Genomic DNA, 57090 nt, shown 5'->3' with positions numbered 1-57090 from the left:
TGAAAGCAGGTGCCGGTCAGCGGCCGAACCGAGTCGGCCAGCCAATCACCTGCTTCGGGCGTGGCGTCGCGTAAGTGCGGATCTTCGACGTCGACAACCCCAGCCGCACCAGGGATTCGGCAATGGTCACCGCCGCCGTCACCCCATCCACCACCGGCACCCCGGTGCGCTGGCGAATCTGCTCATCCAGCCCGGCCATGCCGCCGCAACCCAGGCAGATCACTTCGGCCTTGTCCTCGCGGATGGCCAGTTCCGCCTGGCGCACGATGGCTTCCATAGCGGCCAGCGGGTCTTCTTCCAGTTCCAGCACTGCCATGCCGCTGGCGCGCACCGAGGCGCAGCGCTGGTACAGGCCGGCGAGTTTCAGGCGGTCTTCGATCAGCGGCACGGTGCGGTCCAGGGTGGTCACCACGGAGTAGGCGTGGCCCAGGAACATTGCGGTGCTGGCTGCTGCTTCGGTGATGTCCACTACCGGCACATTCAATAGTTCCTGCAAACCTTCCCGGCCGTGCTCGCCGTAGCCCGCCTGGATCACCGCATCGAACGGTTGGTCGTAGGCCATCACCCGGTCCATCACGGCGATGGCGGCCAGGTAGCTTTCAAAGTTGCCCTCCACCGATTCCGCGCCGAAGTAGGGCGTGAGCCCGACAATCTCGGTGCCCGGCGAGGCCACGGACCGCGCCTGTTGAGCGATGGTTTCAGTGATGGATTCGGTGGTGTTGACGTTGACCACGAGGATGCGCATGGAAGGTCCTTACTCAGTGACTGACGTTATCGACGGCAATGCTTTCGCCGCTGACATCGGCGTAGAACGGCTGGCGCTTGGCGATCAGCAGGTACAGCAACCCTGCAATACCGGCGCCAAACAACCAGGAAAACGGTGAGACGCTGGCAAAACCGGGCAACAGCGCCAGCAGGATGGCGATCACGGCTGCAGGAATAAACGCCGCCACGGCACGCATATTCACCCCACGGCTGTAGTAATAAACGCCATTCGGGTTTTCGCTATACAGCTGCGGCACGTCCACCTGGCTTTTACGAATCAGCCAGTAATCGACCATGATCACCCCGTACAGCGGCCCCAGCAGCGCGCCCAGGCCGGAGAGGAAATACACGATCACCAACGGGCTGTTGTAGAGGTTCCACGGCAGGATCAGCACCGCCACGGTGGCGCTGATCAAGCCGGCCCGGCGGAAGTTCAGGTATTTGGGGGCCAGGTTGCTCAGCACAAAGGCCGGCGCGACGAAGTTGGCCATGATGTTCACCGCCACGGTGACGATCAGGAACGCCAGGCAGCCCAGCACGAGAAAGAAGGTATTGGGGATGGCGGCGATGATTTCAGTCGGGCTTTCGATCACCCGGCCATTGAGTTGGAATTGACCGCCGCACAGCAGCACGGTGATGGCCGCGAACACCAGGATATTCACCGGCAGGCCCCAAAAATTGCCGACCAGGATGGTCTTGCGGCACGGCGAAGAGCGCGCGAAGTCGCAGAAGTTGAGGATCAGCGTGCCATAGATCGCCAGCCACAACGCGCCACCGGCAAAGATATTGCGCCACATCTCGCCGCCGCTCAGCGGTTCGCGGATCGACCAGGCGATGTGGCCACCGGCCTGGAAGTACATCCAGCCGGCCAGCGCTGCCACCGTCAGCAGAATCACCGGTCCGGCGAAGCCTTCATAGCGGCGCACCATCTCCATGCCATAGGCCAGGATCACCAGTTGCACGAACCAGATCGCCACGAAACAGGCCCAACCCAGGGTCGATAATCCCAGGATCGAGTTGTGGTCATAGTCGGCAAAGCCCGGATGAATCGCCGTCAGCAGTACGCGGAACACCACCGACGCCAGGTAGGTCTGGATACCGAACCAGGCAATCGCGATTACCGCGCGGATCAACGCCGGGATCTGCGCACCGTGAATGCCGAAGCTGATGCGGCTGATCACCGGAAACGGCACGCCGGTCTTCTGGCCCATATACCCTGACAGGTTCATGAAGAAGTACACCAGCGCCGCGCCGATGCCCAGGGACAACAGGATCTGCCAGCCGCCCAGGCCCAGCGCATAGAGGCCGATGGCGAACGAATAGTTGGCGATGTTGTGCACGTCATTGGTCCACAGCGCGAAGATGCTGTAGCGCCCCCAACGTCGGCCTTCGACCTTGGTGGGCGCCAGGTCCTTGTTGTGCAGGCGCGGGCTGAGCACCAGGGGGCCGGGGTTTGCGGCGTCCGGGTTCAGGGTGGAGGAGGGCAGATCCAGTGCGATGTTATTCGAGAGGCTTGTACGCATTCCGGCAGGCTCCAGCACATCTGCCGGGGCGCTGCAGATGGCAAAGTGTATGTAGGTTTTGTATTTATTGTATACAAGGCGTATTTCACCTTAAGCCACATGCGTGCCAGCTTTGGATCTATGAAAGTCCTGGGTAATTTCGTTTTTATAGGTTGGTTGAATAACTGGCTGAATTTGAAGAAATATAAATTGACCGATTGAACAGCTATTTATTTTTGCGTTGTCAGCTTGTGATTCACCAGGCCAACCGAGGGGGAGGGGAGAGGTGTTACGTTATGGTGCGGATGAAGAAAAATTGCACACATAAATGGCACCGATGGTTACATCTATGTGTACATCTCTGACATTCAACACAAGACAAATGTGGGAGGGGGCTTGCCCCCGATTGCGGTGTGTCAGCAACTATTGAACTGGCTGACCCACCGCTATCGGGGGCAAGCCCCCTCCCACATTTTTTACAGCATCAACTTCAAGCCTTGCTGATGATATTCCCGGCATGCAGCCCGCATTCCTTCTGCGTGGCTTCTTCCCACCACCAGCGCCCTTCGCGCTCGTGCTGGTTCGGCAGCACAGGCCGGGTGCACGGCTCACAGCCGATGCTGATAAAGCCGCGCTCATGCAGGCTGTTGTACGGCAGCTCCAGCATGCGGATGTAACCCCAGATCTCCTCGCTGGTCATCTGCGCCAGCGGGTTGAACTTGTACAGGGTACGTTCCGGGGTGGAGAAGGCCGTGTCGATTTCCAGCGCCGCCACCTGGCTGCGGGTGCCGGGGCTCTGGTCGCGGCGTTGGCCGGTGGCCCAGGCGCTGACGCCGGAAAGCTTGCGGCGCAGCGGCTCGATCTTGCGCACGCCGCAGCATTCGCCATGGCCGTCCTTGTAGAAGCTGAACAGGCCTTTTTCCTTGACGAAGGGTTCCAGCTTGCTCTGGTCCGGCGAGATCAGTTCGATATCGATCTTGTAGAAGTCGCGCACCTGCTCGATAAACCGGTAGGTCTCCGGGTGCAGGCGGCCGGTGTCGAGGCTGAACACCTTGACGTTCTTGTTCAGCTTCCACGCCATGTCCACCAGCACCACATCCTCGGCGCCGCTGAAGGAAATCCACAGGTCATCACCGAACTGGCTGAACGCCAGCTTGAGAATGTCCTGGGCAGACTTGTTGGCATAAGTCGTGGCGAGTTCAACGACGTCGAAGGCTTGGTTCATCAGGACGGTTCCTACAGTTCAATGGCGCTGAGCGCTCTATAGGGGAGCGATGGTATCAAAATCCGCCCTGCGTTGCGGCGGCGGGCTTGAATCGCTAGAGTTCGGCAGTCCTTTTGCTCGCTCAACCAACAACATCTAATGGGAGTGTCTTGTGGAAATTGCCTGTCTCGACCTGGAAGGGGTGCTGGTGCCGGAAATCTGGATCGCCTTCGCCGAAAAAACCGGTATTGAATCCCTGCGGGCCACCACCCGGGACATTCCCGACTACGACGTGCTGATGAAGCAGCGTCTACGCATCCTCGACGAACATGGGCTCAAGCTCGCCGACATCCAGGAAGTGATCGCGACTCTCAAGCCGCTGGACGGCGCCATCGAGTTCGTCAACTGGCTGCGCGAGCGCTTCCAGGTGGTGATCCTGTCCGACACCTTCTACGAATTCTCCCAGCCGCTGATGCGCCAGCTGGGCTTCCCGACCTTGTTGTGCCACCGTCTCATCACCGACGAAAACGACCGCGTGGTCAGCTATCAACTGCGCCAGAAAGACCCCAAGCGCCAGTCGGTATTGGCGTTCAAGACCCTCTACTACCGCGTGATCGCCGCGGGCGACTCCTACAACGACACCACCATGTTGGGCGAGGCCGACCGTGGGATTCTGTTCCATGCGCCGGACAATGTGATTCGAGAGTTCCCGCAATTCCCGGCGGTGCATACGTTTGAGGATTTGAAGAAAGAGTTCATCAGGGCGTCGAATCGGCAGTTGAGCCTGTAATTTCTTTCGGTCCGGCTGAGGGCCCTATCGGGGGCTTGCTCCCGATGGGGAAGGTAGCGCCACTACCATGTTTCTGTCAGCTCCCTGCAAGCAATCGCTCATAAGGAATACTCAAGCCTTCATGCAGCCGCTTGATCATCGACAGGCTCAGCTTGCGCTTGTGGTTCAGCACTTCGGATACACGTCCGCTGGTGCCGATAAATGGCTCCAGGTCGCGGGCAGTCATGCCCAGTTGCTCCATGCGAAATTTAATGGCTTCCACCGGATCGGAAGGTGGCATTGGGTAATGTTCGGCTTCGTACTTCTCAATGAGTACTGCAAGAATTTCCAGCTCATCGCCTTCAGTCGAGCCGATGTCCGCTCCCCAGAGCTGCTGTACCCGCGCGAGTGCAGCAGTGAGGTCTTCCTGGGAGTGTATGGGTTTGATGTTCATTACACGGTCTCCGCGTTGATCTGGTCGTACTGCCCATGAGTCCCTACGAACCGTATGAACCCAAGCTGTCGCTGGTAATCGATCGCCATGATCACTCGATATTTGTTGCCGCCCACGTTGAATACAACCCTGCCACCTTTGAGAATGCTCGCGGTCCTGAGCGCTGCCTTGAGTGCTTGTGGCGTCGGGTAAATGGCCTTTTCCATATGGCGATACAGTTCTATAAGCGGTGCCTTTGCATCGATATAGGCGGGTTGGCTTTCCCAGAATATTCGTAAGGTCGAGAGGGCGATTATCCGCATCGCTGCAACCTCCCAATTTGGGAGATGATAGGCGCGGTTGAGAGGGGGCGCAATCTCGGAAATATTTCCTGACGGGTAGGCAGTCGCTTCATGTGATCCTTCACAGACGGCGGGTGGACGGTTGAAGCCGGACGCTATCTTCCGACGTTCAACTACGTCTACTGCGTTTCTGATTCAGGTTTTTTCTACTGCTCGGCGCTGCGTCTGAGAACCAGGAAGGCACTGTGCGCTACAGGCTTTCCAGCGTTTGTAACAACACCCGCACCTTCGTCAGCGACTCCTGGTACTCCGCCTCCCACTGCGAATCCGCGACAATCCCGCCGCCGCCCCAGCAACACACCTGTCCCTCCTTGACCAGCAAACTGCGGATGGCGATGGAGCTGTCCATCTCGCCGCGCACATCCAGGTACACCAGCGAACCGCAGTACAGCCCACGGCGTGTGGGCTCCAGTTCGTCGATGATCTGCATCGCACGGATCTTCGGCGCGCCGGTGATCGAGCCACCAGGGAAGCTGCCGGCGATCAGGTCGAGGGCGTCTTTATCGTCGGCCAACTCGCCGGTCACGCTGCTGACCAGGTGGTGCACATTGGGGTAGCTTTCCAGACTGAACAATTCCGGTACATTGACCGAGCCGGTGCGGCAGGTGCGGCCGAGGTCGTTGCGCAGCAGGTCGACGATCATCAGGTTCTCGGCGCGGTCCTTGGGGCTGGCCAGCAGTTCGGCAGCATTCGCCGCGTCTTCTTCCGGCGTAAGGCCGCGGGGGCGGGTGCCTTTGATCGGGCGGGTCTCGACGTGGCGCTCGCTGATGCGCACGAAACGCTCCGGCGACAGGCTCAGCACCGCGCCGTCGTCCGGCAGGCGCTGGAACCCGGAAAACGGCGTCGGGCAGGCTTCGCGCAACGCGCAGTAGGCGGCCCAGGGATCGCCCAGGCACGGCGCGCGGAAACGCTGGGCGAAGTTGACCTGGTAGCAGTCGCCCGCCTGGATGTAATCCTGGATCCGCACGATGGCTTGGCGGTAGGCCTCGGCACTGAGGTCGGGCGCCATCGGGCCCTGGAGTTTGAACGTCGCAGAGGTATCGACCGCCCCATGGCTGAACAACGCGATCAGCCGTTGCCGTTCGCTGTCTGCTAGTGAGGGGTGAAACACCAGCTGGCTGCTCCGGGCCTGGTGGTCACTGATCAGCGCCCAAGCGTACAGCCCGAAGCGCGCGTCCGGCAGGTGCAGGTCATCCACCGCCAGGTGCGGCATGGGCTCCAGGTGCCGGCCGAAGTCGTAGCTCAGGTAGCCGATCAAGCCACCGGCGAACGGCAACTGCAAACCGGCGGGGATTGCGGCTTCACCCAATCGCGTCAGGTTTTCTCGCAGGCGTTGCAGGAAAGCGGCGCCGCTTTCGTCAGGCGCTACCGTCAAGGTTGCGTCGGGCCAGGCGCTGAGCAGATCGTAACGCCCACGCTCGGCCGCCGGGCGGCCGCTGTCGAGCAGTACCGCGCCGGGAGCGTGGCGAATCGCCGCAAAATACTCGGCGGGGTTGGCCCGGTAGGGCAATGGGTGTACGGAGCAGGTCGACATGCGGGGTTGGATCAGCCAATGGCGCGGGGGGAGAGGGATTGTAGTCCCCCGTAGGATTTGCTCCTAGGGGGGATGTCGGGGATAGACAGTTCGAAGACCGGATCAGCCTTCCACGGGCGGAATATGTCCGAACATCTCCTGCACGAACTTCACTCGCTCTTCCGGGGTTTCCGTCACGCCGGCGGCTTTCAGTTCTTCCAGTCGGGCCTCCACCGCATGGGTGCGCAAAGTCAGGCCGCAGTCGTTGGCGATCTGGATATTCAGCCCCGGCCGCGCATTCAGTTCCAGGATCAGCGGGCCCTTTTCCTGGTCGAGCACCATGTCCACGCCGATATACCCCAGCCCGCACAGCTCGTAGCAGCCGGCCGCGAGCTTCATGAACCCGTCCCAGTTGGGCAGTTGCACGCCATCCACCGCGTTGGTGGTGTCGGGGTGTTTGGTGATGATGTTGTTCAGCCAGGTGCCGCGCAGCGTCAGGCCGGTGGCCAGGTCGACACCCACACCGATCGCGCCCTGGTGCAGGTTGGCCTTGCCGCCGGACTGGCGGGTCGGCAGGCGCAGCATCGCCATCACCGGGTAGCCCATCAGCACGATGATGCGGATATCCGGTACGCCTTCGTAGCTGATGCTCTTGAAGATCTGGTCAGGCACCACGCGGTACTCGATCAGCGCACGGTCGCGGTGGCCCCCCAGGGAGTACAGGCCGGTGAGGATGCTGGAAATCTGGTGCTCGATCTCTTCATGGCTGATGATCTTGCCCGACACCGTGCGGTAGCGCCCCTCGAAACGGTCCGCCACCACCAGGATGCCGTCGCCGCCGGCACCCTGGGCCGGCTTGATCACGAAGTCGCTGCGCCCACCGATGATCTCGTCGAGCTTGTCGATTTCCTTCTCGGTGGAGATCACCCCGTACATTTCCGGCACATGGATGCCGGCGGCGATGGCCCGTTCCTTGGTGATGATCTTGTCATCCACGATCGGGTACAGGCTGCGCTTGTTGTACTTGAGCACGTAGTCGGCATTGCGCCGGTTGATGCCCATGATCCCCCGCGCTTCCAGGGCCTTCCAGGTCTTCCAGAAGCCGAACATTACGAATCAGCCTTGAGGAAGGCCTTGAATCGCACCAGCTCGGTCAGGCGGTAGCCACGATAGCGGCCCATGGCCAGCATGAAGCCCACCAGGATCAGCAGGATCGCCGGGAAGGTGAATACGAAGTAGATCAGCTCCGGCACGCTCATGATGATGTGCGCCAGGGACGCGGCGAACAGCGTACCAATCGCGACTTTCATGGCATGGCTGGCGCCGCGCTCTTCCCAGGTGATCGACAGGCGTTCGATGGTCATGGTCAGGATCACCATCGGGAACAGCGCCACCGACAGCCCGCGCTCCAGCCCCAGCTTGTGGCTGAACAGGCTGATGGCGGCGATCAATACCACTACGAAGGTCAGCACCACCGACAACCTGGGCAGCATCTGCAGCTTCAGGTGTTCCAGGTACGACCTGAGGGACAGGCCCAGCGCGGTGATAATCGTGAACAGCACAATCCCGAAGCCCAGCTGCGTCTCGCGGAACGCCAGGGCAATCAGTACCGGGGTAAAGGTGCCGAGGGTCTGCAGGCCGATCAGGTTGCGCAGGATCAGGATCACCAGCACCCCAATCGGGATCATCACCATGATCATGAAGGTCTGCTGGGTTTGCAGCGGCAGGCCGTACAGCGAGTATTCGAGGAAGTTGGCGTCGGTGTTCTCGTCGGTCAGCTTGGCCAGGCGAATGGCGTTCATTTCGCTGTTGTTGAGGCTGAAGGTGACCATGGCTTTCTTGCCGCCATCGACGGTGATCAGGTTTTCATCGCCGGTCCACCACAGCAGGCGGTCGGCGGGCAGGCCCTGTTCGCCGGTTTCCGGGTTGAAGTACAGCCAGTCGTTGCCATTGAAGCTGCGCAGCCACAGTTCCGGGGTTTGCGGCTGGTCGGCCACCAGGCGGATGGTGTGGACCTTTTCCACCGGCACGTGGGCGATGGACAGCAGCAGCTCGACGATCTTGGCCTTGTGCGGCGTCGACGGGTCGCCGGCCAGCAACAGCTTCACGTTGTCGTCGTTGAGGTTGTTGGTGCGCTTGATGGCTTCGGTGATAAAGGTCTCGACGTCGGCCGAATGCTGGCGGATCGGCGCCAGCAGGGCTTCGGCGGCGATTTTTTCCGGGCCTTCCACGGCAATGCTGTCGCGGAAGGTCGGGCCCTTGATCTTGGTTTTTTCGCCGCTGTAGCGCTTGGTCAGCACCAGGCGGTAATACAGGGTCTGGTTGCCCTTGGCGCGGCGTGCCGACCAGGTGACCTTGCGGTTGCCGTCGATGCGGTTGACGCTGACCCCGTAGTTATTCGAGATAAAGCTCTCATTGAGGCTGACGAAGTCGCGGCTCAAGGGCGGCACGAACATCTGGATCTTCACCGGGTCCTTGGGGTTGGCGACGAACTCGACCTTGGCGTCGATGTTCCACAAATCGTCGGTGGCGTCCTCGGTGACGGGAATGCCCAGCACGAAGATCTGGTAGGCGGTGACCGAAATACCCAACACCACCAGGATGGCGATCAGGATTCTCAGGTGCAGGGTTAGAGCGCGCATTCGGTTTACTCGGCGGTATGAGCGTCGGCGGCGCAGGCAGGTTTGCCTGCTGCGTATTTAAGACTGGGGTCGACCAGCGCATCAAAGCGTTTGAGCGCTTCGGAGCCGATCAGCAGCGGGTATTGGAAAGCGCTGCGGTCAGTCAAGTTCACTTCGATGCTGCGTAAAGCGGTGCCCATGCAGATATCCAGGGCAATCACAGGACGGGCGGTGTAGTTCTTGTCCTCATCGGGGTCGTAGTCGCCGGCGCGACGCTTGATCTTGCTGACGCGGGCCAGGGGCCGTTCGATGGGATGGGAATGGGCGGTGTCGATGGCCAGGTAGAAGCGCACCCAGGATTCGCCGTTGCGCTTGAACCGCTTGATGTCACGGGCGCTGAGGGAGGCGGTCTTGGCGCCGGTGTCGAGCTTGGCGGCTACTTCCAGGTCGATGCCGGCCAACTGCGCGTATTCATTGAGGCCATACACGGTCTTCTCGGCGGCAGCGCCAAGGCTCGGTATGGACAATAGGCAAAACAACAGGGGGAAGGGCTTGAGTCTCATAGATCCTGAGGCGGTGCAGTGCGATGTTCAATTCAAGGCGACTGGCATTGCTGCGCAAGCTCCCTTCGTGCGCCGTTTCATCAAGTGATGTCAGGCAAATGCGGCGGGCATTCTAACATGATGCTTTTCTGGCGCCAGCGCTGGCAGCCGGCCATGCCTTGAGGGGATACAGCCGGGATTATTAGACGATTGTCGACAATATCGATTTATTCTTTGACTGGTCGCGGTTTATTGGCTAGTTTTTGCCGCATTGCTTTCAAGGGTGTCGACAATATGCTGGGTCAATCAGAAGCTCCGATAATGGCGTCGGACGAATCCCAAACGATGTCCGAGAACGTCTTCCGACGCATCCAGGCCGCCATCGTCAAGGGTGAGATCGCGCCCGGCAGCAAGATTTCCGAGCCGGAACTGGCCCGCACCTACGGCATCAGCCGTGGCCCGCTGCGCGAGGCGATCCACCGCCTGGAAGGCCAGCGCCTGCTGGTGCGCGTGCCCCATGTGGGCGCCCGGGTCGTGTCGTTGAGCCACGCTGAGCTGGTTGAACTGTATGAAATCCGCGAGTCCCTGGAAGGCATGGCCTGTCGCCTGGCCGCCGAGCGCATGACCGACGCGGAAATCGAAGAATTGCGCCAAGTGCTGCACACCCACGAGCGCGACGCCGCGTTCCAGGCGGGTGTCGGCTATTACCAGCAGGAAGGCGACTTCGATTTTCATTACCGGATCATTCAAGGTGCGGGCAACCGTACCCTCACCCAGATGCTCTGCGGCGAGCTGTACCAGCTGGTGCGCATGTACCGCATCCAGTTCTCCGCCACCCCCAATCGTCCACGCCAGGCCTTTGCCGAGCATCACCGCATTCTTGATGCGATTGCCGATCGCGACGGTGAACTGGCCGAGTTGTTGATGCGCCGGCATATCGGTGCTTCCAAACGCAATATTGCCCGTCATTTCCCAGGCGGCGCCCCTGATAGAGGTGAGTCATGAGTTCGAACAACAAAAGCACACCCGGCCAGCGTTTCCGTGACGCAGTCGCCAGCGAGCACCCCTTGCAGGTGGTCGGTGCGATCAACGCCAACCATGCGCTGCTGGCCAAGCGCGCCGGCTTCAAGGCGATCTACCTGTCGGGCGGCGGGGTGGCGGCCGGTTCCCTCGGCGTGCCGGACCTGGGCATCACCGGCCTGGATGACGTACTCACCGACGTGCGCCGTATCACCGACGTCTGCGACCTGCCGCTGCTGGTGGACGTAGACACCGGCTTCGGCTCCTCGGCGTTCAACGTCGCGCGCACGGTTAAATCGATGATCAAGTTCGGCGCCGCCGCCATCCATATCGAAGATCAGGTCGGCGCCAAGCGCTGCGGTCATCGTCCGAACAAAGAGATCGTGTCCCAGCAGGAAATGGTCGACCGCATCAAGGCCGCTGTGGACGCGCGCACCGATGACAGCTTCGTGATCATGGCGCGCACCGATGCCCTGGCCGTCGAAGGCCTGGAGTCCGCCCTGGAACGTGCCGCCGCCTGCATCGAAGCCGGCGCCGACATGGTGTTCCCGGAAGCCATTACCGAGCTTGAGATGTACAAACTGTTCGCCGCCCGTGTGAAGGCGCCGATCCTGGCCAACATCACCGAGTTCGGCGCCACGCCGCTGTACACCACCGAACAGTTGAAATCTGCCGATGTTTCCATCGTGCTGTACCCGCTGTCGGCCTTCCGTGCCATGAACAAGGCCGCTGAGAACGTCTACACCGCGATCCGTCGCGACGGCACTCAACAGAACGTGATCGACACCATGCAAACCCGCATGGAGCTTTACGATCGCATCGACTACCACACCTTCGAGCAGAAGCTTGACGCGCTGTTCGCCGCGAAAAAGTGACGAACACGCCTCCCTGAATAACGACAAAATTGGAGAACAACCATGGCTGAAGCAAAAGTACTGAGTGGTGCCGGCCTGCGTGGCCAGGTCGCCGGGCAGACCGCACTGTCCACCGTGGGCCAGGCCGGAGCCGGCTTGACTTATCGTGGCTACGACGTGCGCGAACTGGCTGCCGATGCACAGTTTGAAGAGGTCGCTTATCTGCTGCTGTACGGCGAACTGCCGACCCAGGCCGAACTGGCTGCCTACAGCGCCAAGCTGAGCAAATTGCGCGATCTGCCGCAGGCGCTGAAAGAGGTGCTCGAGCGCATCCCTGCAGACGCCCACCCGATGGACGTGATGCGCACCGGTTGCTCGTTCCTCGGCAATATCGAGCCGGAAAAAGACTTCAGCGTGCAACGCGACGTGACCGACCGCCTGCTCGCCGCGTTCCCGGCGATCATGTGCTACTGGTACCGCTTCAGCCACGACGGCAAGCGCATCGACTGCGTGACCGACGAGCCGAGCATCGGCGGCCACTTCCTGCACCTGCTGCATGGCAAGAAGCCGAGCGAACTGCATGAAAAAGTCATGAACGTGTCGTTGATCCTCTACGCCGAGCACGAGTTCAACGCCTCGACGTTCACCGCGCGGGTGTGTGCCTCGACCCTGTCCGACCTGTATTCCTGCGTCACCGCCGCCATCGGCTCACTGCGCGGCCCGCTGCACGGCGGTGCCAACGAAGCGGCGATGGAAATGATCGAGCGTTTCGGTTCGGCAGAGGAAGCCGTCGAAGGCACCCTCGGCATGCTGGCACGCAAGGACAAGATCATGGGCTTCGGCCACGCGATCTACAAAGACAACGACCCGCGTAATGAAGTGATCAAGGGCTGGTCGAAAAAACTCGCTGACGAAGTGGGCGACACCGTGCTGTTCCCGGTCTCGGAAGCCATCGACAAGACCATGTGGGAACAGAAGAAACTGTTCCCCAACGCCGATTTCTACCATGCCTCGGCGTACCACTTCATGGGCATCCCGACCAAGCTGTTCACGCCGATCTTCGTCTGCTCGCGGCTTACCGGCTGGGCGGCCCACGTATTTGAGCAGCGCGCCAACAACCGCATCATCCGTCCAAGCGCCGAGTACACCGGCGTTGAACAGCGCAAGTTCGTGCCAATCGAACGTCGCTGAATGGGAACACCGACGATCCCGAAGTGGAAACCGGACCCAGTGTGGGAGGGGGCTTGCCCCCGATGGCGGTTTATCAGTTGCCATAGGTGTTGAATGACACACCGCTATCGGGGGCAAGTCGAATCGTCGCACCGCCCCTCCCACATTTGGATCGCATTTCAATTCCGGATCGGCCCAGGTCTTCCTTTTGCAATCACCGTGACCGAGTCCTGACGATGAACACTGAATTTCGCAAACCACTCCCCGGCAGCCGCCTGGATTACTTCGACGCCCGCGCGGCTGTCGATGCAATCAGCCCCGGCGCCTATGCCACGTTGCCCTACACCTCTCGTGTGCTCGCCGAGAACCTGGTGCGCCGCTGCGACCCGGCCACCCTCAACGCGTCCCTGAGCCAGTTGATCGAACGCAAACGCGACCTCGACTTCCCCTGGTTCCCGGCCCGCGTGGTGTGCCACGACATTCTCGGCCAGACCGCCCTGGTCGACCTCGCCGGCCTGCGTGATGCCATCGCCCTGCAAGGCGGCGACCCGGCCCAGGTCAACCCGGTGGTCCCCACCCAATTGATCGTCGACCACTCCCTGGCCGTCGAAGCCGGTGGTTTCGACCCGGACGCGTTCGAGAAAAACCGCGCCATCGAAGACCGTCGCAACGAAGACCGCTTCCACTTTATCGAGTGGACCAAAAAGGCCTTCAAGAATGTCGACGTGATCCCGCCGGGCAACGGCATCATGCACCAGATCAACCTGGAGAAAATGTCCCCGGTGGTCCAGGTGCGTGACGGTGTGGCCTTCCCGGATACCTGTGTCGGCACCGACAGCCATACCCCCCACGTCGATGCGTTGGGCGTGATCGCCATTGGCGTCGGCGGCCTGGAAGCCGAAAGCGTCATGCTCGGCCGCGCGTCGTGGATGCGCCTGCCGGAAAGCGTCGGTGTCGAATTGACCGGCCAGTTGCTGCCGGGCATCACCGCCACCGATATGGTGCTGGCCCTGACCGAGTTCCTGCGCCAACAGAAAGTGGTCGGCGCCTGGCTGGAATTCTTCGGTGAAGGCGCGTCCAAACTGACCCTCGGCGACCGCGCGACCATCTCCAACATGGCCCCGGAATACGGCGCCACGGCGGCCATGTTTTATATCGACCAGCAAACCATCGCCTACCTGAAACTCACCGGCCGCGAAGACGAGCAAGTCGCCCTGGTCGAGCAATACGCCCGCCACACCGGCCTGTGGGCGGATGACCTCAAAGGCGCGCAATACGAGCGTGGCCTCACCTTCGACCTGTCCAGTGTGGTGCGCAACATGGCTGGCCCGAGCAACCCGCACGCCCGCGTCGCCACCCGCGACCTGGCCGCCAAGGGCATCTCCGGCCAGTGGGATGAAGTGCCGGGGCAAATGCCCGACGGCGCGGTGATCATCGCCGCCATCACCAGCTGCACCAACACCAGTAACCCGCGCAACGTGATCGCCGCCGGGCTGCTGGCGCGCAACGCCAACAGGCTTGGGCTGGCGCGCAAGCCGTGGGTCAAGTCGTCCCTGGCACCGGGTTCGAAAACCGTGGCCATGTACCTGGAAGAAGCCGGCCTGGGCCATGAGCTGGAAAAGCTCGGCTTTGGCGTGGTGGCATTTGCCTGCACCACCTGCAACGGCATGTCCGGCGCCCTCGACCCGGTGATCCAGCAAGAGATCATCGACCGCGACCTGTACGCCACCGCCGTGCTCTCGGGTAACCGCAACTTCGATGGGCGTATCCACCCGTACGCCAAGCAGGCGTTCCTGGCTTCGCCGCCGCTGGTGGTGGCCTATGCGATTGCCGGCACCATCCGTTTCGACATCGAGAAGGACGTGCTCGGCCTGGACGCCGACGGCAAGGAAATCCGCCTGCAGGACATCTGGCCGAGCGACGAAGAAATCGACGCGGTGGTCAAGGCGTCGGTCAAGCCGGAGCAGTTCCGCGCGGTGTATATCCCGATGTTCGCGATCCACGAAGACACCGGCCCGAAAGTCGCGCCGCTGTACGACTGGCGCCCGCAGAGCACCTATATCCGTCGCCCACCGTACTGGGAAGGCGCGCTGGCCGGTACGCGGCCGCTCAAGGGCATGCGCCCGCTGGCGGTGCTGCCGGACAACATCACCACCGATCACCTGTCGCCGTCCAACGCGATCATGCTCGACAGCGCCGCCGGCGAATACCTGGCGAAAATGGGCCTGCCGGAAGTCGACTTCAACTCCTACGCCACCCACCGTGGCGACCACCTGACCGCCCAGCGTGCGACGTTCGCCAACCCGAAACTGTTCAACGAAATGGTGCAGGAGAACGGCAAGGTCAAGCAGGGCTCCCTGGCGCGGATCGAACCGGAAGGCCAGGTCACGCGCATGTGGGAAGCCATCGAAACCTACATGGAGCGCAAGCAGCCGCTGATCATCATTGCCGGCGCCGACTACGGCCAGGGCTCGTCCCGCGACTGGGCGGCCAAGGGCGTGCGCCTGGCGGGTGTGGAAGCGATTGCCGCCGAGGGTTTCGAGCGCATCCACCGCACCAACCTGGTAGGCATGGGCGTGCTGCCCCTGGAGTTCCTGCCGGGCACCGACCGTCACACCTTGCAGATTGATGGCAGCGAAACCTACGACGTGATCGGCCAACGTACCCCGCGTGCGCAGCTGACGCTGGTGATCAATCGCAAGGATGGCGAACGTGTCGAGGTGCCGGTGACGTGCCGCCTGGACACCGCCGAAGAAGTGTCGATCTACGAGGCGGGCGGCGTGTTGCAACGTTTTGCCCAGGATTTCCTGGAATCGGCGACCACCGCCTGAAGAGGATGACCATGGCACACGCAGCGCAAATCAAGATCCCCGCCACCTATATGCGTGGCGGCACCAGCAAGGGCGTATTTTTCCGCCTCCAGGACCTGCCCGAGTCGGCGCAGGTGCCGGGAGCGGCGCGGGATGCCTTGCTGCTACGGGTGATCGGCAGCCCCGATCCCTACGACAAGCAAATCGACGGCATGGGCGGCGCCACATCGAGCACCAGCAAAACCGTGATCCTCGCCAAAAGCACCCGCGCCGATCATGACGTGGACTATCTGTTTGGCCAGGTCTCCATCGACAAGCCCTTTGTCGACTGGAGTGGCAACTGCGGCAACCTGTCGGCGGCGGTGGGTTCGTTCGCCATCAGCGCCGGGCTGGTCGATGCGGCCCGCGTGCCCCATAACGGCGTGGCCGTGGTGCGGGTCTGGCAGGCCAATATCGGCAAGACCATCATCGCCCACGTGCCGATCACCGACGGGGCGGTGCAGGAAACCGGCGACTTCGAGCTGGACGGCGTGACCTTCCCGGCGGCCGAAGTGCAGCTGGAATTCATGGACCCGGCGGCGGAAGAAGAGGGCGGCGGCGGTTCGATGTTCCCCACTGGCAACCTGGTTGACGACCTGGAAGTGCCGGGTGTCGGAACCTTCAAGGCCACGCTGATCAACGCCGGCATCCCGACGATTTTCATCAACGCCGAAGACCTCGGTTACACCGGCACCGAGCTGCAAGGCGCGATCAACGGCGACCCCAAGGCCTTGGCGATGTTCGAGACCGTACGGGCCTATGGCGCGTTGCGCATGGGGCTGATCAAGCACCTCGACGAAGCGGCCCAGCGCCAGCACACGCCGAAGGTGGCGTTCGTGGCCAAGCCTGCCGACTACGTGGCGTCCAGTGGCAAGGCGATCAAGGCCGGCGATGTGGATTTGCTGGTGCGCGCCCTGTCCATGGGCAAGCTGCACCACGCGATGATGGGCACGGCGGCGGTGGCGATCGGCACGGCGGCGGCGATTTCGGGGACCTTGGTCAACCTCGCTGCGGGCGGTATTGAACGCAATGCCGTGCGCTTCGGGCATCCCTCCGGCACCTTGCGCGTGGGGGCTGAAGCCACCCAGGTGGACGGTGAGTGGGTGGTGAAGAAGGCCATCATGAGCCGCAGTGCGCGGGTGTTGATGGAAGGTTTCGTCCGCGTACCCGGCGACTCTTTCTAAAGTCCAACATCAATCCCCTGTGAGAGGGGCAACCCCCCCTCCCACAGTCATAAGCAGGCATTCAGACCTGCGAAACGATCAACCCTGACCCTGAGGATGCAACAACCCTAACTCACTTTGGAGATCTGCCATGAGCACCAACGTCGACCAGAACAACCGCCCCGACTACGACCAGGTTTTGCAGGACATCGCCGACTATGTCCTCAACTACCGGATCGAGTCCCAGGCCGCCTTGGACACCGCCCGTAATTGCCTGATGGACACCCTCGGTTGCGGCCTGCTGGCCCTGCGTTTTCCCGAGTGCACCAAGCACCTGGGGCCGATGGTTGAAGGCACGGTGGTGCCGTTTGGCGCGCGGGTGCCGGGCACCTCGTTTCGCCTGGACCCGGTCAAGGCGGCCTGGGACATTGGCTGCATCGTGCGCTGGCTCGACTACAACGACACCTGGCTCGCCGCCGAGTGGGGGCATCCCTCGGATAACCTCGGCGGCATCCTTGCCGTGGCGGATCACCTGTCGCAAAAGCGTGTGGCCAATGGCGACGCGCCGCTGACCGTGCGCGCGGTGCTGGATGCGATGATCATGGCCCACGAAATCCAGGGTGTGATTGCCCTGGAAAACTCGTTCAACCGCGTCGGCCTCGACCATGTGCTGTTGGTGAAAGTCGCCTCCACGGCGGTTACCGCCAAGCTGATGGGCGCCAACCGCGAACAGTTGCTGTCGGCGCTGTCTCACGCCTTCGTCGATGGCCAGGCCTTGCGCACTTATCGCCATGCGCCGAATGCCGGCTCGCGCAAATCCTGGGCGGCGGGGGATGCGTCGAGTCGCGGCGTGCGCCTGGCGGATATCGCCCTGCGCGGCGAAATGGGCATCCCTGGTGTGCTGAGCGCGCCGCAATGGGGCTTCTACGACGTGCTGTTCAGCCACACCAACAAAGACCTGGCGCTCAAGCCCGAGGACAAGCGTGCGTTCAGCCTGTCCCAGCCATATGGCACCTACGTGATGGAAAACGTGTTGTTCAAGATCAGCTTCCCCGCCGAGTTCCACGCGCAGACCGCCTGTGAAGCCGTGGTGACCTTGCATCCGTTGGTCAAGGATCGCCTGCACGACGTCGAGCGCATCGTGATCACCACCCATGAGTCGGCGATTCGCATCATCTCCAAGGTCGGGCCACTGGCCAATGCGGCCGACCGCGACCATTGCCTGCAATACATGACCGCCGTGCCCCTGGCATTCGGCAACCTGGTGGCCGAGCACTACGAGGATGAATTTCACGCCGCTCACCCGATCATTGATCAGTTGCGCGACAAGATGGTCATCGTCGAAGACCCGAGCTACAGCCGTGAATACCTGGAAGCCGACAAGCGTTCCATCGCCAACGCGGTGCAGGTGTTCTTCAAGGATGGCTCCAGCACCGAGCCAGTGGCGGTGGAATACCCGATCGGCCATCGCCGTCGTCGAGTGGAGGGCATTCCGTTGCTGGAAGACAAGTTCAAGGCCAACCTGGCCACGCGTTTTACCGCGCAGCGCAGTGCCGAGATCTTTGCGTTGTGCACGGACCAGGCGAAGCTCGAGGCCACGCCGGTCAATCGCTTCGTGGACCTGTTCGTCATCTAGCAGGCGCCGCAAAAGCAAAAATGTGGGAGAGGCAAGCCCCCTCCCACAGTTGTTGCGTTCACTCAAACCGCAGAATCACCCGGCGGTTGTGCTTGCTCTTCTTCTCGATCTTCTCGCAGAACACCCGGCCGATTTCCTCGGTGTTGAGCACATGGGTACCGCCGCATGGCTGGATATCGATCCCGCCGATTTCAATCACCCGTACCGAACCCTGGATCACCGGCGGCGCAACCGCCTGGGTGCGGGTGATCTGCAGCAGGGTGGCGTACTCCGAAGCCGGCATCGACAGGGTCTTCACCTCGTGGGCCTGTTCGATCAGCGCATTGAGGTCACGGGTGATGCTGTCCTTGTCGAGGGTCATTTCCGGCAGGTCGAAATCCAGGCGGCCTTTGTCGACACTGATGCTGCAACCGGTCACTGGTGCGTCGATGAGCGAGCACAGCAGGTGCAGGCAGGTGTGCATTTTCATGTGCTGGTAGCGCCGCTCCCAATCCAGGCCGGCGTTCACCATCACGCCGGCGACCAGTTGCTCCGGGCAGTGTTCCACCTGGTGCCAGATGATCGAACGCAGCACCGGGTCGCGCACCGTGCCGGTCACGTCGACCCGGGTACCGTCCGCCAGGGTCAGGTGGCCGGTATCGCCGGGTTGGCCGCCGCCGGTGGGGTAGAACAGGGTGTGCTCCAGGGCGATGCCGTGTTCGCTGACGGCAATCACCCGGGCGCTGAATGCGTTCTGGTAGGGCGCGCTGTCAAACAGCGCCAGGGTTTCCATGGTGTGCACGGACATGTTCAACCTCCGACGATCAGTGGGCTGGCCTGCAGCAGGTGGCGCACCATCGCGCTCAAGCCAGGGGGGGAGAGCAGGGTGATTTCGAATTCCGGCCCGCAGACTTTCAGGTTCAGCGGCAGGCGCGGCAGGTAGTTGCCGGATTCGAGGCGGTGCAGCCTGAATTGCAGGTGGTGACGTTCCTTCACCGTCGGCTCCAGCATCAGGCCTTGCAACGGATGAAAGTCGGCGTCCAGCACCGTGACCTTGTGGCTGGCATTGACCTCGCCGACCACGTGCAGGCGCTCATCCAGGGCGAAGGCCCCAAGGTAGTTGCTGTGGTCCGATTCATCGTTTTTTTGCAGCTGGATCTGGTTCACCACCTTCACCTTGGTGCCGGCGGGGACGTCCTGTGTGATCACACAGGAGGGGCTGATAAACACGTTGTCGCCGATCAGCACATAGCCCAGCACGCGGGCGCCGGAACCGACCTCGACGTTGTTACCCAGGCGCGGATGGCGCTTGCCATCGGGGTTGTTGGCGATGCCGCGGGCACCCAGGGTCACGCCGCAGAGGATGTAGCAGTCGTTGCCGATCTCGCAGGTCTCGCCGATTACCGTGCCGTAGCCGTGGTCGAGCACAAAGCGCCGGCCGATACGCGCCGCCGGGTGGATTTCGGCCCCGGACAGGACCTTGCCCTGGTTGCTCAGTTTGAGGGCGATGCGTGAAAACACGCCGTTGGTCTGGTCGGGGAAATTCCACACCTGATGCGCAAGCCGGTAATAGAGCACCGCCTTGAACGAGGCGTAGGACTCCAGGATCAGTTCGCCGCGGCCACGGGATGCCGGATCGCGATAGGCATAGGCGATCAGGTCTTCGGCCACCGCCTGGGCGGCATTCTGGATCAGCGGCGCGAGGTGCGGTTCCAGCTGGTTCATCTGGGCGGGGGTGAGGGTCTTGATGAGCTGGGTAAGCAACTCATCGTGCAACTGTTGCATGTCGATAAAGCCGCCCATGGAGGCATCCCCGCATTGTGGATGGTTGGAAAACCGGTTATTCGAAACTGGGCAGGTAGCTGTCGGCATTGTCGTAGACCATGGTCAACACCACCGTTTCGGGCGGCAATTCGGGGGCGAGCCTGGCGATGGCCACCATGTTGGCGGCGGAGGACAGTCCCAGGCTGATGGCATCGGTGCGCATGATGCGTTTCATCATGTCGATGCAGTCCTGGCGCGAGACCTTGAGCATGCCGTCGATCACCTCCAGATTGAGGATGCTCGGGATCAGGCCGATCGACAGGCCCTGGATATGGTGCGGCGCGTGCTGGTTCTTCAGCAGGTCGCACTCTTCGGGCTCCACGCCCATCACGCGCAAGGCTGGCCAGGCGGCCTTGAGGGTTTCACCGATACCGGTGATATGGCCGCCGGTGCCGATGCCGCTGACGAAATAATCCACACGGCGATCACCGAAGGCGCGGAGGATTTCCGGCGCGGTGGTGTCACGGTGGGTTTGCGGGTTGGCGCCGTTGCGTTGCTGGTTGAGCATCACGTAGCTGGGGTTTTCCAGCTGCAACTCCATGCATTTTTCACCGTGGGAATTGTTGCCGAGGCGGCTGTCGGAGAGCACCACCTTGGCGCCGTACAGGCGCAGCAGCTTCTGTTTTTCGGGGCTGTAGTTGTCCGGGATCACCAGCACCACCTTGTAGCCCAGCACGTTGCCGGCCATCACCAGGCCGATGCCGGTATTGCCGCCGCTGGGTTCGATGATGGTTTGCCCGGAGTCACGGATCAGCACGCCGCGCCGCTCGGCGTCGAGGATCATGCCGAGGGCGATGCGCGCCTTGTGGCTGCCCCCCGGGTTGAGGGATTCGAGCTTGGCGTAGACCTCGATGCCGAGGTCTTCGGAAAACTGCGCCAGGCGGACGATCGGCGTGTGGCCGATGGCGTCGAGGATAGAGTTATGCAGCATCGGTCAGCCCCCGGATCAGTACAACGGCATGTCGGGTTCGACGTCGCGAACCCAGTGCTTCATGCCGCCTTGCAGGACTTTGGTGTTGGCGAAACCCGCCGCCAACAGGGTGCTGGCCGCTTGCTCGGCGCGGGTGCCGGCGTAGCAGATCAGGTAATGGGTGTTGTCGCGGCTAAGGCGCCCGAGCTGGCCATCCAGCTCGGCCAGGGGGATATGCACCACCCCCGGTAATTTGCACACCTCCAGTTCGCTGGCGTCGCGCACATCCAGCAGCACGTCGGCGCTGCTGGGGTGTTCGAGTACCTGCTTGAGTACGCGCGGCTTGATGTAGCGCTCTTCGGCCAGGGACGGTTGGCTGGGCACGGCGTCCGCACAGACCGCTGGCTCCAGGGTTTCGCTGTGGCGCAGGTCGGAGCAGCACGGGCAGTCGGCACGGCGCTTGAAACGGATTTCGCTGAACTTCATCGCCAGTGCATCGAAGCGCATCAGGCGGCCGGACAGGGGCTCGCCAATGCCGATCAACAGTTTGATCGCCTCGGTGGCCTGGATCATCCCGACCACCCCGGGAAGCACGCCGATCACCCCTCCGGCGCTGCAATTGGGCGCCAGTTCCGCGGGCGGTGCGCTGGGGAACAGGCAGCGGTAGCACGGCCCGCCCTGGTAATTGAGCACGCTGATCTGCCCGTCGAAACGGTAGATGGCGCCGTACACCAGGGGTTTGCCCAGCTGCACGCAGGCGTCGTTGACCAGGTAGCGAGTATCGAAATTGTCGGTGCCGTCGATGACCAGGTCATAGGCGCCCACAAGTTCCATGGCGTTATCGGCGTTCAACGCGGTGTCGTGGGCGTTGATCTGGATATGGCGGTTGAGGTCCTGCAAGCGCTGCTTGGCCGACTCGACCTTGGGCATGCCCAGGGTGCTGTTGCCGTGGACGATCTGGCGTTGCAGGTTGCTGCTTTCCACCACGTCGAAATCCACCAGCCCCAGGGTACCGACACCGGCCGCTGCCAGGTACAGGCTGATGGGCGAGCCCAGGCCGCCGGTGCCGATGATCAGGACCTTGGCTTTCTTGAGGTTCAACTGGCCTTCGCGGCCGACGCCGGGCAGGGTGATATGGCGCACGTAACGTTGCACTTCCTCGTTGCTGAGGCTGTCGACGTCCATACCGCCGGAGGTGGCGAGCAGCACTTCGATGCGGGCTTTTTCCGGCAGCCGGTCATCGGCGCCGATCAGCTCTTCCTCGGCGGTGAACAGGAAGTGTTCCTTGAGCAGGTTGTTCTTTTCGTGAAACAGATGGGCGCGCAACTGCGGGTGGCTGCTGCAGAGGTTTTCAATGACTTCGCGCAATGTCGATCCGGCGCCCTCGAGGGTCGATTCCGGCAGCTTGGCCACGCGAACCAGAATGTCGGGGAAAGAGACAGCGTTCATGGACAACTCCGTGTGCAGGTCGTTGAAGGGGTTAAGGGTGAAATGCTCGCCATCCCAGGCAAACAGTTTTGAACCCAGGGCCTGGCCCCGGCGAACGTCGACTACCAGGTAACTGACGGGGTAGATCGGCTCGCCCATGAACAGGGCCTTGTCCTGGTCTTCATCGCTGAAATAGGCGCCGACATCCGGGTGGGAGTGGTAGATCACCACCACCGGGTTGTCGCTGCGAAACGCCTTGTTCATCAGCAGGGTGTCGGCCACCGAGAAGGTGTAGCCATTGGCCGCGCTGCGCGGGTACATCTCGGGGTTTCTGCGGTGCAGTTCGTTCTGGATGTTGCTGCCCAGGTACACGCTGCCGTCGGCGAAGACAAAGCCGCAGCATTCCTCGGGGTAGCTGCGGCTGGCGTGGGCGTAGATCTGTTCCAGGGCTTTTGGGCGGAGGACGTCCATGTTTCTCTCGCGTTGATGGCGGGTCAATTTTTCTTGGCCAGGAGTTTTTCAATGGGCAACTTGGTGATCGCAAAGCCGGCCAGCAGGATGGCCGAATACAGCATCAGGTCGCGGGAAATCGCCACGCCTTCGTACCAGGCGCCGATGATCACCGCGAACACCGGGAAGATGATGAATACGAACGACAGGATGATCGGGCTCAAGCGCTTGAGCAGCATGAAATACACGATGAACCCACCCACCGAGGCCACCAGCCCCAGGTAGAACAGCGCGCTCCAGGAGCGCAGGGTGATGGCTTCGAAGGTCGGCGTCTCAAACCACAACCCGGCCACGAACAGCATCAGCCCGGCAATGCCGATGGGCAGGGTGTTGTAGGTGATCACGCTGATGGCGCTGCCTTTTTGCTTGGTGATGACGTAGCACAAGGCGTGCATGATCGCGGCCGCCAGGATCGCCAGTACCCCCAGGAACTCGGCGTGGTCCAGGTGCAGGCCCTGGCTCCTGATGATCATGTAGAGGCTGCCGAAGCCGATACCGATGCCGACCACCTGGGAAAAGTAGATGCGCTCGCGCAGGAACAATGCGGAGAAAATCAGGATGAATACCGGCATGCAACTGAACAGCAGGGCGGTAAGACCGGATGACACATGCATCTCGCCGTAGTTGAGCAGGTAGTAGGGCACGCTGAAGTAGGACAGGGTCACGAACACGAAGAACCAGCGACTCTCGCGGGGAAACAGGATGGGCTCGCGGCGCACCTTGGCAAAGCACAGGAACAGCGGGAAGGCGATCAGGAAGCGCAGGCCGGCGGACGTCAGCGGCGGCACACTCTCCACGGCGATCTTGATCCCCAGCCACGTGGTGCCCCAGCTCAGGCACACGATCAGGAACATCATGCTGGTCACCAGCCCGGCCAGCCACTGCTTTTGCGTTTTGGTTTTGGCGGTGTTTTCGAGAACGGCGGACATTGGCATCGTTTATTGCTTCCCTGAGCCTGAATTGAACTCTATATTGAACTTGTAATGAGTTATGAAATTCGGCGATTGAACCCGTAAAAGCACACTATTAGGGCGAAAGATGGCTGTCAAAACAAATATTGACATGGTGTCAATTATGCGTGAGGGGTTGTCCAACGGGCAGGGCGTGAAGTACAAGCGCCTGTCCGATGTCATGGAACGGGGCATCCTCGAAGGCTTGATTGAGCCGGGACGAAAACTGCCGCCTCATCGGGTGCTTTCCGACAATCTGGGGGTGACCATCGGCACCATCAGCCGGGCCTACGGTGAGCTGGAGCGTCTGGGGTTGGTGGTGGCGCGCGTCGGTGACGGCACTTTCGTCCGCAAGCGTGGTATGGAGCGCCAGCGTGATGAAGGCTTTCGTAACTTCAGCGAGGAGCCGCGCCAGTACTTCGACATGAGCCGCAACATGCATATCCCGGGTCAGGAAACCACCTTCCTGGCACAGAGCTTCCAAACCCTGTCGACCAACGCCAAGTTCCTCCAGGACATCAGCGCCTACACCCCGGATGCCGGTCTGCCGCGTTATCGCGATGCGGGGGCGCAGTGGCTGGTGCAGTGTGATTTTCATCCCATTCCCGAGCAGGTGATCTGCGTCAACGGCGGCCAGCATGGCCTGCTGTGCGCGATGATGGCCCTGCTGCGCGCTGGCGATACGGTGGTCACCGAACAATTGACTTACCCGGGGCTGATCACCGCCGCACGCATGCTGGGTATCCGCCTGATCGGCCTGGAGATGGACGAAGAAGGCGTGCTGCCGAGCGCGCTGGATGAAGTCTGTCGTAATCACCGGGTTTCAGCGTTGTATTGCACGCCGACCATCCAGAACCCGACCACGGCGGTGTTATCGGTGGCGCGCCGTGAAGCCTTGGTGAAGGTGTGCCGGGAACATAATCTGCTGATTCTTGAGGACGAAGCCCATGGCGTATTGGTTGAAGACCGTCCACCGCCCCTCAGCCATTTCGCCCCCGAACGTACGATTTTGATCAGCAGCTTGAGCAAGGCCGTGTCTGCCGGGCTGCGTGTGGGTTATGTGCATGCGCCCCCGGCGCTGGTCAGCCGTATCTCGGCGGCCTTGCGCTCCACCTGCTGGATGGCCACGCCGGTGACCCTGGAGCTGGCGACGCAGTGGATCGAAAACGGCACGGCGGAATACCTGCTGCGCCAGCAGATCAACGAGATCAGCCGCCGCAAGACCCTGGTGCAGGACTTGCTGGCCGGCCTGGCGTACCGCACCCACCTGAACAGCCCGCACTTCTGGATCGAGGTGCCGGAGCCCTGGCGCGCGTCGGAAATCGAGGCGGAGCTCAAGCAGAATAATTACCTGATCGCCACCGCCGAGGCGTTTGCCGTAGGGCAGACGGCGGTGCCGCAGTTCATTCGGGCGAGTATCTGCAATACCTCGGGGGATGATCAGTTGTTGCGGGCGGGGTTTGATGCATTGGCGACGGCGTTGGGGCAAGGAGGAGGGCGGTTTCACCTATAGCGAGTGGACGTCCATGCTGTGAGCAGGCTCGTTGTGGTGAGCGGGCTTGCCCCGCGCTGGGCTGTGCAGCAGCCCCAATCAAGATAAATGCGGTGTGTCAGCCAGTTCTCGCTGACTGGTTTGGGGCTGCTTCGCAGCCCAGCGCGGGGCAAGCCCGCTCACCACAGTAAAGCAGTGTCTCAAGGCATTATTTGAAGCGCCGCTCCACACCTTTCTCCACCAGAATCTTCGCCGAAATCTCTTCCACCGAAAAATGCGTGGAATTGATATGCGCAATGTTCTCGCGACGGAACAGATTTTCTACTTCGCGCACTTCGAATTCGCACTGGGCATAGCTGGAGTAGCGGCTGTTGGGCTTGCGCTCGTTGCGGATGGCGGTGAGACGGTCCGGGTCGATGGTCAGGCCGAACAGCTTGTGCGAATGGGCGCGCAGCGCCGCGGGCAGCGTCAGGTGCTCCATGTCGTCTTCGGTCAGCGGGTAGTTGGCCGCACGGATGCCGAATTGCATGGCCATGTACAGGCAGGTGGGCGTTTTGCCGCAGCGCGACACGCCGACCAGGATCAGGTCGGCCTTGTCGTAGTAGTGGGTGCGAGCGCCGTCGTCGTTGTCGAGGGCGAAGTTCACCGCCTCGATACGCTCCATATAATTGGAGTTGTGCCCAATGGAATGGGACTTTCCGACCGAATAGGAGGAGTGTTCGCTCAACTCCTGCTCCAGCGGTGCCAGGAACGTCGAGAAAATGTCGATCATGAAACCATTCGACGTTGCGAGAATCTCACGGATGTCTTGATTGACGATGGTGTCGAAAATGATCGGCCGAAAGCCGTCTTTTTCAGCCGCCAGATTGATTTGTTGTACCATGGCCCGCGCTTTATCCACGCTGTCGATATAGGGTCGCGTGAATTTGGCGAAGGTATTGTTTTCGAACTGCGCGAGCAGGCTCTGACCCAGGGTTTCGGCGGTAATGCCGGTGCCGTCGGAGATAAAGAAAGCAGATCGTTTCATTTGAGCCCTGGGCCTTAAGCTGATGACGAATCTTGGATATGATAGGCGCGATTTTGCCGTCCCATAGTGGGCCGCATTCTCACTTATTTTCCAGGTCCAGGCCACAAACGCGGGTAATCGCTCCTACGAGCAGCCGGCGTCCTGAGCTTTTCCAACACAGTTAGTGGAGAGATCACCTTGGTAGAGTACGTAGTTTCCCTCGATAAGCTCGGCGTCCATGATGTAGAGCACGTAGGGGGCAAGAACGCATCCCTCGGCGAGATGATCAGTAATCTTGCAGGCGCTGGTGTGTCGGTGCCCGGTGGTTTCGCCACCACGGCCCAGGCTTACCGCGATTTCCTCGAACTGAGCGGCCTCAACGCTCAGATCCACGCCGCGCTGGATGCCCTGGACGTCGATGACGTCAACGCCCTGGCCAAAACCGGTGCCCAGATCCGCCAATGGATCATGGAAGCCGAGTTCCCCGAGAAGCTCAACGAAGAAATCCGCACCGCCTTCGCCACCCTGTCGGCCGGCAACCCGGACATGGCCGTCGCCGTGCGCTCCTCGGCCACCGCCGAAGACCTGCCCGACGCCTCCTTCGCCGGCCAGCAGGAGACCTTCCTTAACATCCGCGGCGTGGAAAACGTGATCCGCGCCGCCAAGGAAGTGTTTGCCTCGCTGTTCAACGACCGCGCCATTTCCTACCGTGTGCACCAGGGTTTCGACCACAAGCTGGTGGCCCTGTCTGCCGGCGTGCAGCGCATGGTGCGTTCGGAAACCGGCACCGCCGGCGTGATGTTCACCCTCGACACCGAGTCGGGCTTCCGTGACGTGGTGTTTATCACCGGCGCCTACGGCCTGGGCGAAACCGTTGTACAAGGCGCGGTCAACCCGGACGAATTCTACGTGCACAAGCACACCCTTGAAGCCGGCCGTCCGGCCATCCTGCGCCGCAACCTGGGCAGCAAGGCGATCAAGATGATCTACGGCGACGAGGCCAAGGCCGGTCGCTCGGTGAAAACCGTGGACGTCGACAAAGCCGAGCGCGCGCGCTTCTGCCTGAGCGACGCGGAAGTCAGCGAGTTGGCCAAGCAGGCGATGATCATCGAAAAGCACTACCAGTGCCCGATGGACATCGAATGGGCCAAGGACGGTGACGACGGCAAGCTGTACATCGTGCAGGCCCGTCCGGAAACCGTGAAGAGCCGGACCTCGGCCAATGTCATGGAACGCTACCTGCTGAAAGAAACCGGCACCGTGCTGGTGGAAGGCCGTGCCATCGGCCAGCGCATCGGCGCCGGCAAGGTGCGGATCATCAAGGACGTGTCCGAGATGGACAAAGTCCAGCCTGGCGACGTACTGGTTTCCGACATGACCGACCCGGACTGGGAACCGGTGATGAAGCGTGCCAGCGCCATCGTTACCAACCGTGGCGGGCGTACCTGCCACGCGGCGATCATCGCCCGTGAGCTGGGGATTCCTGCGGTGGTCGGTTGCGGCAACGCCACCCAACTGCTCAAGGACGGCCAGGGCGTGACCGTGTCCTGTGCCGAAGGCGACACCGGCTTCATCTTTGAAGGCGAGCTGGGCTTCGACATCAAGCAAAACTCCATCGACGCCATGCCCGACCTGCCGTTCAAGATCATGATGAACGTCGGCAACCCGGACCGTGCCTTCGACTTCGCGCAGTTGCCGAACGCCGGTGTGGGCCTGGCCCGCCTGGAGTTCATCATCAACCGCATGATCGGCGTGCACCCCAAGGCCCTGTTGAACTACGACGGCCTGCCGCTGGACATCAAGGAAAGCGTGGACAAGCGCATCGCCGGCTACGACGACCCGGTGGGCTTCTACGTCGAGAAACTGGTGGAAGGCATCAGCACCCTGGCGGCGGCGTTCTACCCGAAAAAGGTCATCGTGCGCCTGTCGGACTTCAAGTCCAACGAATACGCCAACCTGATCGGCGGCAAGCTCTACGAGCCCGAAGAAGAAAACCCGATGCTGGGCTTCCGTGGCGCCTCGCGTTACATCAGCGAAGCGTTCCGTGACTGCTTCGAGCTCGAATGCCGCGCCCTCAAGCGTGTGCGCAACGAGATGGGCCTGACCAACGTCGAGATCATGGTGCCGTTCGTCCGTACCCTGGGCGAAGCGAGCCAGGTCGTCGACCTGCTGGCCGAAAATGGCCTGTCCCGCGGCGAAAACGGCCTGCGCGTGATCATGATGTGCGAACTGCCGTCCAACGCCATCCTCGCCGAAGAGTTTCTGGAGTTCTTCGACGGCTTCTCCATCGGTTCCAACGACCTGACCCAGCTCACCCTGGGCCTGGACCGCGATTCCGGGATCATCGCCCACCTGTTCGACGAGCGTAACCCTGCGGTCAAGAAGCTGCTGGCCAACGCCATCCAGGCGTGCAACAAGGCCGGCAAGTACATCGGTATCTGCGGCCAGGGCCCTTCCGATCACCCGGACCTGGCCAAATGGCTGATGGAGCAGGGTATCGAAAGCGTCTCGCTGAACCCTGACTCCGTGCTGGAAACCTGGTTCTTCCTGGCGGAAGGCCAAGCGTCCGCCTGAGGTCGCCATGTCAAAAGTGCCGGTCCCCCGTCAGGGTGACCGGCATTCTTATCTGTACAGGGCGGAATCCTTGCGGACGTCGCCCTTTTTTGTGCAAGAGCATTATGCAAAGCAGCAGCAACCTGTTTCCTGTCGCCCTGATCAGCGCTGAGCGTCGTGGCGACCTGAGTGAAGACGTGTATCGCCTCAAGCCCGGTAACAGCCCCGACGGTACCGTCGAGCTCGCGGTGACCCGTTTGGGCCTGGCCGATGTCCCGGAAAACCGGGGCATACCGGTTATTTTGTTGCACGGCAGTTTTTCCAACCGGCGTTTCTGGTATTCGCCGAAGGGGATCGGCCTGGGCGCCTACCTGGCCCGCCAGGGATTCGATGTGTGGATCCCGGAAATGCGCGGTCATGGGCTGTCCCGGCGCAACCAGGACTACGCCCGCAACCGCGTCGCCGACTACGCGCGTTACGATCTGCCGGCCATCGGCGCCTTTGTGCGTGAGCAAAGTGCGCAGATTCCCCATTGGATAGGTCATTCTCTCGGCGCTACAACCCTGGCGGCGGCCCTGGGTGGGCAGCACCTGGGTGCGCCGGCAGTGGCCTCGGTGGCACTGTTTGGCTGTCAGGTCAGTCGCAGCCACTGGCCATTGAAACTTCCTCCAGTGGAGTGGACCGGCCGTCTGCTGTTGAAGCGCTTCGGCGAAGTGTCCGGCTCGCGGCTCAAGCGGGGCCCGGAGGACGAACCGGCCGGCGTGCTGATCGAAGCCATGCGCTGGAATGGCCTGTTCGGCCGCTTTGGCGAGGGTAAGCGCGATTGGTGGAAAGGCCTGGCGGACGTCGATGTGCCGCTGCTGGCCGTCAGCGCGGCGGGCGACCAGCAGGATCCGGACTGGGCGTGCCGTAAGCTGTTCGAGCAGATCGGCTCCGAGCACCGTCAGTACCTGTGCCTGGGGCGTCAGCAAGGGTTCAGCGGTGATTTCGGGCATGTGGAAATGCTCGTCAGCAAAGCCGCCCAGGCCGAGGTCTGGCCGCTGGTTGAGCAATGGTTGAACGATCCGCTGACACCTTTATTGGGTGCCAAGCCCGAGGCATTGGTCGTAGTTTGACCCAGGGCTCTGCCAAGGGCGTTTCGCTCGTGTGTGGTTGCGGCTAATATATGACGCGTTAAACGCTTCTGGTCATATTCAGTCGCGCAGTGGTTATTGCGTTACGACGAAGCGGATGGGATGTTGCGCACCGGCTCCGGCTGGTGCTTCTTTCGAAAGACACTTCTTTGGCGGAAAGGAATTTTTCAATGAACCATTACGTGACCCCCGACCTGTGCGACGCCTACCCGGACCTGGTGCAGGTAGTCGAGCCGATGTTCAGCAACTTCGGCGGCCGAGATTCCTTTGGCGGCGAGATTGTCACCATCAAATGTTTCGAAGATAACTCCCTCGTCAAGGAGCAGGCCGACCAGCCGGGCGCCGGCAAGGTGCTGGTGGTCGACGGTGGTGGTTCCCTGCGGCGCGCGCTGCTGGGCGACATGATCGCCGAGAAAGCCGCGAAAAACGGTTGGGAAGGGTTGGTGATCTATGGCTGCATCCGTGACGTCGATGTGATCGCCCAGACCGACCTTGGGGTGCAGGCGCTGGCCAGTCATCCGATGAAAACCGATAAGCGCGGCATCGGCGACCTGAACGTCGTGGTGACATTTGCGGGTGTGACGTTCCGCCCGGGTGAGTACATCTACGCCGACAATAATGGCGTGATCGTCTCGCCAAGCCCGCTGCAGATGCCTGAATAAAACCGCAATAACCGACAGGGGTGAGGATGTTCGAGGAAGAAAACGCGCAGTGGGGGCTGGTGCATGCCCTGGTGCTGGACGGTAAAGGCGGTGCGCGTTCGATTGCCCGGACTGAGCTCGACGACTTGCAACTGCAGCCCCAGGAAAGCCTGTGGCTGCACTGGGATCGCAGCCATCCCCAGACCCAGACCTGGCTGCGCAAATCCAGTGGCTTGAGCGAATTCGCCTGTGACCTGCTGCTGGAGGAGAACACCCGCCCACGCCTGTTGCCGCTGCCGGATGCCGAGTTGCTGCTGTTCCTGCGTGGGGTCAACCTCAACCCGGGGGCCGAGCCGGAAGACATGGTCTCGGTACGTATCTTCGCTGCCGCCAGCCGTGTGATCTCCCTGCGTCTGCGCCCGTTGCGCGCCACCGATGAACTGCTGGTGCAGTTGGCGGATGGCAAGGGGCCGAAAACCGCGTCGGAGCTCATCCTTTATATGGCGCAGTACCTGACCAACAAGGTCCAGGATCTGGTCACGGATTTGTCGGAAATCGTCGACGCTGAGGAAGAAAAACTCGATACCGACGAACGGTATACACCTGAACATGGCAGTGTTTTGCAGATCCGTCGCCGAGCGGCCGGGCTCAAGCGTTTCCTGTCGCCGCAGCGGGATATTTTTGCCCAGCTCACGCGGATAAAATTGCCGTGGTTCTGTGACGACGATGCCGACTACTGGAACGAATTGAACAACAGCCTGACCCGCTACCTGGAAGAGCTCGAATTGACCCGGGAGCGCGTGGGGCTTGTGCTTGAGGCCGAAGACCGACGCTTGAGCGTACGCATGAACCGCACCATGTACCGCTTCGGGATCATCACGGGAATCTTCCTGCCGATGAGTTTCCTGACCGGTTTGCTGGGTATAAATGTGGGAGGCATACCGTTCTCTGCCAGCCCCTACGGATTCGTGATTGCATGCCTGTTGATGGTGTCGGTGGCGCTCGGACAATGGTTGTTGTTTCGACGATTGCGCTGGGTTTGAGCTGAATATGACCTGAACGTAGGAAGGGTCCTATGTGACCCCAAGAATTTTACCCTCGTCTTTTAAAACACTTGCGAGAGGTCTTTATGCACGATCCGTTCGAACAGTCTTTGCGTGACATGCTCAATGCCTCGCCGTCCAACCGCGACGACGATGCCTGCCTGGGCCGCGTATTGAAAACCGCTAACCGTCAGGTGGGCGCGGGTGACCTGTTCGGTCTGCTCGGCCGCTGGATGCCGGCGTTGATGATGGCCCTGAACAACGGTTCGGCCCATGTATCACCGGTCTCCCGTCGTAAACCTCTTGCTCGCACTGCTGATAAGGCTGATTGAATATGGAACTTGATCTCTGGACCCAGAGCCTGGTCACCGCGATGACCGCATTGTGGACCAAGGTGGCGAATTTCATTCCCAACCTGTTTGGTGCCCTGGTCCTGGTGTTGCTGGGCTTTGTCGTGGCCAAGCTGCTCGACACCCTGCTGTCCAAACTGCTCGCGAAACTGGGCCTTGACCGCCTGATGGCCGGCACTGGCCTGACCAAGCTGCTGGGCCGCGCCGGGTTGCAGGTGCCGATCTCCACGTTGATCGGCAAGATCGTCTATTGGTTTGTTTTGCTGATTTTTCTGGTTTCTGCGGCGCAATCCCTTGGACTTGAGCGAGTTTCAGCTACGCTCGACATGCTGGCGCTGTATTTGCCGAAGGTTTTCGGCGGCGCGCTGGTGCTTCTCGTAGGCGTTTTGCTTGCTCAACTGGCCAATGGGCTGGTGCGCGGCGCCGCTGAAGGGGTGGGGTTGGATTATGCCGCTGGCCTGGGGCGTATCGCCCAGGGGTTGGTGATCATCATCAGTATTTCGGTCGCGATCAGCCAGTTGGAGGTCAAGACTGACCTGCTCAACCACGTGATCGTCATCGTTTTGATTACCGTTGGTCTGGCCGTTGCGCTGGCCATGGGCTTGGGAAGCCGGGAAATTGCCGGCCAGATTCTCGCGGGAATCTATGTGCGTGAGTTGTATCAGGTTGGGCAACAGGTGCGTGTGGGCGAGGTCGAAGGGCAAATCGAGGAGATCGGCACAGTCAAGACGACGGTGCTGACCGATGACGGCGACCTGGTGTCGCTGTCCAATCGGATTCTCCTCGAGCAGCAGGTCAGTAGCCGCTAACCCGGTAAACCCTGCTAATGTACGCCGCCGCAAGCCTGGCTGACCGGGCTGTAGCGGACATTGACCTGACTGTCGGCACGACTTGTTTTGAATAAAGCCCAAACGCTGTCCACGCGCTATGACCCCCGTGAGCTCTCTGATGAGGAGTTGGTCGCGCGCTCGCACACGGAGCTGTTTCACGTAACTCGCGCGTATGAAGAATTGATGCGCAGATATCAACGCACTCTGTTCAACGTTTGTTCAAGGTATTTAGGGAACGATAGAGATGCGGATGATGTCTGTCAGGAAGTGATGCTCAAGGTGCTGTACGGCCTGAAGAACTTCGAGGGCAAATCGAAGTTCAAGACGTGGCTGTACAGCATCACCTACAACGAGTGCATCACGCAGTATCGGAAGGAACGGCGAAAGCGTCGCTTGATGGACGCTTTGAGTCTGGACCCCCTTGAGGAGGCGTCTGAAGAAAAGGCGCCGGCACCCGAGGAGAAGGGCGGACTTGATCGCTGGCTGGTGTATGTGAACCCGATTGACCGGGAAATTCTGGTGCTACGATTTGTCGCAGAGCTGGAATTCCAGGAAATCGCTGACATCATGCACATGGGTTTGAGTGCTACAAAAATGCGTTACAAGCGTGCTCTAGATAAATTACGTGAGAAATTTGCGGGCGAGACTGAAACTTAGTGCGTGGCAAATATCTCTTACGTGTAGGCAAGTTCTGTTAGACTTGTCGCCGAGTTGTCCCCCGGTTTGTGGGACTGCTTTACAATCACCAGATGGGGATTTAACGGATGAAACTGAAAAACACCTTGGGCTTGGCCATTGGTTCTCTTATTGCCGCTACTTCTTTCGGCGTTCTGGCACAAGGCCAAGGCGCAGTTGAAGGCGAGCTGTTCTACAAGAAGCAGTACAACGATAGCGTCAAGCACATCGAAGACGGCTTCAATCCTGGCGCTCGCATCGGTTACTTCCTGACCGACGACCTGTCCTTGAACCTGTCCTACGACAAGACCAACCACACCCGTTCGAACGACGGTACTGGTAACCAGAAGATCAAAGGCGATACCGGCAGCCTGGTTGCCCAGTATCACTTCGGTCAAGCTGGCGTAGACAGCCTGCGTCCATACGTAGAAGGCGGTTTCGGTCACCAGAGCCGTACCAACGTTCAGGCTGACGGCCACAGCGGTCGCGACCAGACTACCTTCGCTACCGTTGGTACCGGCGTGAAGTACTACTTCACCAACAACCTGTACGCTCGTGCCGGTGTTGAAGCTGACTACGGTCTGGACAACGGCAAGTGGGATTACTCCGCACTGGTTGGCCTGGGCGTGAACTTTGGCGGTAACGCTGGCGCAGTTGCTCCAGCTCCTACCCCAGCACCAGCTCCAGAGCCAACTCCAGAGCCAGAAGCTCCAGTTGCTCAGGTTGTTCGTGTTGAGCTGGACGTCAAGTTCGACTTCGACAAGTCCGTTGTTAAGCCTAACAGCTACGGCGACGTGAAAAACCTGGCCGACTTCATGGCTCAGTACCCAGCTACCAACGTAGAAGTTGCTGGTCACACTGACTCCGTAGGTCCAGATGCCTACAACCAGAAGCTGTCCCAGCGTCGTGCTGACGCTGTTAAGCAAGTCCTGGTTAAAGACGGCGTGGCTCCTAGCCGCATCACCGCAGTAGGTTACGGCGAATCCCGCCCAGTTGCTGACAACGCAACTGAAGCTGGTCGTGCTGTTAACCGTCGCGTAGAAGCGTCGGTTGAAGCTACCGCTCAGTAATGACTGAGATGTAGAAAAAACCCGGCTTCGGCCGGGTTTTTTTTCGCCTGGAATTTGCCTCAGGCGCTGACTGCGGCAGCGACATAAGCCGTCTGCTTGGCGGCCGCAACATGGCCGATCACCAGAATCGCCGGGCTTTTCAAGGCAAATGCCTGTGCGTCTTCATGCATCCGCGACAGCTCACTGCGGCATTCGCGCTGTTGGGGCAGTGAGGCGTTTTCGATCATTGCCACCGGCATATCTGTCGCCATCCCGCCTTCGAGCAATTGCTGGCGAATCTCCTCCAGCTTGGCCACTCCCATATACACCACCAATGTCGTCCCGCCCTCGGCCAACGCGCGCCAATTAAGGCTGCTGTCGTCCTGGGTATGGGCCGTGACCAGGGTCACACCGCGGCTGACGCCACGCAACGTCAGTGGAATCGCGCAATTCGTTGCCCCCGCCAGCCCCGCGGTGATCCCGTTGACCAACTCTACCTCGACGCCGCGTTCGCGCAGCCACACGGCTTCTTCGCCACCTCTGCCGAAAATGCACGGGTCACCCCCTTTCAGCCGCACTACGCACTTGCCTTGGCGGGCGTAACGCAGCATCAGGCGGTGGATAAAGTCCTGCGGGGTCGAGCGGCAGCCGCCGCGTTTGCCGACCGTGATCACCCGTGCTTCCGCGCAGTGCTCCAGCACTGCGGGGTTGACCAAGTCATCGATCAGTACCACATCGGCTTCGTGCAGGGCCCGTACAGCCTTGAGGGTCAACAGCTCCGGATCGCCAGGGCCCGCGCCCACCAGCCAGACTTTTGCGTTCATGGGTTTTTCCTCGTCTAGAGCTGACGTCAGTTGTGAAAGAGTGAATACAGAAGAATCAGATTGATCAGCATCGAGACCAGGCCCAAGGTGCGCCAGACCTTCAACGGTTCGCGCTCCAGCAGGGGCCTGGGGCGAATGCTCAGTTCATGGCGGTCAGCCTGTTCCAGCACCAGCAGCCATTCCTCGGCGGTTTCATAGCGATGCGCCGGCTGGGCAGCCACGGCCCGCTCCAGGCTCAGGGGGAGCCAGTCGGGGAGATCCGGGCGATAGCGGCTGGCGCTGACAGCCTGGGCAAATCGAGGCCGTTGGAAGGCTTCGATTTCCCCGTAGGGGTAATGCCCGGTCAACAGGTAATACAAGGTGACGCCTACGCTGTACAAATCCTGCTGGGCTGTCGGACGATCGCCATTGAACGCTTCGGGCGCGATAAAGCACGGGGTGCCGGGCAGTACGTGGGCCCGGTCCTCGGAAAGACCGGGGCAGTAGGCCAGGCCGAAATCCAGCACGCGCAATTCACCGTCATCCCCCAGCAGCAGGTTTTCCGGCTTGATGTCGCGGTGCAGGATCTGCCGTCGGTGCAGCATGCCGACTGCGCGCAGCAAACGCTCGGCGACGGACTGCCATTGCGCCAGGGGCAATGGGCCCTGGTGCTGGAACAGCTCGGCCAGGGTCTGCCCCGGGTATTCCCGCATGACGTAGTACAAATGCTGGCGCCCGCTGGCGGCGTGCACCTCAGGAAAGGCACGCCCGGCTACCCGTCGCAAAAACCACTCTTCCGACAGTAATGCCTGGCCGGCGTCGCTGTCGTCGTCGCGGCTCAGTGGCAGGGTTTTCAGCAGCCAGGGCTGCTGTTGGGCATCGCGCACCCGGTACAGCAACGACTGCCTGCTTTGCGCCAGCACGCTGTCCACCTGCCAGCCTTCAAAGCGTTGCCCGGATTTCAGCAGCGGTGGCAAGGGCCATTGCTGCAATTGCACCAGGGCGTCACCGAGGGTGGCAGCGCCGAGTGTGTCGACGCGCACCAGCAAGGCGCTGGCATTGTCCTGGCTGCCCGCCAGGTGTGCGGCATTGACCAGCGTGGTGACCGCCAGGTCCAGGTCGGTTTGTTCGCGCAGGATCGCGCTGATGCTGTGATCGCCCAGGGTGGCCCAGACGCCGTCGCTGAGCAGCAGGAAGCACTCACCTTCACGCAATTGACCGTCGAGAAAATCCAGCACCAGGTGCTGATCCAGGCCGAGGGCACGCTTGAGCACGTGCTGCATGCCCGGTTGCTCCCACACATGGTCTTCGCTGATGCGCTGCAACTCACCGTCCAGCCAGCGATACGCCCGGCAATCACCGACATGGGCCAGGGTGAAACGCTGGCCGCGAAAGACCAGGGCACTGAGGGTGGTCAGCAACGGCTGGCCGCCGCCATTGGCCTGCAACCAGCGGTTTTGCGCCAGCAGCAAGCGCTCCAATGCCTGTGCCACACCCCAGGTTTGCGGCGTGGCGTAGTAATCCAGGGCCAGGGCTTGCAAAGTCGAGCGTGCGGCCAGGCCGCCGTCGGCGCACTGGCTCACACCGTCGGCCATGGCGCACAGGTAGCCTTTGCTCGCCGCCAGTTCCGCTGCGGGGGTGACGACCCGCAGCGCATCCTGGTTTTCCGCCCGTGGGCCGATGGCGCTGGCGTGGGCGACGCTCAGTTGCAGGCTCATCAGACGCGCGCAGCGGTCACTGCGGCCGAACCCCAGGTGGTTCTCCAGCGACGCTTGACGCCATGCAGGCCGAACCAGGCCAGTACGCCCAGGCTGGCGAACAGCCACAAGGCCAGTTGATAGCTGCCGGTGCTCTGCTTGATTGCGCCCATGCCCGCGGCCAGGGCGAAACCGCCGATGCCGCCGGCCATGCCGATCAAGCCGGTCATCACACCGATCTCACGCCGGAAACGCTGTGGCACCAACTGGAACACCGCGCCATTGCCCGCACCCAGGCCGAGCATGGTGCAGACGAAGAGCGCCAGTGCCGCGTAGGAGCTGGGCAGGTTGAAACCCACTGCCGCAATGCAGATCGCCGCGACACTGTACATGCCGAGCAGGGTGCGGATTCCGCCGAAACGGTCGGCCAGGGCGCCGCCCAGTGGGCGCATCAGGCTGCCACCGAACACGCAGGCGGCGGTGTAGTAGCCGGCAGTCATGGGGCTCAGGCCGTATTGGTCGTTGAAATAGCCGGGCAGGGCGCTGGCCAGGCCGATAAAACCGCCGAAGGTCACGCTGTAGAAAAACATGAACCACCAGCTGTCGCGGTCGCCCAGGGCCTTGAAATAATCGGCCATGGACTTGGCTTTCGGCCGCTCGGGTGCATTGCGTGCCAGCCAGGCGAAGACGATCAGCGTCAGGATCAGCGGAATCAGCGCAAAGCCGAACACATTGCTCCAGCCAAACGCCGCCGCCAGCACCGGGGCCAGCAACGCCGCGAACACCGTGCCCGAGTTACCGGCACCGGCGATGCCCATGGCCTTGCCCTGGTGTTCGGCCGGGTACCATTGGGACGCCAGCGGCAGCGCCACCGCAAAGGATGCGCCGGCCATGCCGAGGAACAGTCCCAGCAACAAGGCTTGTTCGTAGCTGTGAATCCCCAGTTTCCAGGCGCTGAACAAGGCGACGATCACAATCACCTGGCCAATCAGCCCGGCAGTCTTGGGCGACAGCTTGTCCGCCAGCATGCCCATCAGGAAGCGCAGCACCGCGCCGGCCAGGATCGGCGTCGCCACCATCAGGCCGCGTTGTTGGGTGGTCAGGTGCAGGTCGGCGGCAATCTGCACCGCCAGCGGGCCCAACAAATACCAGACCATGAAACTCAGGTCGAAATACAGGAACGCGGCAAACAGGGTCGGGGTGTGCCCGGATTTCCAGAAGCTTGATTTCATCACGCACCTCAACGGTTGGGAGTCTTGTAAGAAGGCCTGGTGATGGAGCCGCCGGCTGAGGCCGCCCCACCGGCCCCGTGCTACCGGGGCCAAAACAAAAAAACGCCGCCACCGGGTTCGCGAGGGCAAACCGGGTGTGCGACGTCTTTGTCGTGAAGGGGCAACCGCCGTTGGTTACCTGTGGTGATTACTTAGCAAGTCCTGCGCCAACCTGCTGGCCGTAGGGTGCTCAGCCGAGCAGCTCACTCATGGCGATGATCTGCTCCGCCACCTGGATCAGTTTCTGCTGGCGGCTCATGGCCTGGCGGCGCATCAGGGTGTAGGCCTCTTCCTCATTGCAGGCCTTCATTTTCATCAGCATGCCCTTGGCCAACTCGATGCGCTTGCGCTCGGCCAACTGCTGGTCACGGGCCTGGAGCTGGGCGCGCAAGGCCTGGTCGCTCTCGAAGCGAGCCATGGCCACGTCGAGGATCGGCTGCAGGCGCTGCGCCTGAATGCCTTCGACGATATAGGCGCTGACCCCGGACTTGATGGCCTGGCGCATCACGTCGGGGTCGTGCTCGTCGGTAAACATCACGATGGGCCGGGGCTGGTCGCGGCTGACCAGCACCACTTGCTCCATCACATCGCGGCCCGGTGACTCGGTATCGATCAGGATGACGTCCGGGCGCACCGTTTCGACGCGCGCAGGCAGGTCGATGGTCAGGCCGGACTCATCGATCACTTCAAAACCAGCCTCGATCAGTGCTGCCCTCAGGCGGCCGACTTTGCGCGGCGTGTCATTGATCAACAGGATTCGCAGCATGGAAATCCTCCTGTCAGCGCAAGGCTTGGCGGCTGGTAGGGTCGACCATGGCATGCAGGCGGAAGCTGCGCGCGTAGCCGGCGGGGTCCGAGCCGTCCCAGATCTTACCGTCGATCAGTTGGCTGCTGCGCATGTCCTCGCCGTTGTCGCTAAGGCCCAGTGCCCCGGCGGCTTGGCGATACAGCGCCAGCTGTTGCACTTGGCGCGCAACGCCGAGGTAGTCAGGGTCTTCGCGCAGCAGGCCCCAGCGTCGGAACTGGGTCATGAACCACATGCCATCGCAGAGGTAGGGCAGGTTGACCTCGCCATCGGCAAAAAAACGCAGGGCGTGCGGGTCCTGCCACTGGTTGCCCAGGCCGTCGTCATAGGTGCCCAGCAAGCGGGGTTCGATGCAATCGAGCGGGGCATCGAGGTACTCGCGGCCGCTGAGCAATTGTGCGGTGGAGCGGCGGTTTTCGGTGTTTTGCTCGATAAAGCGGCTGGCCTCGAGGATCGCCATCACCAACACGCGGGCGGTGTTGGGGTACTGGTCGACAAACGCCTGGGTGCAGCCGAGCACCTTTTCCGGATGGTTCGGCCAGATCGCCTGGCTGGTCGCCAGGGTAAAGCCCTGGTGTTGCTTGACGGCACTGGCGCACCAGGGCTCGCCGACGCAAAAGCCATCGATACGCCCGGCCTGCAGGTGCGCGAGCATTTGCGGGGGCGGTACCACGACGCTGTCCACATCCTGTAGCGGATGAATGCCTTGGCTCGCCAGCCAGTAGTACAACCACATGGCGTGAGTACCTGTGGGAAAGGTCTGGGCGAAAGTCAGTTTTGTTCGGCTTTGGTGCACGTGGCGGTCCAGCGCCTCAGGAGTGACCACGCCCTGCTGTTGCAGGCTGCGGGACAGGTTGATGCTTTGGCCGTTCTGGTTCAGCCCCATCAAGACTGCCATGTCGGTAGGTGCGACGCCGCCGATGCCCAGGTGCACGGCATAGACCAGCCCGTACAGGCTGTGGGCGGCGTCCAGCTCGCCGCTGACCAGTTTGTCCCGCAGGTTGGCCCATGAAGATTGGCGCTTGAGGTTGAGGGTCAAGCCATACGGCTGGGCGAAGCCCTGGGTCGCTGCCACCACCAGGGATGCGCAATCGCTCAAGGCCATGAAGCCCAGGTCAAGGCTGCTCTTTTCCGGGGCGTCACTGCCGTTGACCCAAGCCAGTGGGTCGTTCGTCGGGCTGTTGCCAACCGAATCGTTCATCAACACCTACCTTTTCTTTCACAAAAAAGCGTCGTTCCCTCAGATGGCGATGCAAGGCCATTGCGGGTAACGACGCCTTTGTCCGTAAGCCCGCTCCGCCGTTGGTGCGCGCCTTGATACAGAGTCCGTAGCAAGGCACATGCCACGGGCCGATGGGCACCGCCAGCCGTCAACTTTTCATCAAGATTGAAACTCGGCTGCCTCTCAGTATGGCCGCTTCTTACTACCAGGCTGCCCAGGAAATCCAAGGTGTACGCTCATTTTTCCGTAACCACTGCCTGTCTCTGGCTGCTGTTTGCCGCGCTGATGCTGGGAAGTGTCGATGCCCAGGGCCAGACCTACCAGGCACGGGACGAGAGCCTGCATACCGTCTTTACCGCCTTGTCCGTGCCGATGGGCCTACCCATCGTCGTGAGCAGTGAAGTGGCGCGCATACGCATCAGCGAGGTCATTGACCTCGATATGCCGCAACAGGCCCTGGAGATGCTTTCACAGCAATACGGCTTGATCTGGTACGGCGATGGGCAGGCGCTCTACCTCTACGCCGTCAACGAGGCGAAAAGCTTGGCGGTGGTATTGCGGCATATATCGGTCGACAGGTTTCGTGGCTTCATGCGCCGCTCGGGACTTGATGAAACGCGTTATCCCCTGCGCGTGAGCGGGGCGCGGACATTCCATGTGTCCGGGCCTCCCCATTATGTCGACCAGGTCTTGCGTCTGGCCCAGTTGATGGATCGCGAGCGTGCTGAATTGCACATAGGCAACCAGGCGTTTGCTGTGGTTCAGGTACTCAACACCCATGTGGCAGACCGAGGGTACGCCATGGGCAACGAAAAGGTCACGGTGCCGGGCATCGCATCGACGATCGAAACCCTGTTGGGCTCTGAACAGAAGGGAGCGTTGGCCGACAAGAGCCTGGTTGTGAGTGCCTATCCGGATACCAATAGCCTGCTGATCAAGGGTAAGCCAGCGCAACTGGCTCTCATCGAGCGCCTGGTGGCGGAGTTGGACACCCCCAAGCGTTCTATCGAAGTCTCGCTATGGATGGTGGACGTAGACCGTGATGAACTGAAAAAGCTGGATTTTGACCGGGAGAAGGATGCGAAGGCCCAGGCCACGCGAATTCTGGAACCGATGGACGATATCCGCTTGATGGAGCAAATCGCCACGCTGGAGCGCCGGCGGCGAGCAAGGGTGATGACGTTGCCGGTGATTCTCACCCAGGAGAATGTGCCGGCCGTGTTCCAGGATAACCACACCTTCTACCTGACAGCTCCCGGAGCCGACCATGCTGATTGGAAGCCCGTGCAATACGGTTCCCAGGTCAGCGTGCTGCCGCGTTTTGCCGAAGGGAACCAGATCGAGATGCTGCTCCATGTCGAGGATGGTCGACAATTGAACCAGGCGGGGCGGGGCGGCAAAGCGACCGCGGTCGGCCGGGTGAGTGTCAGCAGCGTGGCAAGGGTGCCGCAGGGTAAGCGCCTGTGGCTGGGAGCGTTCAGCCGTGAGGCACATGAGTCGGGACGCAGCACCGTTTCAGCTGGCCCGGCCAAGGTTCGCCTGTTTGTGATTGAGGCCCGGGCCGTGGGAGGCGAGATGAAAACGTTGGCCACTGGCGTTGGCCCGCCACCGTTGAGTGCGGCGCAATACGAGCGCGTGCAACGTGCGTTCGTACGCCCGGGTCGCGATGGTTCTCCGTGAATAAGGCGTTGCCCCATGCATTTGGAAATTCTTCTACAGGAACAACTGATCAGCCGCAGGCGCCTGGCAGCCTTTGCTCCTGGGAAGGTGTTGCCATTGTCGCCCGGCATCATCCACTGCGTGGAAGTTCGGGTTAATGGCCGGTTGCTCGCATTGGGCGAGTTGGTGCAACTGGAGGATCGGTTGGGCGTTGAGTTGCACGAGGTCTATAAAAGGGGAGCGCCTGATGTGTATGGGTGAAGTGTCTTACAGGGTGTTGCTAAAAATCGTTGGCTGTATGGGTTTTTTCCTAGCGTGGCCTGCAAGGCGGTTTTTTATAGTCGTGATGTGGGCGCAAGGGCCAGTACTGGAAAATAAGGGCTTCAATGTCAGTAGTCGGATGTCGAGGTAGATATGGCCGTCGTTAATGATGAATTGACGGCGACTTCCCTGCTCTTTTCCCGGTGGACGCTGCATGGCGATGGTCGCTTGACCGGAGACGGCAGCGATGTCCAGTTGCCACCCAAGGAGCTGCATGTTTTGCGGCTGCTGCTGGTCTCTGGCGGTGTACTGATGACCAAGGACCGCTTGCTGGAGCTGGCCTGGCCTCAGGGGGAGGTCGCCGAGGAGTCGCTGACCCGTTGCATTTATTCGCTGCGCAAGCATCTTGGCGCTGACAAAGGCTTTATCAAGACCATCTATGGTCGCGGGTATCGCTTTACCTGCCCGGTGAAGGCTGAGCGCCATGGGCGTGGGCCTATGGATACCCGGCAGCATGTGTGTTCGGCCTGTGGCCAAGTCAGTCATGGCTAAGTTCTGGCGCAGGCTACTGTGCCTTGGCCTGGTGACGAGCGGCAATCAGGCATTGGCCTATTGCTGGGAGGAAACTGCCCGCCGCTACGATATCGAACCGGAATTGCTACAGGCTATCGCCGCCGTGGAGTCGGATTTTCGCCCGGATGCGATGAACTACGCCAACGGTAACGGCACACGGGATATCGGCCTGATGCAGATCAACAGTATCCATTTACCTCGTCTGCTCAAGCTGGGTATCACCGAGGAAAGGCTGTTGAGTGAACCCTGCCTGTCGGTGGAAGTCGGGGCCTCCATACTGGCCGAGTTTATCCAGCGCTTTGGCTACAACTGGACGGCGGTGGGGTCCTACAATGTCGGGCCCGGCTCCGGCCCTGAGCGCGACGCGTTGCGCATGCGCTATGCAGAAAAAATCTGGGCACGTTATGAGACCCTGGTACAGCAACGCTACTGACGTTTGGGCGGCGCGCCTCGCGTGCACCCCGCCACCCCGCTATAATCGCCGCCACCTTCCGCCGCCATCCGAGTCTAGCCCGCCCATGTATACCCTGGCCCGCCAGCTGTTGTTCAAACTCTCCCCGGAAACCTCCCACGATCTGTCCCTGGACCTGATCGGCGCCGGTGGCCGCCTGGGGCTCAATGGCCTGGTATGCAAGGCGCCGGCGAAAATGCCGGTGTCGGTGATGGGGCTCGACTTCCCCAACCCGGTCGGACTGGCCGCCGGCCTGGACAAGAACGGTGCGGCCATCGATGGCTTCGCGCAGCTGGGTTTCGGTTTTGTGGAGATCGGCACCGTGACGCCGCGACCGCAACCGGGTAACCCCAAGCCGCGTATCTTCCGTCTGCCGGAAGCCGAGGCGATCATCAATCGCATGGGGTTCAACAACCTGGGCGTCGATCATCTGCTGTCGCGCGTCGAGGCCGCAAAGTACAAAGGCATCCTCGGTATCAATATCGGCAAGAACTTCGACACGCCGGTCGAGCGTGCAGTGGATGACTACCTGATCTGCCTGGACAAGGTCTACGCCCACGCCAGCTATGTCACCGTCAACGTCAGCTCGCCCAACACCCCGGGCCTGCGCAGCCTGCAGTTCGGCGATTCGCTCAAGCAACTGCTCGAAGCCCTGCGCCAACGCCAGGAAGACCTGGCCGTGCGCCATGGCAAGCGCGTGCCGCTGGCAATCAAGATCGCCCCGGACATGAGTGACGAAGAAACCGTGCTGGTGGCCCAGGCCCTGGTGGATGCGGGCATGGATGCGGTCATCGCGACCAACACCACCCTCAGCCGTGTCGGCGTCGAAGGGTTGGCCCATGGCGATGAAGCGGGTGGCCTGTCGGGTGCGCCAGTGCGTGACAAGAGCACCCATATCGTCAAGGTGCTGGCCGCTGAGTTGGCCGGGCGTTTGCCGATCATCGCGGTGGGCGGCATTACCGAAGGTAAGCATGCCGCCGAGAAGATCGCTGCGGGCGCCAGCCTGGTGCAGTTGTACTCGGGTTTTATTTATAAAGGCCCGGCGCTGATCCGCCAGTCAGTGGATGCGATTGCGGCCTTGCGCGTGTAGGAGCGAGCTTGCTCGCGAAGAACGTCAACGATAGCGCGGCGCATCTGGTTTAACGCGGCGCCCTCGGGTTCTTCGCGAGCAATCTCGCTCCTGCGGTAGTCCTCATTATGCTCAGGCCAATAAAAAGGGCTCCTTAAGAGGAGCCCCTGGGCCGAAGCCCGCCGCCTGGATAGGGCGTGCGTGGTTAAGTCGCTACATATTCGAGGTGGTGTCGGAATTAAATGCCCTTGATTAGCCGACGGCGTGAAGTTCGTTGAGTCTGTGGATTCCCGCAGTGCCAGTCATACCGTCCCAGTTGTCGCCGCGTCCTTCTCGCCAGCCGTTGATCCAGGCTTGGCGTACCGACGGTAGAGTAAATGGGCAAAGCTCACGGGATTTGCCATGAACGCCATATTGATATCCGCGTAAAAATGCTCTTTCCAACGGATCACGCTTAAGTCTTCTCATAGGGTGTTTCCCTCACTTGTTGACTGTCTTGATATCCTTCGGCCTCGTCTGAGGCCGGGCAGAGTTTTTCTGCCGTTGGTGGGCTCGCTGCCGGCGTGGCGAGCCTATGTGTCGGCGTCGTTGCGGCGCCAACCTGTGTTGAGTTCTAACCAATAGGTCACATGGATTCAATGATCGTTTTGTCATAAGCACGTAACGATAACGATGCTATAGCCATAAGCTGGGATGGCTTTTCGCCCCATTTGTTGGGCAAAGCCAGCTATGATGCACCCTGCAAAGAGGATGGGTTTAATCCTTTAGTGAGAATGTCCGCCGGTTGCAGTCGGTTATTATTCGACGAAGGGTCGGAATATTTCTTTTTGTTGCGTCAAATTCTCTCTCTGCCCCGTCAATAAAGGCTCCAAGGCCCGTCAGACGGGGTGGAACGGCACATTCGTGCCACGCGAGCACTCTTAAGAAAAGTGCTTGATTGAAAACCGAGCCGGCGATGCGTCGCCCGTTCACTTATTGCTGAAAAGCCTGGAATGCCCCATGTCGGACCGTTTTGAACTCTTCCTCACCTGCCCCAAGGGCCTCGAAGGTCTGCTGATCGAGGAAGCCGTCGGGCTTGGCCTTGAGGAAGCCCGCGAGCACACCTCGGCCGTGCGCGGCATGGCCGACATGGAAACCGCCTACCGCCTGTGCCTCTGGTCGCGCCTGGCCAACCGTGTGTTGCTGGTGCTCAAGCGCTTCCCAATGAAGGACGCCGAAGACCTCTACCACGGTGTGCTGGATATTGAATGGGCCGATCACATGGTCTCTGACGGTACCCTGGCGGTGGAATTCAGCGGTCACGGCTCAGGCATCGACAACACCCACTTCGGCGCGCTGAAGGTCAAGGATGCGATCGTCGACAAGCTGCGTACCCCGACCGGCGAACGCCCGTCCATCGACAAGATCAACCCCGACCTGCGCATCCACCTGCGCCTGGACCGTGGCGAAGCGATCCTGTCCCTCGACCTGTCCGGCCACAGCCTGCACCAGCGCGGCTACCGCCTGCAGCAGGGCGCCGCGCCGTTGAAGGAAAACCTCGCGGCGGCGATCCTGATTCGTGCCGGCTGGCCGCGCATTGCTGCCGAAGGCGGCGCGCTGACTGACCCGATGTGCGGCGTGGGCACCTTCCTGGTGGAAGGGGCGATGATCGCCGCCGACATGGCACCTAACCTCAATCGCGAATTGTGGGGCTTCACCACCTGGCTCGGTCACGTCCCGGCGCTGTGGAAAAAACTCCACGCCGAAGCCACTGAACGCGCGGCGATCGGCATGAACAAGCCGCCGTTGTGGGTGCGGGGCTACGAAGCCGACCCGCGCCTGATCCAGCCCGCCCGCAACAACATCGAGCGCGCCGGCCTGAGCCACTGGATCAAGGTGTACCAGGGCGAAGTCGGCACCTTCGAGCCGCGCCCGGACCAGAACCAGAAAGGCCTGGTGATCTGCAACCCGCCCTACGGCGAGCGCTTGGGTGACGAAGCCAGCCTGTTGTACCTCTACCAGAACCTCGGCGAGCGTCTGCGCCAGGCCTGCATGGGCTGGGAAGCGGCGGTGTTCACTGGCGCGCCGGACCTGGGCAAGCGCATGGGGATCCGCAGCCACAAGCAGTATTCGTTCTGGAACGGCGCATTGCCGTGCAAGTTGCTGCTGATCAAGGTCAACCCGGATCAGTTCGTCACCGGCGAGCGCCGTACCCCGGAACAGCGCCAGGCCGAACGTGAGCAGGCCGTTTACGACCAGGCTCCGGCCGAGCCGCAAGAGCGCCAGTACAACAAGAACGGCAACCCGATCAAGCCCGCCCCGGCCCCCGTGGTCGAGCAGGCGCGCCTGAGCGAAGGCGGGCAGATGTTCGCCAACCGCCTGCAAAAGAACCTCAAGCTGCTGGGCAAGTGGGCCAAGCGTGAAGGGGTGGATTGCTACCGCGTCTACGACGCCGATATGCCTGAATACTCCATGGCCATCGACCTGTACCACGACTGGGTCCACGTGCAGGAATACGCTGCGCCAAAATCCATCGACCCGGAAAAAGCCTCGGCCCGCATGTTCGACGCCCTGGCGGCCATTCCCCAGGCGCTGAACATCGACAAGAGCCGCGTGGTGGTCAAGCGTCGCGAGCGCCAGAGCGGTACCAAGCAGTACGAGCGCCAGAGTGCCCAGGGCAAATTCACCGAGGTCAGCGAAGGCGGCGTGAAGCTGCTGGTCAACCTCACCGACTACCTGGACACCGGTCTGTTCCTCGACCATCGTCCGATGCGCATGCGTATCCAGAAGGAAGCGGCCGGCAAGCGTTTCCTCAACCTGTATTGCTACACCGCCACCGCCAGTGTGCACGCAGCCAAGGGCGGCGCGCGCAGCACCACCAGTGTCGACCTGTCCAAGACCTACCTGGACTGGGCGCGACGCAACTTCTCGCTCAACGGTTTTTCCGACAAGAACCGCCTGGAGCAGGGCGATGTGATGGCCTGGCTGGAGGCCAGCCGCGATGAGTTCGACATGATCTTCATCGACCCGCCGACCTTCTCCAACTCCAAGCGCATGGAAGGCATCTTCGACGTCCAGCGCGACCACGTGCAGTTGCTCGACCTGGCCATGGCGCGCCTGGCACCGGGTGGCGTGCTGTACTTCTCGAACAACTTCCGCAAGTTCCAGCTGGAGGACAATCTCAGCGAACGCTATGCGGTCGAGGAAATCAGCGACAAGACCATCGATCCGGATTTTGCGCGTAATGCGAAGATCCACCGGGCGTGGAAAATCACTGCTCGCTGATCGCCGCCACGAAAAAGCCGCAAGCCTGGACTATTCCGGGCTTGCGGCTTTTTTACGCTGGTCAAACCCTGGGCCGATGGCTATAACTTAAGGCCTAGCCAAAGTGACACCCCCCGCACGCTGGCGTTGTGAGTGTTGCCTATGCCGTTGCAAGCCGTTCGCCCGAAAATCCTAGGCTTTATCAGTGAACAGGCGTCGGCTTGGCTGGTGGCGTTGGTGGTGTTATTGGCAGGTTTTGCGTTGACGGCCATCGTCGCCTGGGCGGCCTCCGACCTCTATCAGCAACAGGTTCGCCAGCGCTTTCAGTTGCTGGTCAACGAGCGTTACACCCGCTTGCAGGAGCGTTTCGAGGATCAGGAACAACGCCTGAACAGCCTGCGACGGTTCTTCGTCAACTCCGATGTTGTGTCCCGCGAGGAGTTCGACGGCTTTGCCCAGCCGTTACTGTTGCGCGCCCGCGCCTACGCCTGGGCACCCCGTGTGTTTCGCGAACAGCGCAGCCAATTTGAACAAGAGGTGTCCCGCCTGCGTGGGGTACCCTTTGTTATCCGTGAACTTAATAGCGCTGGCGAACTGGCCCCGGCGCCCGAGCGTGATGAATACGTTCCGGTGCTCTACAGCCAGACTCAAAGCCTGCTGGGGTCGCCCCTGGGTTTTGATCTGTTGGCCCAGCCCCTGCGGCGCTCTACCCTTGAGCGGGCGCAAAAGAGCGGCAAGCTGGCGGTGTCCCAACCGATGCAGTTGGTGGGGGTCGAGCCGGCTTATGCCACGGGTGTATTACTGGTCGCGCCGGTGAGTCACCTGCCCACGTCCGAGCCTTCCCCAAATGAGCCATACGGTTACGTGATGGCGGTGATCAGCATGCGCCAGTTGGTCGCCGACGGCTTGCCAAAAGCGGAGCGGGACAACCTGGTGATGCAGATCGTCGACACCTCCGACCTGCAAAAGCGCGTGCTCTTCGAGTCCGGCAATACCGTGGCCAACAGTGACCTTGCTGGCGCGCGTCGCCTGACCCTGGGCGACCATGTGTACGCCCTGAGCCTGCGCCCGAGCAAGGTGTTCGAGCAGGCCAACTATTCCTCGCTGTCCACGATCCTGACCATGGGTAGCCTACTCAGCCTGCTGCTCAGCGCCTTGCTCTATGTGCTGGTGAGCCAACGCCAGCGTGCATTGAAACTGGTGGAGCAGCGCACTGTGCAGTTGCGCTTGCGTGAGCAGGAACTACGGGGTGCCCATGGCCAGTTGCGCAGCGTACTCAACGCCGCTACCCAAGTGGCGATCATTGCCACTGACTTGCGGGGCGTGATCAACACCTTCAACGCCGGTGCCGAGCAGATGCTGGGGTACGAGGCCGACCAGGTGGTGGGCAAGCTGACCCTGGAAAGCCTGCACTTGGCGTTGGAGCTGGAGGCGCGTTCCGCGAGCCTGAGCGTGACCTTGGGCAAGCGTATCCCGGCGAGCCAGGCGATGCTGGTGGAAAGCCCCGACAACCTGCACGAAGCCCGGGAGTGGACCTTGATCCGCCAGGATGGCAGTCAGCTGATTGTGAACATGTTGGCCACCGTCTTGCTGGATGACCATGGCCTGTGGGTCGGGCACCTCGCGATTTACCTGGACGTCACCGAGCAGAAACGCGCCTACGAGGCCCTGGCGGCGCGGGACCGCCTGCTCAAGAAACTCAGTGCCCACGTACCTGGGGGGATCTTCCAATTCACCCTGGAACCCCAGGATAACTGGCGCTTTATCTACGCCAGCGACGGCATGCGCGATATCTATGAAATCGAGGTCAGCGCGTTGCAGCGGGATGCGACGAAGGTCTTCGAGCGAATCCACCCGCTGGACGCGGATCGGGTGCGGGCCTCGATTCGCCTGTCGGCATTGCAGTTGAGCCACTGGCGCGAAGAGTACCGGGTGCAGTTGCCGCAACGGGGGGTGCGCTGGATTCGCGGCGAGGCCACCCCGGAAGAGTTACCGGGGGGCGGTACGCTGTGGCATGGCTATGTGTCGGACATTTCCGACTTGAAGCGGGTTGAAGAGGAACTGCGCGCGCTGTCCATCACAGATTCCCTGACCGGGATTCACAACCGTCGCTATTTCCAGGACCGCCTCAGGGCCGAGATGGCGAGGCTCAACCGGACCAGTGGGGCGCTGTCGGTGATCATGCTCGATATCGATCATTTCAAGCGGATCAACGACCAGCACGGGCACGCGGTTGGCGATGGGGTGTTGCAGGAGTTGTGCAAGCGCATCAGTCAGCGTCTGCGCCGTACCGATGTATTCTGCCGCCTGGGGGGCGAGGAGTTCATGGTGCTGTGCCCCAACACCGATGGTGAGCAGGCCTACAACTTGGCGATGGAGTTATGGCAATCGCTGCGTAGCCTGCCGATGGAACCGGTGGGCATCGTCACCGCCAGCTTTGGTGTGGCCAGCTGGCGGGTGGATGAAGGCATTGATGGCCTGTTGTTGCGTGCCGACTCGGCGGTGTACGTGGCCAAGCAGGCGGGCAGGGACCGGGTGGAGGCCGAGAGGGCGCGGGCCTGATGCTCGCTCCTATAGGACGGGAGCCGCCGCCGCCAGTTTTGGCTGGCGGTACAGATCCAGCAGCACCTGGTCCAGCACCGACGACGCGCCCCACGGCTTCGGATCGTTGAGGATCGCCACCACCGCCCAGGTGTTGCCATTGTTGTCGCGGCTGAACCCGGCAATGGCGCGCACGGTGTTCAAGGTACCGGTCTTGACGTGGGCTTCGCCGCGCATGGCGGTGGTCTTCAGGCGTTTGCGCATGGTGCCGTCGGTGCCGGCGATCGGCATCGAGCTGATGTATTCCGCCGCGTAGGGGCTTTTCCAGGCGGCTTGCAGCATGGCGGCCATCTCGCGGGCGCTGACCCGTTCGGCACGGGACAGGCCCGAACCGTTCTCCATCACCAGGTGTGGCGCGGTGATGCCTTTTTTCGCCAGCCACTGGCGCACTACACGTTGCGCGGCCTTGGCATCGTCGCCGTCGGCATCGTTGCGGAACTGCGCGCCCAGGCTCAGGAACAATTGCTGGGCCATGGTGTTGTTACTGTATTTGTTGATGTCACGGATGATTTCCGCCAGGTCCGGCGAAAAGGCGCGGGCCAGTACCTTGGCATCCTTGGGCACCGGTGCCTGGATATCGCGGCCCTGAATGGTGCCGCCCAGTTCCTGCCAGATCGCCCGTACCGCACCGGCGGTGTAGGTGGCGTGGTCCAGCAACGACAGATAAGTCTGCGAGCTGCAGCCATCGGCCAATTGGCCGCTGACGGTGACCGTCATACTGCCATCGGCGCCCGTGACCGGGTTGTAGCGTACGTCGCCGGTGCACTGCTTGGCGTTGGAGGCCTTGACCTGGTTGTCGATGCGGATGCTGGCAATCGGCGGTTCGACCGAGACGAGCACGCGGCCCGAATCGTTGCGGGTCACAAAGCGCAGGGCCTTGAGGTTGACCAGCAGGGCGTCGGGCTTGACCAGGAACGGTTTGTTCTCGTCGTTGCCGTCGTCATTGAATTCCGGCAACTGCGGCTGGTTGAAGAAACTGCGGTCCAGCACCAGGTCGCCGGTGACTTGCTGCACGCCATTGGCCCGCAGGTCGCGCATCAGCAGCCAGAGTTTTTCCATATTCAGCTTGGGGTCGCCGCCGCCCTTGAGGTACAGGTTGCCGTGCAACACGCCACCGCTGAGGGTGCCGTCGGTGTAGAACTCGGTTTTCCACTGGTGGTTGGGGCCGAGCATTTCCAGGGCCGCATAGGTGGTGACCAGCTTCATGGTGGAAGCCGGGTTTACCGAGACGTCGGCGTTGAATACCGTGGGGGTGCCGGGGCCGTTCAGAGGGATCATCACTAGGGACAGCGCAGTGTTTTGCAGCTTGGCTTTGGCCAGTGCCTGCTGGACGTTTGCAGGCAAGGTGTTATTGATCGGGGCCGCGGAGGTGGAAAAGGCCAGTGGCAGGAGAAAACTGGCAAGTAGCAATGGACGCAAAGATTTGATCATAAGAAATAAAACCCTACTGCTGAGGAGGGTGAAAAAGGCGAGGGGTAAATAGGAAAAATCCCTCAATGGTCATGAAAGTGTCGGCATTATGCCCCAAGGTGAAGGCACTTGTAGCTGAACGATAGCTGGTAATCGGCGTTTTTTTAACAGCAAACGGCCGCCCGTCCCAGAGAGTCGGGCAATCGTCGCCTTAAACTGCTAAAGTGCCGCCCGTTATTACTTATGAGGATTGTTCCAATGGCGACTAACCGTTCCCAGCGTCTGCGCAAAAAACTGTGCGTTGATGAATTTCAAGAGCTGGGTTTCGAACTGAACCTGGACTTCAAAGAAGGCCTGAGTGAAGAAGCTATCGACGCTTTCCTCGAAGCATTCATCAAAGAAGCCATGGAAGCCAACGGCCTGGGCTATGTCGGCGGCGACGACTACGGTCTGGTTTGCCTGCAGAAGCGTGGCTCGGTCTCCGAAGAGCAGCGCGCTGCCGTCGAAGCCTGGCTGAAAACCCGTTCCGAGCTGACCAAGGCTGAAGTCAGCCCGCTGCTGGACGTGTGGTATCCGGAAAAGCCGATCAACGCGGCTAACTGATACTGAAAAAAACGGCGACCTGAGGGTCGCCGTTTTTTTATGCCTTGCGCCAGTTCAGAATCAGCAGCGTCAACACCCCCGCCACAATTCCCCAGAACGCCGACCCGATGGAAAACAACGTCAAGCCTGACGCGGTGACCATGAAGGTGATCAGCGCCGCTTCCCGTTCCTTCGGCTCATTCATGGCGATACTCAAGCCATTGATGATCGAGCCAAACAAGGCCAAGGCCGCAATCGACAGCACCAGTTCCTTGGGCAAGGCTGCGAACAGTGCCGCCAGTGTTGCGCCGAACACCCCGGCTATCCCGTAGAACACACCGCACCATACGGCGGCGGTGTAGCGTTTATTACGGTCTTCATGGGCATGGGGGCCGGTGCAGATCGCTGCGCTGATCGCCGCCAGGTTGATGCCGTGGGAGCCAAAGGGCGCCAGCACCAGCGAGGCCAGGCCGGTGGCGGTGATCAGCGGCGAGGCCGGCACGTTATAGCCATCGGCCCGCAGGACGGCGACGCCGGGCATGTTCTGCGAGGTCATCGCCACCACGAACAACGGAATCCCGATGCTGATGGTTGCCGCCAGCGAGAAGTGCGGCGTCGTCCATACCGGCGTCGCCACTTCCAGGTGGAAACCGCTGAAGTCCAGCAAGCCCATCAGCCCCGACAGCAGGGTACCGATCACTAGGGCGGCCAGTACCGCGTAGCGTGGCGACAGACGCTTGATGATCAGGTAGGTGAAAAACATCCCCAGGACCAGGCCGGTGCGATGCTGCGCAGCGACGAAAATCTCGCTGCCGATCTTGAACAGGATCCCCGCCAGCAAGGCGGCCGCCAACGACGCAGGGATACGCTTGACCAGTTTTTCAAAGCTGCCGGTGAGCCCGCAGAGCGCCACCAGCACCGCGCAGGTGATGTAGGCACCGATGGCCTCGCCGTAACTCACACCGCCCAGGCTGGTGATCAACAGCGCCGCGCCGGGGGTGGACCAGGCAATGGTGATCGGCGTGCGATAGCGCAGGGACAGGCCGATGCTGCAGACCGCCATGCCGATGGAAATCGCCCAGATCCACGAAGAAATCTGCGCCGTGGTCAAGCCGGCAGCCTGGCCGGCCTGGAACATCAGCACCAGGGAGCTGGTATAGCCGGTCATCATGGCGATAAAGCCGGCGACGACGGCGGAGGCAGAAGTGTCGGCCAGCGGGCGCAAGGGCGCTTGGGTGGCGTCGGTCATGGAGAGGTGTTCCTTTTACCTGGGTGTTTGCCGGTGACGGCGCAGATTCAAGCCTAAACTCAAACGTAACGACTCATTGCAATACAGACGGCACCGCAAACAGCCGTACAGTGTGTGTTGGCGCAGTGGGTTGTGTACAATGTGCGCTGTTTTTAGGTGATACTTGCCAGCGACCCCGTGTTGCCGTATTACCTTAAAGTTGCCGTATTACCGTTAATTCGCCGCCGTTCTCCCTACCCGAGTGCCCATGAACGAACAGTTGCAACCTCTCAAGAAACAACCGCGAGCCGGCAAGGCCGGTCGCAGCGGAACCCAGGACGATATCGTCTACGCGCATATCTTCGAGGCGATCCTCGAGCAGCGCCTGGCACCCGGTACCAAATTGAGTGAAGAGGCACTGGGCGAAATCTTCGGCGTCAGCCGCACCATTATTCGCCGCGCGCTGTCGCGCCTGGCCCATGAAGGCGTGGTGCTACTGCGGCCCAATCGTGGCGCGGTGGTGGCGAGCCCAAGCGTGGAAGAAGCACGCCAGGTGTTCCTGGCCCGGCGCCTGGTAGAGCGAGCGATCACCGAGCTGGCAGTGCAGCACGCCACCGCCGAGCAACTGGCCGAACTGCGCCAGATGGTCAACGACGAGCGCGACAGCTTCTCCCGCGGCGATCGCGGTGCGGGCATCCGCCTCTCCGGCGAATTCCACCTCAAGCTGGCCGAAGCCGCGAAAAACGCGCCGCTGATCAGCTTCCAGCGTAGCCTGGTGTCCCAGACCTCGTTGATCATCGCCCAGTACGAAAGCGGCAACCGCTCGCACTGTTCCTACGATGAGCACACGCAACTGATCGACGCTATCGAAGCGAGGGACGCGGCGCTGGCGGTGAATTTGATGATGCATCACATGGATCACATCGACAGCAAGCTCAACCTCGACGAGGAAAGTGCGTCGGATGATTTACATGCGGTGTTCTCGCATTTGTTGCAGACCAAGAAGCCGGGTCGTTCCTCGATAAAGCTGTAATTGCCCTGGCTCACCCGGGACAAAATGTGGGAGGGGGCTTGCCCCCGATGGCAGTGGTTCAGTTAGTCATGTGTTAACTGATCCGCCGCTATCGGGAGCAAGCCCCCTCCCACATTTGTTTTGTGTCGTGGCGCAGATCAGCGTTGGTGCACGAGTTGGCCGGCAGCGTAGGTCTGCAACACCGTCCGATCATCCCCCAGGGTCATCAATACGAACAACGTCTCGGCAATGTTATTGGCCTGCTTCAAGCGATAGCTCAGCAGCGGCGTGGCGTTGTAGTCCAGCACCAGGAAGTCTGCATCGGTGCCCGGCTGCAACGTGCCGATCTTGTCTTCCAGGCGCAGCGCCCGCGCACCGCCCAGGGTGGCCAGGTATAGCGACTTGAAGGGGCTCAACCGCGCGCCCTGCAGTTGCATGACCTTGTAGGCTTCGTTCAAGGTTTGCAGCAGCGAGAAACTGGTGCCGCCACCCACATCGGTGCCCAGGCCGACATTCAGCTTGTGTTTCTCGGCCATCGGCAAGTTGAACAGGCCGCTGCCGAGGAAGAGGTTCGAGGTCGGACAGAACGCCACCGCCGACCCCGTCTCCGCCAACCGCGCACATTCCTCATCACACAGGTGCACGCCGTGGGCAAACACCGAGCGCTCGCCCAGCAGCTGGTAGTGGTCGTACACATCCAGATAGCCGCTGCGCTCCGGAAACAGCGCCTTCACCCACTCGATTTCCTGCTTGTTCTCACTGATGTGCGTCTGCATGTACAGGTCCGGGTATTCGCCCAAGAGTTGTCCGGCGAGCGCCAATTGTTCCGGCGTGCTGGTCGGCGCAAAACGCGGGGTGACCGCATAGTGCAGGCGGCCCTTGCCGTGCCAGCGTTCGATCAGTGCCTTGCTTTGCTGGTAGCCCGATTCGGCGGTGTCGGTGAGGTAGTCCGGAGCGTTGCGGTCCATCATCACCTTGCCGGCGATCATGCGCAGGTCGAGTTTTTCCGCCGCTTCAAAGAATGCGTTCACCGACTGCGGATGCACGCTGCCGAACACCAGTGCGGTGGTGGTGCCGTTGCGCAGCAGTTCCTTGATGAAAATATCTGCGACTTCCTCGGCGTGGGCCTTGTCGGCGAACTGGCTTTCGCACGGGAAGGTGTAGGTGTTGAGCCAGTCCAGCAACTGCTCGCCATACGCGCCGACCATGCCGGTTTGCGGCAGGTGGATATGGGTGTCGATCAGGCCGGGGGTGATCAGCGCATCCTGGTAATGGGTGATGTCGATGTCGGCAGGCAAGCTCGGCAGCAGGTCGCCGGCATGGCCAATGGCGCTGATCCGGCCGTTTTCGATCACCAGCAGGCCGTCTTCGAAATACTCAAACGAGGCTTCGACCCCAACTTCAGCGGGGTCGGCGATGCTGTGCAGGAGGGCGGCACGGTAGGCTTTGCGAGTCAAAGGCATGGTCGTCTCAATTCTTGGCAAAAGAAGTCAAAGCTTGGCTGCGGCGCGAAGCCACAAGCAGTTTGGCAATGGGTTCGGCGCTCGCGGTGTGCTGGCCGAAATTGGCGTTATAGGTGGCGATGATTTCGCCGGCGATGGAGATGGCGATCTCCACCGGCAACTTGCCCTTCACCTCGCTGAGGCCCATGGGGCAACGCATGCGTTGCAACTGTGCGGCGTCGAAGCCGCGATCGCGCAGGCGGTGTTCGAACTTGACGCGTTTGGTCTTCGAACCGATCAGGCCGAAGTAGGCAAAGTCATTGCGCTTGAGCAGGGCGGCGGTCAGTTCCAGGTCCAGTGCGTGATTGTGGGTCATGACGATGCAGTAACTGCCCACCGGCAGGTCGGCAATTTCGTCCACCGGCTCTTCGCTGATGATTTTACGTACGCCCTGGGGGATATGTTCCGGAAACTCCTGTTCGCGGGAATCGATCCAGCGTACCCGGCACGGCAGGCTCGCCAGCAACGGCACCAGCGCACGGCCGACATGGCCGGCACCGAACACCGCGATCTGCGCCTGCACCTGGCCCATGGGTTCGAACAGCAGCACGGTGACGCCCCCGCAGCACTGGCCCAGGCTGGCGCCGAGGCTGAAGCGCTCCAGATGGGTGTTCTGCTGGCCACGCACAAGCATGTCGCGGGCGATCTGCATGGCCTTGTATTCCAGGTGCCCGCCGCCGATGGTGTCGAAGGTTTGCGCGGCACTGATCACCATCTTCGAACCGGCATTGCGCGGCGTGGAGCCGAGCTCTTCGATGATGGTCACCAGTACGCAGGGTTCACCCTGGTTTTGCAGGTCGGCGAGGGCGCTGATCCAGTTGTTCATAGTCACCTCTTGTGGTGTCTGTCAGGCCGTCATCGGGGGCAAGTCGAATCGTCGCACCGCCCCTCCCACATTTGGAATGCATTCCCATGTGGGAGGGGC

General features: G+C 61.3%; 51 protein-coding genes (1 of these 51 only partly in view). 26 read left to right on the top strand and 25 right to left on the bottom strand.

Annotated features, from left to right (window positions below):
- Positions 1 to 3, top strand: partial view of a LysR family transcriptional regulator gene (locus AC07OT_RS07180; protein WP_495107787.1) — the 3' end only. The gene continues 921 nt to the left of window position 1, outside the view; only the last 3 of its 924 coding nucleotides appear in the window; its start codon lies beyond the left edge, outside the window; the stop codon is at positions 1 to 3.
- Positions 4 to 16: 13 nt separating this feature from the next.
- Here the strand turns inward: AC07OT_RS07180 and AC07OT_RS07175 are convergent, their stop codons facing one another.
- From AC07OT_RS07175 to AC07OT_RS07165, 3 genes are all read right to left on the bottom strand, one after another.
- Entirely contained in the window at positions 17 to 745 is a 729-nt protein-coding gene (locus AC07OT_RS07175; protein ID WP_027603659.1) for an aspartate/glutamate racemase family protein, read from the bottom strand.
- 13 nt (positions 746 to 758) lie between these two features.
- Positions 759 to 2288, bottom strand: coding sequence for an NCS1 family nucleobase:cation symporter-1 (locus tag AC07OT_RS07170; RefSeq protein ID WP_495107786.1), 1530 nt, complete (start codon positions 2286 to 2288; stop codon positions 759 to 761).
- Between the two features lie 469 nt (positions 2289 to 2757).
- The gene (locus AC07OT_RS07165; RefSeq protein WP_027603661.1) at positions 2758 to 3492 is read right to left on the bottom strand and encodes a phosphoadenylyl-sulfate reductase; all 735 of its coding nucleotides are present in this window, start codon (positions 3490 to 3492) and stop codon (positions 2758 to 2760) included.
- 151 nt (positions 3493 to 3643) lie between these two features.
- Between AC07OT_RS07165 and thrH the strand changes: the two genes are divergently transcribed.
- A complete protein-coding gene (thrH, locus tag AC07OT_RS07160) occupies positions 3644 to 4261 on the top strand; it encodes a bifunctional phosphoserine phosphatase/homoserine phosphotransferase ThrH (RefSeq protein WP_065940695.1) in 618 nt (205 codons plus the stop codon).
- Between the two features lie 76 nt (positions 4262 to 4337).
- Here the strand turns inward: thrH and AC07OT_RS07155 are convergent, their stop codons facing one another.
- The 6 genes from AC07OT_RS07155 to rloA all read right to left on the bottom strand — a co-directional run bounded on the left by AC07OT_RS07155 (position 4338) and on the right by rloA (position 9732).
- A complete protein-coding gene (locus AC07OT_RS07155) occupies positions 4338 to 4694 on the bottom strand; it encodes a helix-turn-helix domain-containing protein (RefSeq protein ID WP_092486821.1) in 357 nt (118 codons plus the stop codon).
- Complete coding sequence (locus tag AC07OT_RS07150; RefSeq protein WP_115489105.1) at positions 4694 to 4996, bottom strand: type II toxin-antitoxin system HigB family toxin; 303 nt, start codon at positions 4994 to 4996, stop codon at positions 4694 to 4696. Before AC07OT_RS07150 ends, AC07OT_RS07155 begins: the two co-directional genes overlap by 1 nt.
- Before the next feature lie 229 nt (positions 4997 to 5225).
- On the bottom strand, positions 5226 to 6569 hold the full coding sequence (pabB, locus tag AC07OT_RS07145) for an aminodeoxychorismate synthase component I (protein WP_495107785.1): 1344 nt from the start codon (positions 6567 to 6569) through the stop codon (positions 5226 to 5228).
- 102 nt (positions 6570 to 6671) lie between these two features.
- Positions 6672 to 7658, bottom strand: coding sequence for an alpha-L-glutamate ligase-like protein (locus AC07OT_RS07140; RefSeq protein ID WP_027603666.1), 987 nt, complete (start codon positions 7656 to 7658; stop codon positions 6672 to 6674).
- A complete protein-coding gene (gene rloB / locus AC07OT_RS07135; protein WP_027603667.1) occupies positions 7658 to 9190 on the bottom strand; it encodes an osmotic stress tolerance membrane protein RloB in 1533 nt (510 codons plus the stop codon). The genes AC07OT_RS07140 and rloB overlap by 1 nt, the downstream gene beginning before the upstream one ends.
- Positions 9191 to 9195: 5 nt before the next feature.
- The gene (gene rloA, locus AC07OT_RS07130) at positions 9196 to 9732 is read right to left on the bottom strand and encodes a retropepsin-like aspartic peptidase RloA (RefSeq protein ID WP_027603668.1); all 537 of its coding nucleotides are present in this window, start codon (positions 9730 to 9732) and stop codon (positions 9196 to 9198) included.
- A 273-nt stretch (positions 9733 to 10005) separates the two neighbouring features.
- Here rloA and AC07OT_RS07125 point away from each other — a divergent pair, with 273 nt between their 5' ends.
- The 6 genes from AC07OT_RS07125 to prpD all read left to right on the top strand — a co-directional run bounded on the left by AC07OT_RS07125 (position 10006) and on the right by prpD (position 18403).
- Positions 10006 to 10716 carry a GntR family transcriptional regulator gene (locus tag AC07OT_RS07125; RefSeq protein ID WP_027603669.1) on the top strand — a complete coding sequence of 237 codons (711 nt, stop codon included), beginning with the start codon at positions 10006 to 10008 and terminating at the stop codon, positions 10714 to 10716.
- Complete coding sequence (gene prpB / locus AC07OT_RS07120) at positions 10713 to 11606, top strand: methylisocitrate lyase (protein WP_027603670.1); 894 nt, start codon at positions 10713 to 10715, stop codon at positions 11604 to 11606. Before AC07OT_RS07125 ends, prpB begins: the two co-directional genes overlap by 4 nt.
- A 42-nt stretch (positions 11607 to 11648) precedes the next feature.
- Positions 11649 to 12776, top strand: a complete 1128-nt coding sequence (prpC, locus tag AC07OT_RS07115; protein WP_053132736.1) for a bifunctional 2-methylcitrate synthase/citrate synthase — start codon at positions 11649 to 11651, stop codon at positions 12774 to 12776.
- A 215-nt stretch (positions 12777 to 12991) separates the two neighbouring features.
- Entirely contained in the window at positions 12992 to 15586 is a 2595-nt protein-coding gene (gene acnD, locus AC07OT_RS07110; RefSeq protein WP_495107784.1) for a Fe/S-dependent 2-methylisocitrate dehydratase AcnD, read from the top strand.
- Positions 15587 to 15597: 11 nt separating this feature from the next.
- Complete coding sequence (gene prpF, locus AC07OT_RS07105) at positions 15598 to 16788, top strand: 2-methylaconitate cis-trans isomerase PrpF (protein ID WP_027603673.1); 1191 nt, start codon at positions 15598 to 15600, stop codon at positions 16786 to 16788.
- 130 nt (positions 16789 to 16918) lie between these two features.
- Positions 16919 to 18403 carry a 2-methylcitrate dehydratase gene (prpD, locus tag AC07OT_RS07100; protein WP_495107783.1) on the top strand — a complete coding sequence of 495 codons (1485 nt, stop codon included), beginning with the start codon at positions 16919 to 16921 and terminating at the stop codon, positions 18401 to 18403.
- A gap of 58 nt (positions 18404 to 18461) precedes the next feature.
- On the opposite strand, the gene AC07OT_RS07095 is transcribed toward prpD, so the two are convergent.
- From AC07OT_RS07095 to AC07OT_RS07075, 5 genes are read right to left on the bottom strand one after another with little or no spacing between them, the layout of a single operon-like run.
- Positions 18462 to 19190, bottom strand: coding sequence for an alanyl-tRNA editing protein (locus tag AC07OT_RS07095; protein WP_495107782.1), 729 nt, complete (start codon positions 19188 to 19190; stop codon positions 18462 to 18464).
- A gap of 2 nt (positions 19191 to 19192) precedes the next feature.
- A complete protein-coding gene (locus AC07OT_RS07090) occupies positions 19193 to 20185 on the bottom strand; it encodes a serine O-acetyltransferase (protein WP_495107781.1) in 993 nt (330 codons plus the stop codon).
- A gap of 37 nt (positions 20186 to 20222) precedes the next feature.
- Positions 20223 to 21137 (bottom strand): PLP-dependent cysteine synthase family protein, encoded by a 915-nt coding sequence (locus tag AC07OT_RS07085; protein WP_065940683.1) that lies wholly within the window; start codon positions 21135 to 21137, stop codon positions 20223 to 20225.
- A 15-nt stretch (positions 21138 to 21152) separates the two neighbouring features.
- Positions 21153 to 23015 carry a molybdopterin-synthase adenylyltransferase MoeB gene (moeB, locus tag AC07OT_RS07080; RefSeq protein WP_495107780.1) on the bottom strand — a complete coding sequence of 621 codons (1863 nt, stop codon included), beginning with the start codon at positions 23013 to 23015 and terminating at the stop codon, positions 21153 to 21155.
- A gap of 23 nt (positions 23016 to 23038) precedes the next feature.
- Positions 23039 to 23932 carry a DMT family transporter gene (locus AC07OT_RS07075; RefSeq protein ID WP_495107929.1) on the bottom strand — a complete coding sequence of 298 codons (894 nt, stop codon included), beginning with the start codon at positions 23930 to 23932 and terminating at the stop codon, positions 23039 to 23041.
- A gap of 160 nt (positions 23933 to 24092) precedes the next feature.
- Here AC07OT_RS07075 and AC07OT_RS07070 point away from each other — a divergent pair, with 160 nt between their 5' ends.
- Positions 24093 to 25517, top strand: coding sequence for an aminotransferase-like domain-containing protein (locus tag AC07OT_RS07070; RefSeq protein ID WP_065940681.1), 1425 nt, complete (start codon positions 24093 to 24095; stop codon positions 25515 to 25517).
- 187 nt (positions 25518 to 25704) lie between these two features.
- Here AC07OT_RS07070 and ppsR read toward each other — a convergent pair whose 3' ends face one another.
- A complete protein-coding gene (gene ppsR, locus AC07OT_RS07065; RefSeq protein WP_027603681.1) occupies positions 25705 to 26523 on the bottom strand; it encodes a posphoenolpyruvate synthetase regulatory kinase/phosphorylase PpsR in 819 nt (272 codons plus the stop codon).
- Positions 26524 to 26700: 177 nt separating this feature from the next.
- Between ppsR and ppsA the strand changes: the two genes are divergently transcribed.
- The 8 genes from ppsA to AC07OT_RS07025 all read left to right on the top strand — a co-directional run bounded on the left by ppsA (position 26701) and on the right by AC07OT_RS07025 (position 34797).
- Positions 26701 to 29076: a phosphoenolpyruvate synthase gene (gene ppsA / locus AC07OT_RS07060; protein WP_027603682.1), complete on the top strand. Its 2376-nt coding sequence runs from the start codon at positions 26701 to 26703 to the stop codon at positions 29074 to 29076.
- A gap of 104 nt (positions 29077 to 29180) precedes the next feature.
- Positions 29181 to 30170, top strand: a complete 990-nt coding sequence (locus AC07OT_RS07055) for an alpha/beta fold hydrolase (protein WP_141155779.1) — start codon at positions 29181 to 29183, stop codon at positions 30168 to 30170.
- A 188-nt stretch (positions 30171 to 30358) separates the two neighbouring features.
- Positions 30359 to 30850 carry a ribonuclease E activity regulator RraA gene (rraA, locus tag AC07OT_RS07050; RefSeq protein WP_027603684.1) on the top strand — a complete coding sequence of 164 codons (492 nt, stop codon included), beginning with the start codon at positions 30359 to 30361 and terminating at the stop codon, positions 30848 to 30850.
- 26 nt (positions 30851 to 30876) lie between these two features.
- A complete protein-coding gene (locus AC07OT_RS07045; protein ID WP_495107779.1) occupies positions 30877 to 31872 on the top strand; it encodes a zinc transporter ZntB in 996 nt (331 codons plus the stop codon).
- An 86-nt stretch (positions 31873 to 31958) separates the two neighbouring features.
- Positions 31959 to 32204 carry a hypothetical protein gene (locus AC07OT_RS07040; protein ID WP_015885347.1) on the top strand — a complete coding sequence of 82 codons (246 nt, stop codon included), beginning with the start codon at positions 31959 to 31961 and terminating at the stop codon, positions 32202 to 32204.
- 2 nt (positions 32205 to 32206) lie between these two features.
- Positions 32207 to 33031 (top strand): mechanosensitive ion channel family protein, encoded by an 825-nt coding sequence (locus AC07OT_RS07035; protein WP_003175519.1) that lies wholly within the window; start codon positions 32207 to 32209, stop codon positions 33029 to 33031.
- A gap of 87 nt (positions 33032 to 33118) precedes the next feature.
- A complete protein-coding gene (gene sigX / locus AC07OT_RS07030) occupies positions 33119 to 33709 on the top strand; it encodes an RNA polymerase sigma factor SigX (RefSeq protein ID WP_010208495.1) in 591 nt (196 codons plus the stop codon).
- Positions 33710 to 33816: 107 nt separating this feature from the next.
- The gene (locus AC07OT_RS07025) at positions 33817 to 34797 is read left to right on the top strand and encodes an OmpA family protein (RefSeq protein WP_065940678.1); all 981 of its coding nucleotides are present in this window, start codon (positions 33817 to 33819) and stop codon (positions 34795 to 34797) included.
- 59 nt (positions 34798 to 34856) lie between these two features.
- Here AC07OT_RS07025 and cobA read toward each other — a convergent pair whose 3' ends face one another.
- The 5 genes from cobA to AC07OT_RS07000 all read right to left on the bottom strand — a co-directional run bounded on the left by cobA (position 34857) and on the right by AC07OT_RS07000 (position 40553).
- Positions 34857 to 35600: a uroporphyrinogen-III C-methyltransferase gene (cobA, locus tag AC07OT_RS07020; protein WP_495107778.1), complete on the bottom strand. Its 744-nt coding sequence runs from the start codon at positions 35598 to 35600 to the stop codon at positions 34857 to 34859.
- Between the two features lie 26 nt (positions 35601 to 35626).
- Entirely contained in the window at positions 35627 to 37297 is a 1671-nt protein-coding gene (locus tag AC07OT_RS07015; protein WP_495107777.1) for a bifunctional protein-serine/threonine kinase/phosphatase, read from the bottom strand.
- Positions 37297 to 38508 (bottom strand): nitrate/nitrite transporter, encoded by a 1212-nt coding sequence (locus AC07OT_RS07010; protein WP_027603689.1) that lies wholly within the window; start codon positions 38506 to 38508, stop codon positions 37297 to 37299. The genes AC07OT_RS07015 and AC07OT_RS07010 overlap by 1 nt, the downstream gene beginning before the upstream one ends.
- Before the next feature lie 229 nt (positions 38509 to 38737).
- Positions 38738 to 39313, bottom strand: a complete 576-nt coding sequence (locus AC07OT_RS07005; protein ID WP_065940675.1) for an ANTAR domain-containing response regulator — start codon at positions 39311 to 39313, stop codon at positions 38738 to 38740.
- A 13-nt stretch (positions 39314 to 39326) separates the two neighbouring features.
- Positions 39327 to 40553: a CmpA/NrtA family ABC transporter substrate-binding protein gene (locus AC07OT_RS07000; protein WP_495107776.1), complete on the bottom strand. Its 1227-nt coding sequence runs from the start codon at positions 40551 to 40553 to the stop codon at positions 39327 to 39329.
- A 306-nt stretch (positions 40554 to 40859) separates the two neighbouring features.
- On the opposite strand from AC07OT_RS07000, the gene sctC reads away from it, so the two are divergent.
- The 5 genes from sctC (at position 40860) to AC07OT_RS06975 (ending at position 44608) form a co-directional block, all read left to right on the top strand.
- Positions 40860 to 42254 carry a type III secretion system outer membrane ring subunit SctC gene (gene sctC / locus AC07OT_RS06995; protein WP_495107928.1) on the top strand — a complete coding sequence of 465 codons (1395 nt, stop codon included), beginning with the start codon at positions 40860 to 40862 and terminating at the stop codon, positions 42252 to 42254.
- Entirely contained in the window at positions 42255 to 42494 is a 240-nt protein-coding gene (locus tag AC07OT_RS06990) for a FliM/FliN family flagellar motor switch protein (protein WP_305881724.1), read from the top strand. It begins immediately after the preceding gene.
- Positions 42495 to 42647: 153 nt separating this feature from the next.
- On the top strand, positions 42648 to 43046 hold the full coding sequence (locus tag AC07OT_RS06985) for a winged helix-turn-helix domain-containing protein (protein ID WP_115488466.1): 399 nt from the start codon (positions 42648 to 42650) through the stop codon (positions 43044 to 43046).
- Complete coding sequence (locus AC07OT_RS06980; RefSeq protein ID WP_495100625.1) at positions 43039 to 43500, top strand: transglycosylase SLT domain-containing protein; 462 nt, start codon at positions 43039 to 43041, stop codon at positions 43498 to 43500. Before AC07OT_RS06985 ends, AC07OT_RS06980 begins: the two co-directional genes overlap by 8 nt.
- Before the next feature lie 85 nt (positions 43501 to 43585).
- A complete protein-coding gene (locus AC07OT_RS06975) occupies positions 43586 to 44608 on the top strand; it encodes a quinone-dependent dihydroorotate dehydrogenase (protein WP_115488464.1) in 1023 nt (340 codons plus the stop codon).
- Positions 44609 to 44839: 231 nt separating this feature from the next.
- On the opposite strand, the gene rmf is transcribed toward AC07OT_RS06975, so the two are convergent.
- Positions 44840 to 45055 (bottom strand): ribosome modulation factor, encoded by a 216-nt coding sequence (rmf, locus tag AC07OT_RS06970; RefSeq protein WP_002553055.1) that lies wholly within the window; start codon positions 45053 to 45055, stop codon positions 44840 to 44842.
- A 531-nt stretch (positions 45056 to 45586) separates the two neighbouring features.
- Here rmf and rlmKL point away from each other — a divergent pair.
- Together rlmKL and AC07OT_RS06960 are read left to right on the top strand one after the other, a co-directional pair.
- The gene (rlmKL, locus tag AC07OT_RS06965) at positions 45587 to 47851 is read left to right on the top strand and encodes a bifunctional 23S rRNA (guanine(2069)-N(7))-methyltransferase RlmK/23S rRNA (guanine(2445)-N(2))-methyltransferase RlmL (protein WP_115488463.1); all 2265 of its coding nucleotides are present in this window, start codon (positions 45587 to 45589) and stop codon (positions 47849 to 47851) included.
- 141 nt (positions 47852 to 47992) lie between these two features.
- Positions 47993 to 50392 (top strand): sensor domain-containing diguanylate cyclase, encoded by a 2400-nt coding sequence (locus AC07OT_RS06960; protein WP_495107775.1) that lies wholly within the window; start codon positions 47993 to 47995, stop codon positions 50390 to 50392.
- 9 nt (positions 50393 to 50401) lie between these two features.
- Here AC07OT_RS06960 and dacB read toward each other — a convergent pair whose 3' ends face one another.
- Positions 50402 to 51862 (bottom strand): D-alanyl-D-alanine carboxypeptidase/D-alanyl-D-alanine endopeptidase, encoded by a 1461-nt coding sequence (gene dacB / locus AC07OT_RS06955; protein ID WP_027603700.1) that lies wholly within the window; start codon positions 51860 to 51862, stop codon positions 50402 to 50404.
- A gap of 237 nt (positions 51863 to 52099) precedes the next feature.
- On the opposite strand from dacB, the gene AC07OT_RS06950 reads away from it, so the two are divergent.
- Positions 52100 to 52444 carry a YggL family protein gene (locus AC07OT_RS06950; RefSeq protein WP_495107774.1) on the top strand — a complete coding sequence of 115 codons (345 nt, stop codon included), beginning with the start codon at positions 52100 to 52102 and terminating at the stop codon, positions 52442 to 52444.
- Between the two features lie 37 nt (positions 52445 to 52481).
- Here AC07OT_RS06950 and AC07OT_RS06945 read toward each other — a convergent pair whose 3' ends face one another.
- Positions 52482 to 53672: a benzoate/H(+) symporter BenE family transporter gene (locus AC07OT_RS06945; RefSeq protein ID WP_253491723.1), complete on the bottom strand. Its 1191-nt coding sequence runs from the start codon at positions 53670 to 53672 to the stop codon at positions 52482 to 52484.
- A 247-nt stretch (positions 53673 to 53919) separates the two neighbouring features.
- On the opposite strand from AC07OT_RS06945, the gene AC07OT_RS06940 reads away from it, so the two are divergent.
- Positions 53920 to 54684, top strand: a complete 765-nt coding sequence (locus AC07OT_RS06940) for a GntR family transcriptional regulator (protein WP_015885332.1) — start codon at positions 53920 to 53922, stop codon at positions 54682 to 54684.
- A gap of 137 nt (positions 54685 to 54821) precedes the next feature.
- Here AC07OT_RS06940 and guaD read toward each other — a convergent pair whose 3' ends face one another.
- A complete protein-coding gene (gene guaD / locus AC07OT_RS06935; protein WP_495107773.1) occupies positions 54822 to 56126 on the bottom strand; it encodes a guanine deaminase in 1305 nt (434 codons plus the stop codon).
- Between the two features lie 7 nt (positions 56127 to 56133).
- Positions 56134 to 56991 carry a xanthine dehydrogenase accessory protein XdhC gene (gene xdhC, locus AC07OT_RS06930; protein WP_495107772.1) on the bottom strand — a complete coding sequence of 286 codons (858 nt, stop codon included), beginning with the start codon at positions 56989 to 56991 and terminating at the stop codon, positions 56134 to 56136.
- Between the last annotated feature and the right edge of the window lie 99 nt (positions 56992 to 57090).

Source organism: Pseudomonas sp. GW821-FHT09C10 (assembly GCF_059418085.1).
Note: the sequence above shows the minus strand (reverse complement) of the source record. Positions and strands in the feature narration are given on the sequence as shown.

Excerpts from the sequence above, each read along its gene's own strand:
- AC07OT_RS07070 (WP_065940681.1), top strand. The coding sequence starts at position 24,093 with ATGGCTGTCAAAACAAATATTGACATGGTGTCAATTATGCGTGAGGGG.
- AC07OT_RS07085 (WP_065940683.1), bottom strand. The coding sequence starts at position 21,137 with ATGCTGCATAACTCTATCCTCGACGCCATCGGCCACACGCCGATCGTC.
- AC07OT_RS06985 (WP_115488466.1), top strand. The coding sequence starts at position 42,648 with ATGGCCGTCGTTAATGATGAATTGACGGCGACTTCCCTGCTCTTTTCC.
- AC07OT_RS07155 (WP_092486821.1), bottom strand. The coding sequence starts at position 4,694 with ATGAACATCAAACCCATACACTCCCAGGAAGACCTCACTGCTGCACTC.
- guaD (WP_495107773.1), bottom strand. The coding sequence starts at position 56,126 with ATGCCTTTGACTCGCAAAGCCTACCGTGCCGCCCTCCTGCACAGCATC.
- AC07OT_RS07150 (WP_115489105.1), bottom strand. The coding sequence starts at position 4,996 with ATGCGGATAATCGCCCTCTCGACCTTACGAATATTCTGGGAAAGCCAA.
- AC07OT_RS07175 (WP_027603659.1), bottom strand. The coding sequence starts at position 745 with ATGCGCATCCTCGTGGTCAACGTCAACACCACCGAATCCATCACTGAA.
- AC07OT_RS06960 (WP_495107775.1), top strand. The coding sequence starts at position 47,993 with ATGCCGTTGCAAGCCGTTCGCCCGAAAATCCTAGGCTTTATCAGTGAA.
- rloA (WP_027603668.1), bottom strand. The coding sequence starts at position 9,732 with ATGAGACTCAAGCCCTTCCCCCTGTTGTTTTGCCTATTGTCCATACCG.
- AC07OT_RS07095 (WP_495107782.1), bottom strand. The coding sequence starts at position 19,190 with ATGTCCGTGCACACCATGGAAACCCTGGCGCTGTTTGACAGCGCGCCC.
- rraA (WP_027603684.1), top strand. The coding sequence starts at position 30,359 with ATGAACCATTACGTGACCCCCGACCTGTGCGACGCCTACCCGGACCTG.
- AC07OT_RS07010 (WP_027603689.1), bottom strand. The coding sequence starts at position 38,508 with ATGAAATCAAGCTTCTGGAAATCCGGGCACACCCCGACCCTGTTTGCC.
- pabB (WP_495107785.1), bottom strand. The coding sequence starts at position 6,569 with ATGTCGACCTGCTCCGTACACCCATTGCCCTACCGGGCCAACCCCGCC.
- AC07OT_RS07170 (WP_495107786.1), bottom strand. The coding sequence starts at position 2,288 with ATGCGTACAAGCCTCTCGAATAACATCGCACTGGATCTGCCCTCCTCC.
- prpB (WP_027603670.1), top strand. The coding sequence starts at position 10,713 with ATGAGTTCGAACAACAAAAGCACACCCGGCCAGCGTTTCCGTGACGCA.
- AC07OT_RS06950 (WP_495107774.1), top strand. The coding sequence starts at position 52,100 with ATGGCGACTAACCGTTCCCAGCGTCTGCGCAAAAAACTGTGCGTTGAT.
- AC07OT_RS07040 (WP_015885347.1), top strand. The coding sequence starts at position 31,959 with ATGCACGATCCGTTCGAACAGTCTTTGCGTGACATGCTCAATGCCTCG.
- rloB (WP_027603667.1), bottom strand. The coding sequence starts at position 9,190 with ATGCGCGCTCTAACCCTGCACCTGAGAATCCTGATCGCCATCCTGGTG.
- AC07OT_RS07140 (WP_027603666.1), bottom strand. The coding sequence starts at position 7,658 with ATGTTCGGCTTCTGGAAGACCTGGAAGGCCCTGGAAGCGCGGGGGATC.
- prpF (WP_027603673.1), top strand. The coding sequence starts at position 15,598 with ATGGCACACGCAGCGCAAATCAAGATCCCCGCCACCTATATGCGTGGC.
- xdhC (WP_495107772.1), bottom strand. The coding sequence starts at position 56,991 with ATGAACAACTGGATCAGCGCCCTCGCCGACCTGCAAAACCAGGGTGAA.
- rlmKL (WP_115488463.1), top strand. The coding sequence starts at position 45,587 with ATGTCGGACCGTTTTGAACTCTTCCTCACCTGCCCCAAGGGCCTCGAA.
- AC07OT_RS07055 (WP_141155779.1), top strand. The coding sequence starts at position 29,181 with ATGCAAAGCAGCAGCAACCTGTTTCCTGTCGCCCTGATCAGCGCTGAG.
- AC07OT_RS06980 (WP_495100625.1), top strand. The coding sequence starts at position 43,039 with ATGGCTAAGTTCTGGCGCAGGCTACTGTGCCTTGGCCTGGTGACGAGC.
- acnD (WP_495107784.1), top strand. The coding sequence starts at position 12,992 with ATGAACACTGAATTTCGCAAACCACTCCCCGGCAGCCGCCTGGATTAC.
- AC07OT_RS06975 (WP_115488464.1), top strand. The coding sequence starts at position 43,586 with ATGTATACCCTGGCCCGCCAGCTGTTGTTCAAACTCTCCCCGGAAACC.
- AC07OT_RS07125 (WP_027603669.1), top strand. The coding sequence starts at position 10,006 with ATGCTGGGTCAATCAGAAGCTCCGATAATGGCGTCGGACGAATCCCAA.
- prpD (WP_495107783.1), top strand. The coding sequence starts at position 16,919 with ATGAGCACCAACGTCGACCAGAACAACCGCCCCGACTACGACCAGGTT.
- AC07OT_RS07025 (WP_065940678.1), top strand. The coding sequence starts at position 33,817 with ATGAAACTGAAAAACACCTTGGGCTTGGCCATTGGTTCTCTTATTGCC.
- AC07OT_RS07000 (WP_495107776.1), bottom strand. The coding sequence starts at position 40,553 with ATGAACGATTCGGTTGGCAACAGCCCGACGAACGACCCACTGGCTTGG.
- ppsR (WP_027603681.1), bottom strand. The coding sequence starts at position 26,523 with ATGAAACGATCTGCTTTCTTTATCTCCGACGGCACCGGCATTACCGCC.
- AC07OT_RS07165 (WP_027603661.1), bottom strand. The coding sequence starts at position 3,492 with ATGAACCAAGCCTTCGACGTCGTTGAACTCGCCACGACTTATGCCAAC.
- prpC (WP_053132736.1), top strand. The coding sequence starts at position 11,649 with ATGGCTGAAGCAAAAGTACTGAGTGGTGCCGGCCTGCGTGGCCAGGTC.
- AC07OT_RS07090 (WP_495107781.1), bottom strand. The coding sequence starts at position 20,185 with ATGGGCGGCTTTATCGACATGCAACAGTTGCACGATGAGTTGCTTACC.
- rmf (WP_002553055.1), bottom strand. The coding sequence starts at position 45,055 with ATGAGAAGACTTAAGCGTGATCCGTTGGAAAGAGCATTTTTACGCGGA.
- cobA (WP_495107778.1), bottom strand. The coding sequence starts at position 35,600 with ATGAACGCAAAAGTCTGGCTGGTGGGCGCGGGCCCTGGCGATCCGGAG.
- dacB (WP_027603700.1), bottom strand. The coding sequence starts at position 51,862 with ATGATCAAATCTTTGCGTCCATTGCTACTTGCCAGTTTTCTCCTGCCA.
- AC07OT_RS07035 (WP_003175519.1), top strand. The coding sequence starts at position 32,207 with ATGGAACTTGATCTCTGGACCCAGAGCCTGGTCACCGCGATGACCGCA.
- moeB (WP_495107780.1), bottom strand. The coding sequence starts at position 23,015 with ATGGACGTCCTCCGCCCAAAAGCCCTGGAACAGATCTACGCCCACGCC.
- AC07OT_RS07015 (WP_495107777.1), bottom strand. The coding sequence starts at position 37,297 with ATGAGCCTGCAACTGAGCGTCGCCCACGCCAGCGCCATCGGCCCACGG.
- AC07OT_RS06940 (WP_015885332.1), top strand. The coding sequence starts at position 53,920 with ATGAACGAACAGTTGCAACCTCTCAAGAAACAACCGCGAGCCGGCAAG.
- AC07OT_RS07045 (WP_495107779.1), top strand. The coding sequence starts at position 30,877 with ATGTTCGAGGAAGAAAACGCGCAGTGGGGGCTGGTGCATGCCCTGGTG.
- AC07OT_RS06945 (WP_253491723.1), bottom strand. The coding sequence starts at position 53,672 with ATGACCGACGCCACCCAAGCGCCCTTGCGCCCGCTGGCCGACACTTCT.
- sctC (WP_495107928.1), top strand. The coding sequence starts at position 40,860 with ATGCTGGGAAGTGTCGATGCCCAGGGCCAGACCTACCAGGCACGGGAC.
- AC07OT_RS07005 (WP_065940675.1), bottom strand. The coding sequence starts at position 39,313 with ATGCTGCGAATCCTGTTGATCAATGACACGCCGCGCAAAGTCGGCCGC.